We start from the raw sequence: 56260 nt of genomic DNA, 5'->3' as shown, positions 1-56260 counted from the left end.
CAAGGGTTTGCCGATGGAGAACCGGCACCGGATTCTCGAACCCTATATGACGATGCGCGACAAGGGCACGGGGCTTGGCCTCGCCATCGTGAAGAAGATTATCGAAGACCATGGCGGGCAGCTGGAACTGCATGACGCGCCTGCGGATTTCGACAACGGCCATGGGGCGATGATCCGCGTGATCCTGCCCTACGAGGAAACGGCGGCCGTCGATGCGGACAATAAGAGCAAGGAAGTGAGCCATGGCGTCTGATATTCTTGTGGTGGACGACGAACAGGACATTCGCGAGATCGTCTCCGGCATTCTATCCGACGAGGGCCATGAGACGCGCACGGCCTATGACAGCGACAGCGCGCTGGCGGCCATCAGCGACCGCTTGCCGCGCCTCGTCTTCCTCGACATCTGGATGCAGGGCAGCAAGCTCGACGGGCTGGCGTTGCTCGACGAGATCAAGAGCCGCCATCCCGACCTGCCTGTCGTGATGATCTCCGGTCACGGCAACATCGAGACCGCAGTTTCGGCGATCCGACGCGGGGCCTACGATTTCATCGAGAAGCCGTTCAAGGCCGACCGGCTGATCCTCATCGCCGAGCGGGCGCTGGAGAATTCGAAGCTACGCCGCGAGGTGACGGAACTGAAGAAGCGCTCCGGCGATCCGGCCGAGCTGATCGGCACCTCCGTCGCCGTCTCGCAGTTGCGCCAGACGATCGACAAGGTCTCGCCGACCAACAGCCGCATCATGATCCTCGGTCCCTCCGGCTCCGGCAAGGAGCTGGTGGCGCGCATGATCCATCGCAAGTCGAGCCGCGCGGCGGGGCCGTTTGTCGTGCTGAACGCGGCGGCGATCACGCCGGAGCGCATGGAGGTGGCCCTCTTCGGCACCGAAGGCACGCCCGGCCAGTCGCGCAAGACGGGTGCGCTGGAGGAATCGCACGGCGGCATCCTCTATCTCGACGAGATCGGCGAAATGCCGCGCGAGACGCAGAACAAGATCCTTCGCGTGCTGGTCGACCAGCAGTTCGAGCGCGTCGGCGGCTCGAAGCGGGTGAAGGTGGATGTGCGCATCATCTCGTCCACCGCCTATAATCTCGAAAGCCTGATCGCCGAGGGCGGTTTCCGCGAGGATCTCTACCATCGCCTGGCCGTGGTGCCGGTGCGCGTGCCGCCGCTCGCCGAGCGGCGCGAGGACATTCCTTTCCTCGTCGACATGTTCATGCGCCAGATCAGCGAACAGGCGGGCATCCGCGCGCGAAAAATCGGCGACGACGCGCTGGCCGTTCTCCAGGCGCACGACTGGCCCGGAAATATCCGCCAGTTGCGCAACAATATCGAGCGGCTGATGATTCTCGCCCGCAGCGACGGTCCGGACACGGCGATCACCGCCGACATGCTGCCGACGGAAGTGGGCGACATGCTGCCGAAGATTTCGACCCAGGGCGACCAGCACATCATGACGCTGCCGCTGCGCGAGGCGCGCGAAATGTTCGAACGCGACTATCTCATCGCCCAGATCAACCGCTTCGGCGGCAACATTTCCCGCACGGCCGAATTCGTCGGCATGGAACGCTCCGCGCTCCATCGCAAACTGAAATCGCTTGGCGTATAAGGCCCTCAGGGTTTTGAGGGATTCTCGGGCATGAAGGTCATCATCTGCGGCGCCGGTCGCGTCGGCTACGGTATCGCAGAGCGGCTCTCGGAAGAGGGCAACGACGTCTCGGTGATCGACACGCAGCCGTCGCTCATCGCCGCCATTACCGAGACGCTGGATGTCAGCGGCATCGTCGGCCATGGCGCGCATCCGGAGGTGCTGGCGAAGGCCGGCGCCGACCAGGCGGACATGCTGATCGCCGTCACGCTGTTCGACGAGATCAACATGGTCGCCTGCCAGGTGGCCCATTCGCTGTTCAACGTGCCGACGAAGATCGCCCGCATCCGCTCGCAAAGCTATCTGGTGCCGGAATATTCCGACCTGTTTTCGCGCGAAAACCTGCCCATCGACGTCACCATCTCGCCGGAAGTCGAAGTGGGCAAGATGGTGCTGCGGCGCATCTCCTTCCCGGGCGCGACGGACGTGGTGCGCTTTGCCGACGACCGCATCGTCATGGTCGCGATCGAGTGCATGGAGGATTGCCCGGTCGTCGAGACGCCGCTGAAGCAGCTGAGCGAGCTCTTTCCGGACCTGAACGCCACCGTCACCGGCATCTTCTCCAATGGAAAACTCTTCGTGCCGAATTCCTCCGACCAGCTGCATTCCGGCGATCTCGCCTATGTGGTCTGCGACAAGGGGCATGTCCGGCGCACGCTGGCGCTGTTCGGCCATGAGGAGCAGGAGGCGGCGCGCATCGTCATCGCTGGCGGGGGCAATATCGGCTATTTCGTCGCCAAGGCGATCGAGGATTACCAGCCGAAGACCCGGCTGAAGATCATCGAGAACGACCGCGAGCGTGCCGTGGCGGTCGCCGACAAGCTGCGCAACACCGTCGTGCTGCACGGCTCGGCGCTCGACCAGAAGATGCTGTTGCAGGCCGATATCCAGGATGCCGACCTGATCGTGGCGCTGACCAACAACGACCAGATCAACATCCTGGGCAGCGTGATGGCCAAGCGCCTCGGCTGCAAGCAGAACCTCGTCCTGATCAATGATCCGAGCTACCAGGATTTCACCAAGACGCTCGGCATCGATGCGCATATCAATCCGCGCGCCGTGACGATCTCCGGCATCCTGCAACATGTCCGCAAGGGCCGCATCCGCTCGGTCTATGCGGTGCAGAAGGGGTCCGCCGAGGTGATCGAGGCGGAAGCGCTCGAAACCTCGCCGCTCGTCGGCAAGCCGCTGCGCGAGATCGAGCTGCCGCCGGGCATCCGCATCGGCGCGATCTACCGCGACAAGACGGTGATCCGGCCGGACGGCAACACCAAGATCAAGGCGAAGGACCGCGTCGTGCTTTTCGCCGCCGCCGCGGCCGTGCGCCATGTCGAGCAGCTTTTCCGCGTAAGCATTCAGTATTTCTAGGATCTCCGATGCCGCGTATCGCCTATGTCAACGGCCGTTATGTCCGCCATGCCGATGCCGCCGTGCATATCGAGGATCGGGGTTTTGTCTTCGCGGACGCGGTCTACGAGGTCTGCCAGGTGCAGCGCGGCTATATCGTCGACCTGACGCGCCATCTCGACCGGCTCGATCGCTCGCTTAGTGAAATCCGCATCCGCCCGCCGATGCCGCGCGCAGCACTTTCGGGAATCATGCGGCAGGTGCTGCGCCGCAATCATGTCGTCAACGGCATGGTCTATCTCCAGGTGACGCGCGGCGTTGCAAAACGCGACCACGTCTTTCCGTCGCCGGATGTGCGGGCTTCGCTGGTCGTTACGGCCAAGAGCCTGAACCCGGCGGTGAATGCTGCGAAATATGCGGCGGGAATCAAGGCGATCACGGTGGAGGACAACCGCTGGGGCCGGGTAGATATCAAGACCGTCGGCCTGCTGCCGAACGTTCTGGCACGCCAGCAGGCGAAGGAGGCCGGCGCGCAGGAAGCGATTTTTGTGGACGGCGAGGGCAATGTGACCGAGGGTGGCGCGACGAATCTCTGGATCGTCGACAAGGCCGGAAACCTCGTTACACGGCCGGCCGATCATGGCATCCTTAGCGGCATCACCCGCAGGACGCTCATGGATGTCGCGGAAAGGCTTGGCCTGCCGGTCACAGAGCGTCGATTCACCGTCGCGGAGATGCTGGAGGCGCGGGAAATCTTCGTCACCGGCGCCACGACGATCTGCCTGCCGGTCGTTTCCGTCGATGGCGTGACCATCGCCAACGGCCATCCCGGCATGGCGGCGCAGAAAATCCGCGAAGCCTTTTTCGCCGTTGCGGAGAAGACTGCGATTTGATACCAAAATCGACGGTCCGGCAGTTTCTGCCGGGCAAGGGGACAATTTATTTTCAGGCAACCGGTCTCAAGGGCCGGCAATCAGAAAGAAGCGGCGCGATGGCGGAACGTTCTCAGAACCTGCAGGATCTTTTTCTTAATACCGTTCGCAAGCAAAAGATTTCTCTCACGATCTTTCTCATCAACGGGGTCAAGCTGACCGGGGTTGTCACGTCGTTCGACAATTTCTGTGTGCTGCTCCGTCGCGACGGTCATTCGCAGCTCGTGTACAAACACGCGATCTCCACCATCATGCCGGGCCAGCCGTTGCAGATGTTCGAGACCGAGGAAAGCGGCTCCTGACAGGACCCACGAAAATTAAAAAATCCGATTCAAACAAGGATTCCATCGTTCCGGAGGCTGAAAAGCACCGGGACGATATGCGCGCTGTCGTGATAGCCCCCGTGTTGAAGGGCGCACGCGGCCAGTCCGACCAGGGCGCCATGGCGCGCTCGGAAGAGGCACGGCTGGAAGAGGCCATCGGCCTTGCGCGGGCGATCGACCTCACCATCACCCATTCGGCGCTCGTACCCGTCAGCCAGCCGAAGCCCGGCACGCTGCTCGGCAGCGGCAAGATTGCGGAGATCAAGGCGGCGCTCGATGAAAACGATGCCGGTCTCGTCATCGTCGACCATCCGCTGACGCCGGTGCAGCAGCGCAATCTCGAAAAGGAATGGAACGCCAAGGTCATCGACCGCACCGGCCTCATTCTGGAAATCTTTGGCCGCCGCGCCTCCACCAAGGAAGGCACGTTGCAGGTCGAGCTTGCGCATCTCAACTATCAGAAGGGCCGGCTGGTGCGCAGCTGGACCCACCTTGAACGCCAGCGCGGTGGTGCGGGCTTCATGGGCGGTCCGGGTGAAACGCAGATCGAAGCTGACCGCCGGCTGCTGCAGGACAAGATCATCAAGCTGGAGCGCGAGCTGGAGCAGGTGCGCCGCACCCGCCAGCTTCACCGCTCCAAGCGCAAGAAGGTGCCGCATCCGATCGTGGCGCTCGTCGGCTATACGAATGCCGGCAAGTCGACGCTGTTCAACCGCATCACCGGGGCAGGCGTGCTGGCCGAAGATATGCTCTTCGCCACGCTCGACCCGACGCTGCGCCGCATGAAGCTGCCGCAGGGCCGCACGGTCATCCTGTCCGATACCGTGGGCTTCATCTCCAACCTGCCGACCCATCTCGTCGCCGCCTTCCGCGCGACGCTGGAAGAGGTGCTGGAAGCCGATCTCATCCTGCATGTGCGCGACATGTCCGACCCGGACAACGGCGCGCAATCGGCGGACGTGCTGCGCATCCTCACCGATCTCGGCATCGACGAGAAGGACGGCGCGGAGCGCATCCTCGAAGTCTGGAACAAGATCGACCGGCTGGAGCCGGAAGGGCGCGCCGCGCTCGTGCAGAAGGCGGAAACGCAGCCGAACGTCATCGCCGTGTCGGCGATTTCTGGCGAGGGTGTCGATACGCTGCTGGCCGAGATCAACCAGCGGCTTTCCGGCGTGCTCGTCGATCGCGATATCGTCGTGCCGGTGATGCAGCTACAGCTGCTGCCATGGATCTACGATCATTCGATCGTCGATCACCGCGAGGATATGGAAGACGGCAATGTGCGGCTGGAACTGCGGCTGACCGAAACCGAAGCCGCCGAACTCGACCGCCGGCTCGGCATCGGGCAGAGGACTGCACGCGAAGACTGGGAACGCTGACGTTACGTCACTCTTTTGACGTTGCGTCACCCAGGCTGCGCTCGATCTGCTTGGCGGCCTGCCACAGTTCTTCCATGCGCTCCAGCGTCGCCGCTTCGAGGCTTTCGCCGTTCGCGGCGAGGCTGTCCTCGATATGGGAAAAGCGGTTGCGGAATTTCGTGTTCGTGCCGCGCAGCGCCATTTCCGGATCGGCGCCGACATGGCGGCCGATATTGACCAAAGCGAAGATCAGGTCGCCAAGCTCGTCGGCGACCGCCGCCTGGTCGTCATTGCGCAGCGCCTCACGCAATTCGCCGATTTCTTCCTCAATCTTGTCGAGGATGGGAGCGGGTTCCGACCAGTCGAAGCCGACCTTGGCGGCGCGTTCCTGAAGCTTCAGCGCCTCGACCAGCGCCGGGAAGGAGCGTTGCACGGAGCCGAGATGGCCGCGCAGCGGGTCCTCCGGCAGGCCGCGCTTGGCGCGCCGTTCTTTGCGCTCGCGCTTTTCCGCTTGCTTGATGTCGTCCCATTGCAGCTTCACCGCTTCGGGCGTGTCCGCATCCGAGCGTGCGAAGACATGCGGATGGCGGCGAATCATTTTGCGGGTGACGGCTTCGACGACGTTGCCGAAATCGAACTCGCCGCGCTCCTCCGCCATGCGGGAATGAAAAACCACCTGCAGCAGCAGGTCGCCCAGCTCCTCGCAGAGGTCGTCCATGTCGTTGCGCTCGATCGCATCGGCGACCTCGTAAGCCTCCTCGATCGTATAGGGTTTGATCGTCTCGAAGGTCTGGACGACATCCCACGGGCAGCCGGTCTCCGGCTGGCGCAGCGCCGCCATGATCTCGATCAGGCGTTCAATCTCGCGGCTCGGTTCCATAGCTGTCACTCAGTTCAGCGGGATGCTGTTGCCGGCCTTGCCGGACTGGTAGCTTTCCGACAATCCGTCATAGGCCGCGCGGATTTCGGCGTCCTGCTTTTGAAGGTCCGCCTTTGCGGCGTCATCCGAGGTCGCGATGAGATCGGCGATGGCGGCGGAGCGCCAGAAGGCGTTGGTCTTGGCATAGCCGCCGGGATCAAGCCGGAAAACTTCCTTCAGGATGCGCAGGTCGTGCGGGATGGCAAAGGCGTCGCGCGAATCTTCGTGGCTGAAGAAATAGTAGAAATTGTCGAAGCCGGCCCAGGTGATCGCCGAAAGGCACATGGAGCAGGGCTCGTGCGTGGAGAGGAAGACGAGGTCCTTCGTGTCCGGCTTTTCCGCGCGTTCGTAGAAACGCTTCAGCGTATGCACCTCGCCGTGCCAGAGCGGGTTTTCCGTCTCGTTGTTGGTTTCGGCCAGCACCAGCGAGAGGTCGGATTTGTTCAGGATCGCCGCGCCAAAAACCTTGTTGCCGGCGGCGACGCCGTCGCGCGTCAGCGGCAGGATATCGAATTCGATGACGTCGAGAAGGCGCTTTGCGAGGGCGGCCTGATCCATGATGGGAATCCCGGTTGGTCTTATGGCGCATCCTTAGCGGTCGGCGCGGCGGGCAGGCAAGGGCGGCCGGTGACTTATGCTCAAAATGCGGGAGGTGCGAGCAAAACAATACGCGCCTCCATAAGGTTCAGGATTTATGTTTCTTTCGTTTATGGTCATTTTTCGCGATAGTGCGCACACTCCCAACGGACGTGACAATGACTGAACCGCAGCAGAAGCTTTCGACATTCCCGGCGTTCTTCCGCACGAGCGGCAGGACGGTCGTTGTCGTGGGCGAGGGCGAGGAGGCTTTTGCCAAGGCCCGCCTGCTGTTCAACACGGATGCCCGGATCGTCGTTCTGGCGGAAGCGCCGGAAGCTGACTTCGCCCGCTTCATCGCCGACAAGGGCCTCGTGCTCTTCCGCGAGCCCTTTTCCAGCGAGGCGATTGCCGGCGCGACGCTCGTCTTCGCCGCAACGGGCGATGCGGCCGCCGACCGCGCCATCTCCACCGCCGCCCGCGCCCTTGGCATTCCGGTCAATGCCGTCGACCAGCCGGATTATTGCGATTTCTTCACGCCCGCGCTCGTCAACCGCGCGCCCGTCGCTGTTGCCATCGGCACGGAAGGTGCTGGCCCCGTGCTGGCGCAGATGATCCGCGCGCAGGTCGACCAGATCCTGTCTCCGTCGCTCGGTCGCCTGGCGAGCCTCGCCAGCGGCTACCGCGAGGCTGTCGACCGCGTGCTGCCGCGCGGCGTGACCCGCCGCGTCTTCTGGCGCCGCTTCTTCCAGGGCGCGGTCGCCGATGCCGTCAACAATGGCGACATCGATCTCGCCCGCCACGCCGCCAACACGCTGCTGAATTCGCAGGGCAAGGCCGCCGGCCATGTCTGGCTCGTCGGCGCCGGTCCGGGTGCCGAAGACCTGCTGACGCTGCGCGCCCAGCGCGTGATGATGGAAGCCGACGTCATCGTTTTCGATGCGCTGGTGCCGCAGGCGATCGTCGACATGGGCCGCCGCGATGCCGAGCGCCTTTCCGTGGGAAAACGCAAGGGCTGTCACTCCAAGTCGCAGGAAGAGATCAACGACCTGCTGGTCGAGCTCGGCAAGGCCGGCAAGCGCGTCGTGCGGCTGAAATCCGGCGATCCGCTGGTCTATGGCCGCGCGGGCGAGGAAATGGCGGCGCTGCGCCAGGCGGGCGTGACGTATGAGATCGTGCCCGGCATCACCTCTGCCTTCGCCGCCGCTGCCGATTTCGAACTGCCGCTGACCTTGCGCGGCGTCGCCTCCTCGCTCGTCTTCACCACGGGGCACGACCTGACGGGCGCCGTGCTGCCGGACTGGGCGCGGCTTGCGATTTCCGGCGCCACCGTCGCCGTCTATATGGGCCGTACCGTTGCGGCCTCCGTTGCCGCGCGCCTGATGGATGCCGGCCTGCCGGCGGAAACCACGGTCGCCGTGGTGGAAAATGCCAGCCGTCGCGACAAGCGGCTGCTGCACGGCACGCTCAAGGACCTGCCGGGGCTCGAACATCGCGACGAGCTTTCCGGTCCGGTCATGGTGATCATCGGCGACGCCGTCGCCGGCGCCAATTTCGAACATTCCGCACCGCTCGCCATCCGCGAAAACGTGCGCAGTACAGCAGTATTGGGAGCATGACATGGCCGACAAGGTTCTGACAGCCAACCGCCTTTCCGACGGCATTTCCGTCTGGCTGGATGCCGCCGGCACCTGGAACGAGCAGCTCCAGGCCGCCTTCGTGGCGCGCCACAAGGAGGCCGTCGATGCGCTGGAAGCCACCGGCAAGCAGGCGCTGGCCGACAACAAAGTGGTTGACGTCAACGTCGTCGACGTCGAAGAAGTCGATGGTGTGCTGCGGCCGCTGCGCATGCGCGAACGCATCCGCGCCGAAGGCCCGACCATTGTCTATGCCGCCGGTTATTCCGGCTTGACCGCGACGGCCGCACCGGCGGCTTGAGGATCTCTGCATGTATCGCTACGACGAATTCGACCACGCCTTTGTTTCCGACCGCGTTGAGCAGTTCCGCGACCAGGTCGGCCGCCGCCTGTCCGGCGAGCTTGCCGAGGATGCGTTCAAGCCGCTTCGCCTGATGAACGGCGTCTATCTCCAGCTTCATGCCTACATGCTGCGCGTCGCCATTCCCTATGGCACGCTGAACGGCCGCCAGATGCGCATGCTGGCGCATATCGCGCGCAAATACGACCGCGGTTACGGCCATTTCACCACGCGCCAGAACATCCAGTACAATTGGCCGAAGCTCAATGAACTGCCGGATGCGCTGGCCGATCTCGCGACGGTCGAGATGCATGCGCTCCAGACGTCGGGCAACTGCATTCGCAACGTCACGGCCGACCATTTTGCCGGTGCCGCCGCCGACGAGGTCGCCGACCCGCGGCCCTATGCGGAAATCCTGCGCCAGTGGTCTTCGGTACATCCGGAATTCTCGTTCCTGCCGCGCAAGTTCAAGATTGCCGTTACCGGCGCCGAGCGTGACCGCGCGGCCATCCAAGTGCACGATATCGGTCTGCACCTGAAGAAGGACGACGACGGCCGCATCGGCTTTGCCGTCTATGTCGGCGGCGGGCAGGGGCGTACGCCGATGATCGCCAAGAAGATTCGCGACTTCCTGCCGGAAGAGGACCTCCTGTCCTACACGACCGCGATCATGCGCGTGTACAACCTGCACGGCCGGCGCGACAACAAGTACAAGGCGCGCATCAAGATCCTCGTGCACGAGACCGGTGCGGAGGAACTGGCGCGTCAGGTGGAGGTCGAGTTCGCCGAACTCAAAAACACCGAGCTGAAGCTGCCGGAAAAGGACATTGCCGCGATCACCGCCTATTTCGCGCCGCCGGAACTGGCGCCGCGGGCGGAAGGCTGGGCGAGCCTGGCGCAGTGGAAGAAGGCGGATGCGGAATTCGCCCGCTGGGTGCAGCAGAACGTGCAGCCGCACAAGCACCCCGATTACGGCATGGTGACGATCTCCCTGAAGCCCATCGGCGGCATTCCGGGCGATGCGACGGATGTGCAGATGGAGGCGGTCGCCGACATCGCGGAGGAATATGCCTTCGACGAGATCCGCGTGAGCCACGAGCAGAACCTGATCCTGCCACATGTGGCGCTGGCCGACCTGGAGCCGATCTACCGCGGCCTCGTTGCCGCCGGCCTTGCGACGGCGAACGCCGGTCTCATCACGGATATCATTGCCTGTCCGGGGCTGGACTATTGCGCGCTGGCGAACGCCCGCTCGATCCCCGTCGCGCAGGAGCTTTCGCTGCGTTTCGGCGCGCCCGAGCGGCAGGCCGAGATCGGTGAGCTGAAGATCAAGATCTCCGGCTGCATCAATGCCTGCGGCCATCACCATGTCGGCCATATCGGCCTGCTCGGCGTCGAGAAGAAGGGCGAGGAGCTCTACCAGATCACGCTCGGCGGCTCCGGCGACGAGAACACGTCGATCGGCGAGATCATCGGTCGCGGTTTCGAGCCGGAGAAGGTGACGGATGCCGTCGAGGTCATCGTCGACACCTATCTGCGCCTGCGTCTTGACCCGTCCGAAATCTTCCTCGATGCCTATCGCCGCGTCGGACCGCAGCCCTTCAAGGATGCGCTCTACGGTGATAAGACGGCCGCGGCAGCCTGAGGAGTTTGGCGATGACGAAAATCTGGAACGAAGCCGGCTTCGTGACCGACGATCCCTGGATCCTCGAAACCGAAGAGGTCAAGGCCGGCTCGAACGAGAAGGCGGTGCTCGGTCTCGACGATTTTCTGGCGAAGACGGACGAAACGGGCCTCGGCGTGCTGATCAACCCGGCGGACGACGTGCGCAAGCTCGAAGGCCATCTCGACCGGCTGGCGCTGGTCGCCGTCGCCTTTCCGGCCTTCAACGACGGCCGCGCTTTCAGCCACGCGTCGCTGCTGCGTTCGCGGCTCGGGTTTACGGGCGAGGTGAGGGCGGTCGGCGACGTGCTGATCGACCAGATTCCTTTGATGCTGCGCTGTGGCATCGACAGCTTTGCCGTGACCAACGCGACGGCGTTGAAGCGGCTTGCGGAAAACCGGCTGCCGGGCATCGAGAACCACTACCAGCCGACGGCGCGGGCATCGGAAGATGCCGGTTCCTACAGTTGGCGCCGTCGCGCCTGATTTCACGCGCGACCGGCGAAACGCCGCAATCGTATTTTAGGCTTGCGCCGGAATAAAAACGACCGCCAAGCGTTGTTAGAAAAGCGATGCGCGGCCAATCGGCGCATTGGAACGGAATACCTTCCTTTGCCGCTCAACATGTAATATCTGCCTATCGTCAAGAATTTCCGACGCAGCCAGGATCGATCCCGAAATGAACGCACCTGCCAAGACCGAAGATTTCGTGCCCGCCATTCCCGCCGGCGTATTCGCCGAGACGGTGACGAGCGTGCAGCATTATACGGATCGCCTGTTCCGCTTCCGCATGACGCGCCCCGAGAGCTTTCGTTTCCGCTCCGGCGAGTTCGCCATGATCGGCCTGATGGTCGGCGAAAAGCCGGTCTACCGCGCCTATTCGATTGCAAGCCCGTCCTGGGACGAGGAACTGGAATTCTTCTCGATCAAGGTGCCGGACGGCCCGCTGACCTCGCATCTCCAGCAGATCCAGCCGGGCGACACCGTGCTGATGCGCAAGAAGCCGACCGGCACGCTGGTGCTCGATGCGCTGACGCCCGGCAAGCGGCTCTACATGTTCTCGACCGGCACCGGCATTGCGCCCTTCGCAAGCCTGATGCGCGATCCGGAAACCTATGAAAAGTTCGACGAAGTCATCCTGACGCATACCTGCCGCGAAGTCTCCGAGCTGAAATACGGCTTCGACCTCGTCGAGGAAATCCGCAACCACGAATTCCTGGCGGAAGTCGTCGGCAACAAGCTGCGCCACTATGCGACGGTAACCCGCGAGGATTATCCGTTCCAGGGCCGCATCACCGACCTGATCAGCAACGGCAAGATGTTCGCCGATCTCGGCGTGCCGCATTTCGACCCGGCGGTCGATCGCGGCATGATCTGCGGCTCCTCGGCGATGCTGAAGGAAACCAAGGGGCTGCTGGAACAGGCAGGCCTCATCGAGGGCTCCAACAACAAGCCCGGCGAATTCGTCATCGAGCGCGCCTTCGTCGATTGAGCGAAGGGCATATGGGATAACAAGGGCGGCTTCGGGCCGCCCTTTTTCGTTTCAGGCGGACAGCGAATCGAGCAGATCGGCCATCGCGGTCGCCGCTGCCGGGCCGTCGCTATTGCGGATGGCGCGGATGACCTTCACATGCAGATCCACCGCACGGTCCATCTGCCGGTTGTCGGCGCGCGCGAACCAGAGCCGGCGCGCATGGGTCTGCAAGGGGGCGAGCGCGGCGGTGACGAAGCGGTTGGGGCAGGCCTGTTCCATGATCTCGTCGAAGGTCTTGTCGGCCGCGAGAAATCCCTCCATGTCAGAATGGATCGAGCAGGCGGTCATCGTCTGCGCGCAGGCGACGAGTTGTTCGCGGTGTTCGTCGCTCGCGTGCCGGGCAACGAGGTCGGCAGCAAGCGGTTCGAGCTGCCGGCGCGTCGCCATGACATGCGCATGATCCTCCGGGCGGATTGCCGTGATCTGCAAGCCGGCGCGCGGGCGAACGGCGATCAAGCCCTGCCATTCCAGCTTCTGGATCGCCTCACGCACCGGCGTGCGGCCATGGCCGGCGAGCTCGATGAGCTGGCGTTCGGTGACCAGCGAGCCTGGCTTCAGCTTCAGCGTGACGATCAGCCCTTCGAGGGCAAGATAGGCGAGGTGGGCTTGCGACGCCGCGGTTTCCGTCATTCCCGAATCCCAATTGATATATCACATGGTGGCATGTCGCAAAGCGGATGTCCAATTGGCTGATATATCAGAGGCGGTTTTACGTACTGGCGAGCAATAAAAAAGGCCGGAACCTCAGGGGTTCCGGCCGTGCTGTGCTCGGATTGTTGCTGGAAATCAGAGCAGGAAGTCGCGAGCGTCGAGATCTTTCAGCTTGAAGTCGTCGAGGATGAGGATGTCCGTGCTGGCAAGCTTGATGTGCACGTCGTCGCCGACCTGCGTTGCCTTGTTGAGCACGGCATTGACGCTGGCGAAATTGTAGCTGCGCAGGTCGATGTCGTCGATATTGTTCTTGAAGTCCATGATCGTGTCGCGGCCGTAGCCCTTCTTGAACACGAAGTCATCGGCGCCGGCGCCGCCGGTGAGCTGGTCGGCGCCCCTGCCGCCGTCGAGCTTGTCATTGCCGACCATGCCGAAGAGCTTGTCGCTGCCGGCGTTGCCCTGGAGCGAATTGGCCGCCTGGTTGCCGCGCAGAACGTCATTGCCGCTACCGCCCTTGGCGTTCTCGATCAGCGAGCGCGTGTCGCCCTTGAACAGCAGGGCATTGAAGATGTTGCCGCGCGAGTAGGTGTCGCTTTCGAAGTTGAGAAGGGCGAGCTGGACGTCGCTGAACTTCGAGTGCTGGCCGGGGCGCAGGTCGACGCTCACGCCATTCTTGTAAGAAGACAGGTCATAGGTATCCTTGCCGCCGCCGTCCCAGATGGTGGCGAAGATGCGGTTGGCGCCGGCATCGATGGCGACCTTGCCGTTGACGAGCGTATCGCCGCTGCCGGGGTTCCACTTGTAGACGGTGTTCGTGGCGTTGGTGGTGAAGTCCGCGCCGTACATGCGCTGCAAGGCGGCGATGTCGGACATCATGTAGGACTGCGCGTAGTCGAACTCGCCGTTGCGGTAGCCGTCCGCTGGGCCGCCGACATTGGAACGGTAGGTCATGATGGAATATTCCATCGAGTCCCGGTTGGCGGGCAAAGCGGGGAAGCTGCCTTCGAATTCATGGCCGTGCTTGAGGCCGAGCGCATGGCCGATCTCGTGCAGCATCGTCGCCCAGGCATAATTGCCGGCGACCGGCGAGCGGTAATCGAACTGCCGGCCAAACCACAGATCGCCGCTCTGGCTGCTGTTTCCAGGATAGTAGGCCCAGGCCGTGGACGGCATGTCGGATTCGGCAAAGCGCAGGTTGGCCGTCGTGGTGCTGCCCTGCGAGACCGCCAGGTTGGTGAAACCCTCGACGGAAAAGCCGTTGTTGGCGGCATTGCCGAAGGCCGTGTCCAGCGCGAAGCGGGCGGCCGACTGTTGCAGGGAGGAGATCGTGCCGAAGCCGCTGTCGGGTTCGCCCGTGTAATCGTAAGCGCTCGACGACGTCGGGAAAGAATAGGTCAGGGAACCTGACCAGGCGGAGCCGGACAACACGCCGTCAATCGTCGTTATGCCAGTCTTGTTGATGGTCTTGATGACCTTACCAGTGCCTGTCATGTCAAAATTCTCCTACTATGCTGGACGTTTTGTTTGCGTGCCTTGGATAGACCGCAATTCACTCCGATTCTGACGATGCTTGAACATCCACTCCGCCCATGATGGGATGGACACCTCGTAGCACAGAACGGATGATCGCCGAATGCTATTCGACCGGAGGTTAAAATTGTTCTCGAAGATAACCATTGTCGCCACGACCTGCCTTGTCCTCGCCGCGGCCGGAGAGGCGCCCGAAGGCACCGGCGGCATCATGGCGCGACCGTCTGATCCGGAAAAAGCCGTACAGGCGGAATATGAAAATCTGAAGTCCAAGGGCACGCGCGACGCGCTGGAGCTTTTCATCGCGCGCCATCCCGAACACCCGCTCGCCGACAGGGCGCGCGAGGATATCAAGCGGCTCGGCAAGTAGCCGCCCCTTTGAAACCGCAGATTGAAGGGCGCCGCGAGGCGCCCTTTTCGCGTCTGTTTTCGCGCTCCTGATGTTCCCTGGGTGACCTTTTCCAGCCTTCTTCCCGCGCATGCGAAACCAACCCGAATAAAGCCGGACGCCCACGCGTCGATAGGACGAATGCGGTTGACGAACGTCATGGGCCTTGCCAGCATGCCCCTGGAATTCGGACCGTCCAGTTGAATTGTGGGGGCATACGTTGACTGCGGGTTCCATCATCGCAACAATCCTGATTGTTTTCGCCGGCCTGCTGGCCGTGCCGGCCGTCAGCCATACCAATGCGGGCACGACTTTTTCGCTGATGGCCTCGTCCATGGCCTTCGTCGCCATGGGGATCGCGCAGTTCATGGCGACGCGCCCGCCCTTCATCGAGCGGCTTTTCGGTGGGCTCGACCGCATCTACCAGTTCCACCGCAAGATCGGCATTGCTGTGCTCTGTCTTATCTTGGTGCATTATTTCATTGCACCGGATTTCCAGGGCCTTGCCGTCACCAGCGGGCTGAACATTCTCGCGGCGACGATGGGCGAGTGGGCCTTCTACGGCTTCGTCTTCCTGCTCATCCTCAGCATCGTGAAGGTGATCCCGAAGACGCGATTCCAGATTCCCTATCAATACTGGCGCATTACGCACCGCTTCATCGGCCTGCTCTTCGTTATGGTCGCCTTCCACCAGATGTTCATCAAGCGGCCCTATGACGGCACGGCGTTCCTGGCGACCTACCTGAACCTCTTCGCGGCCGTTGGCATCGTCAGCTACGCCTACACGCAACTGCTGCCCTGGCTTCGCACCCGCCGCTACGAGGTGGTGAATGTCGAGCGCCACGAGGGCGCGACGATCATTTCCGCAAGGCCGATCAACCGCAAGCTCCGGGCCATGCCCGGCCAGTTCGGCTTCTTCCGCGTCAACAAGGCGGGGCTTCGCGAGCCGCATCCCTTCACCATCGCCGGCATCGACGAGGACGGTTCGGTCCGCTTCGCCATCAAGCCGCTCGGCGACTATACGAAGGCGCTGCGCGAGGGCGTCGCCGTCGGCGATGCGCTGACGCTCGAAGGCGGCTACGGGCATTTCAACCACAAGCGCGGCGGCAAGAAGCAGATCTGGCTTGCCGGCGGCATCGGCGTCACGCCGTTCCTCGCCATGGCGAGCCGGCTGAAGGGCGACGAAGGGCAGGATATCCACATGGTCTACTGCGTGCGCGACGGGGCGGAGGCGATCGGTCTCGACACGTTCCGCGCGCAGGCAGAAAAGCTCGAGAACTTCAACTTCGTCCTGCACAATTCGGCGGTCGACGGCCGCTTCGATGCGACGAAGCTCGTGGCGGGGACCAGCATGAATCCGGCAGAAGCGGACCTGTGGTTCTGCGGACCGCCGCCCTTGCGGCTGGCGATCGAAAAGGGGTTGAGGGAACTCGGCAAGGCCCCGCGCCGGGTCGAGTTCGAGCGTTTCGAGTTTCGGTAGAGCAGTTTCGGCGAAAGCGCGCAAAGCGGTCTCGCCTTTGGAATTGTGTGAAAGAAATGGATTTCCAGCCGGTTCGCCGGCCTTTTGGAGCGAAGGGAACAAGCCATGCGCATGTTCAAGACATCATTCGTCCGTTCGGGTGCCCGGCTTGCTGCCGCTCTCGGCCTTGCGTTGGCGATCTTCTGTCCCGCGGGGGCTTACGCCATCGATCAGTTCGCGGCCGATGCCTACGGCACCTACCAGGCGAATGCCGATAACGGCAAGATCCTGTTCGGCGCCGCCGGCTGCGGCGCCTGCCATGGCTCGGGCGACAATATCGAACTGCTTTCGGGCGGCATGGAAATGCAGACGGCGATCGGAAAATTCTTCGCGCCAAACATTTCCGCCCATCCGAACGGCATCGGCGGCTGGTCCAATGCGGACTTCCTGAACGCCGTGATGGTCGGCCTCAAGAAGAACGGCGACAACCTCTACCCGGTCATGCCCTACACCTCCTACGGCGGCATGAAGCCGGAGGACGTGCTGGACATCAAGGCCTACATCGATTCGCTGCCGCAATCGGATGCCGCCTCGAAGGAACACGAGATCGCGTTCCCCTTCAGCCGCCAGACGACGATCACGCTCTGGAAGCGCAGCCATTTCACCGTGCAGGCCTTCCAGCCGCGCGAGGAAACGCAGATGGAGCGCGGCCGCTACCTGATCGAGAATGTCGGCGGCTGCGGCGATTGCCACACGCCGCGCACCACGACCTATGGTCTTGATCTCACCCGCGCCTACGAGGGCGAGAAGGGCCTGACCGGCGCGGTCGCGCCCGATATCACCAAGGCCCGCATCAGCGGTCTTGCTTCGCATACCGTCTTCACCAAGGGGCTTATCGACGAGGGCAAGAAGCTCTCCGGTTCGCCGCTGTCCGATCCGGTCATGCGTCGCATCGCCCAAGGCCTTTCGACGCTGCCCGATGAGGACAAGCAGGCCATGTACGCGTTCCTTGCGGATCGCGAGATACCCGTAGAGGCACCTGTCGAGCAGAGCCAAACGCCTGTCTGCAGCGAATCGACGCCTGAAACGGCGCTGAGTGCTGGCGGTGGCAACGCGGAATCCGCATCTGCCGCCGATGCCTTCATCGGCAAATATTGCCGCAACTGCCACGGCCCGGGCGAAAGCTCGCAAGGGTCCTTCCCGGCGGGCGACCTTGCCTCGATCGCCGCCAATCCGGCCTTCGTGACGCCCGGCGATGCCGCCAAGTCGCTGCTCTATACCAGCGTCACCAGCGGCCGCATGCCGCTCGGCAAGCGTCCTAGCGACGAAGAAGTGCAGAGCCTTGCCACCTGGATCAACTCGCTGAACCAGTCGGATATCCCGACGGCGGTCGCCGCGACGGAAGCCAAGCGCTCGCGGCCGATGCTGAAATACCTCGATTTCGTCGAATTGGCGCTGCGCGACATCTCCAAGGTCGACGAACACGACCAACCGTTCATGCGCTACTTCAGCTATCGCGACCAGTATAACGGCATGATGAGCTGCGAATCGCATGAGACCTTCCTGAAACGCATGAAGGTTCTCGCCGGCGGCTTCAAGAAACTGCTCAACTCGCTCTCCTACGGGCCGGAGCTCGTTCTTCCGGAAGAAGTCGAAGGGACCGACGGCCTGCTCGTGCGCGTCGACCTGCGCGATCTCGAATGGAGCGAGGATGACTACAACTTCCTGATCAACGAGTATTTCTACGGCGTCGACCCGACGAGCGACGCGCAGCTTCACTCGCTTGCCAAGGCAACGCAGACGCAGCTGCCGATCATGCGTGTCGACTGGTTCATGAGCAACGGCGCACGGCCGAAGGTCTATAACCGCCTCATGAAGCTGCCGACCAACATCGCCGAGCTCGAAAAGCGCTTCGGTGTGCCGGTCAACCAGAACATCGAGCGCCGTCGTATCGTTCGCGCCGGCTTTGCGGATGGTTCTTCGGGTGTGTCCGACCACAACCGCATGCTGGAACGGCACGACATGCCGTTCGGCGGCTACTACTGGAAGTCCTATGACTTTGCCGGCGACGTCGGCAAGCAGGTGCTGAAGCGCTTCCCCGCGGGTCCGGAGGGCATTCGCCTCAAGGCCGGCCTGGAGCCCTTCGATCATGACGGCGGCGAAATGATCTTCTCGCTTCCGAACGGCATGCAGGGCTACTATCTCTCGACCGACAAGGGCGACCAGCTTGACATCGGCCCGACGGCGATCGTCTCCTTCCGCAAGCGGCCGATCGGCAAGGGCGTCGAGATCATCAATGCTCGCTCGTGCTTCGACTGCCACTTCGACGGCATTCTCTCCAAGCGCGACCAGCTGCGCGAGCATATCGAGACGTCCACGCTGTTCTCCAAGGACCAGCAGGACGAGCTGCTCGCCGTCTACGTGCCGCAGGAGGAGCTGAACGAGGTCTACAAGCGTGACACGGACCGCTTCGTCGCGGCCCTCGATCGCCTCGGCATCACCGAGCCGACCTCGGGTGGCGGCCTGACCAGCCTGAAGGCTCCCGGCGGTGCCGAGATCTTCACCTACTTCGCCGACAAGTATGAGGACGAACTGAACTTCGAGCAGCTTGCCGCAGAGTTCGACATGACGCCGGAGGAATTCTCCTCCGACATCCGTCGCCTCACCGATGTCAATGCCCTGCGCATCGGCCTCGACTGGGTTGCCACACTCGAAGCCGGTTCCACGATCCCGCGCGTCGAGGTCGAGGAGCAATATGCCTTCATGCTCCAGCCGCTTCTCCAGCTCGATCCGCTGAAGCGCGGCGTCAACCCGGATGCGAACGCCGCCAATGCGGGCCAGCAGACGGCTGACAACAACTACCAGCAGCCGGTCGACAACAATGCCGGCTACCAGCAGCCCGAGCAGAAGCAGGAACAAAAGCAGGAACAGGCCGTCAACAACGACGCCTACCAGCAGCAGACCCAGGGCCAGGCAACACAAGGCCAGGCGACGGGCGACCAGTATGCGGGGGCGAGTGCCAACACGGCTTATGCCGTGCCGGCCTACAAGCAGGACGACAAGGCGCAGGCCGACAAGGTGAAACTTGCCGTGCATGTGGCGTCGACAAGCGCCAAGGTTGGGGATTATCTGAGCTTCGAACTCAGCACCAACCACGCCTGCGAACTTCAGCTGATGTATGTCGAAGACACCGGCAATGTCGAAATCGTGCCGGATGTGATGATCGGCTCGACGACGCTGAATGCCGGCGAAAAACGCCTGATCCCGCAGCCGGGAACGGGTAACCTGACCTTCGATTCGCCGTCGCCCGGCGAAACGATGATCGCCTTCTGCAAGATCGGCGGTCTCGGCGACCAGAAACTGACGGCCGAAAAGGCCAAGGAACTGGTCGCCAACTCGAAGCAGCCGCTGACGCGCGGCCTCGCCATCAATCTCGCCAAGCAGGCCGAGAAGGACAACGGGGCAAGCGGTCTGCAGATGGTGACCTTCGAGATCAAGTGACAAACCGGGCAGGGGTCCTTTGGATCCCTGCCTGAACTTTTCCACGAGGACATGAGGGCTGGACCGACAATGCTGCTGCGATCTCTTTGCTTTGACGCGATAGCGGGCGCAAAACCGCTTCGCACTTTTGCTGGAATTGCTCTTGCGTCGACAGTCTTCGCACTGGCCGGAGCAGCGCCCGCCACGGCCGCCTGCGATGCCTACACCGGCGTCACCGAGGCATTCAATGCGGGCGACGAGCAGAAAGCCCGCTCGATCGCCGAGACCGCGAGCACGGCCAATTGCAGCGCCAACGAGCGCACGTTGACCGGCCGCGTCGCCTCGCTCACCGCCTTCAACCGCATCGCGACCACCGTCGGCAATGGCGGAAAGCTCGCCGATCACCAGCAGGAGCTGGAAGACCTCCAGCGCCAGTATGGCGGCCCCTGGCAGGTTTACGACGCGCTCGGCGACCTCGCCCGCGAGCGCAAGGATTACGAACAGGCCGCACGTTTCTACCAGCTTGCGCTGGAAGACGGCTCGAACGAGACGATGACGCCGGACTGGATGGCGCCGGACGAGCAGTACATCCTGCGGCTCGACAAGCTCGCGGGCGAAATGCGGCTTGCCTCGCCCCGGCCGGTACAGCTCGCCATGCGCGGCGGGTGCAAGGTCTCCTTCCGCGGCGTGAAGATCAAGAAGAAGTCCACCCCGGTGCGTTACGTCTTCGGCACGGCGGATTTCACGCCCGAAGGCGTCGAGGCCGCAAAAGACCTGGCGGAATGCCTGAAGACGATGAAGCCCGGTTCGATCAAGCTGATCGGCCACACCGACCCCGTCGGCTCGGCGGACGCCAATTACAAGCTGTCGCTTGCCCGCGCCGAGACGCTGAAATCCTATCTCTCCACCGCCGGTTATGCGGGTGCCATCACCACCGAAGGCAAGGGCGAGGACCAGCCCTTCAAGCCGGACGATGCCAGCGCCTACGATACGGATACGATGAACCAGCTGCATCGCCGCGTGGAAGTGGACGTGGAATGATGAAAATGCTGCCTCGATTACTGGCGCTTTCCCTCGCCGTCGCCCTGCCGGGTCCCGCCTTCGCGGCGCAGACTTTTGCGCTTGTCGTCGGCGTCGACCAATATCCGAACGATGTCAGCCTCGACGGCGCGGTGCGCGACGCCGAGGACGTCTATCGCTCGATGAGCGCGGCGGGCTTCACGGTCACGAAATTCACCAATGCCGAGGCACGCAAGGACGATATCCGCAAGGCCTGGACCGACATGGTAGCGCAGGCCGCCTCCGGCGATACGATCATCTTCACCTATGCCGGCCACGGCGCACAGATGCCCGAGCTCATCGCCGGCGACGAGGCGGACGGTCTCGACGAATTCCTCCAGCTGCCCGGCTTCGACCGAAACCGCTACGAAGAAACGTCCAAGGAAATCATCGTCGACAACGAGATGAACGCCTGGTTCGGCGAAGCGGAAGGCAAGGGCGTGCATGTGCTCTTCGTTTCCGACAGCTGCTTTTCCGGCGGCATGAGCCGCTCGGTCACGGGCAAGACTCGGCTGGCGCCCGCCGTCACGGTGAAGCTCGCGCCGCCCTCGCAGGAAGCGATTGCCGGCGCCAACCTCAAGGACATCGACTTCAAGCAGGTGACGGTTCTGGCTGCCTCGCTGGAAAGCCAGCCGACGCCGGAGGTCATCATCGACGGCGAGCCGCGCGGCGCGCTGAGCTGGAGTTTCGCCCGTGCGGTGGAAGGCAGCGCCGACCGCGACGGCAACGGCATCATCACGCGCATCGAGCTCGAAGACTACATCTTCTCGAATGTGAAAAACCGCTCGGAAGCCTTGCAGGTGCCGAATTTCATGCCGCAGGTGGCGCGCTCGGAAAGCGAAGTCGTCGTCACGCTGACCCGCGGCATTCCGGTCAACAACGGCACGACGACCGAGACGGCCGACAATGACAACGGCGCCACGACGCCGGTCACCGAAAAGACCATCAAATCCGCGAAAGACCTCGGCTGGACCGGCAACATCGCCTTGCAGATCGATGGCGCCGGCGACAAGCCGAAGAACGCCGACGGCACGGGCACGCCCTTCCGCTGGGATGTGGCAAGCGGCGTCTTCTACACGCCGAACGGCGACGTCGCGGCGGAAAATGTCGATGCGGAGCGCATCCAGTCCGTGGTCGACAAATATGTGCTGCTCGACTTCCTGAAGGCGCTGGCAAGCCAGAATCCGGGCTCCGTCTCGCTGACCCCGGTCAAGGACATCTATGCCGCCGGCACGCGCCTGCGCTTCGACGCGCCGCCCGGCCGCTACCCCAACATGCTGGTCTTCAACCTCGCCAATACGGGCGAGGTGCAGTTCCTCGACATGCAGGCGGCTGGCACCACAAGTTCGCAGTTCAAGCTGACCGATGTCGAGATCGTCAAACCCTTCGGCGCCGACCACCTCATCACGATCTGGACCGCCGAGCCGGTCGATGCGATCGGCGCGGTGCTCGCCGACCGTGCCGTGACCTCGCAAACCCTGCTGCAGGCGCTTCTGACGCGGCTCGACGGCAAGGAGGCGAGCGTCGCCATCCAACCCCTTTATACGCGGGAAACGCTCTGATGATCCGTTACGCGGCAGCCCTTCTCCTTTCGCTCTGCCTGTTTTCAGGCGCCGAAGCCGCCGACAAGGCGCTGCTGATCGGCATCGGCACCTATGCCACGCTGCCCGAAAAGATGTTCCTCGAAGGGCCGAAGAACGACGTGCCGCTGATCGAGAAGCTGCTCAAGGAAAAACAGGGCTTTGCGCCGGAATCGATCCGCGTGCTGCTCGACAAGGATGCGACCCGCGCCGCGATCCTCGCCAGCATCGACGAATGGTTGGTCAACGGCACGCAGCCGGGCGACCGCGTCTATTTCTACTTCTCCGGCCATGGCCTGCAGGTGAAGGATGCCAGCGGCGACGAGGAGGACGGGCTGGACGAAGCGCTCTCCACCTTCGATATCGCCGCCGGCGATGGCGACTGGACGAACGTCATCCTCGACGACGAGATTGACGCGATGCTCGCCAAGCTGAAGGACCGCGCCGTCTCCATCGTCATCGACGCCTGCCATTCCGGCACGATCTCGCGTTCGCTCTCGACGGATGTCGGCGAATCGTTGGAAAGCGCACGCTTCCTGCCGCGCCCCTTCGCCAAGCCGGTGGATGCGGTGAAGATGCGCGGCCTGCGCATCGACGTCGCCGTGGTCGACAAGCCCGACATCGCCAAGCAGAACGGTGTGGAAGCCTGGAGTGCCGCATCCTCCTACCAGGTCGCCTGGGATGATACGCGCCTGCCGCCGGAAGAGCGCCACGGCGTCTTCACGCTCTCCTATGTGAACGGTCACGACATCACCGCCGGCGACAGCAACGGCAACGGCATCGTCTCCAATGCCGAGCTGCTGGAATATGTGAAGAAACAGTCGCAGACCTATTGCGCCGCGCAGACCCAGTGTCAGGGCCTCGACCCGCAGCTGGAGGTCAACTACGCACTGCTCGGCGCCAGCGCCGTGACACCCACCGCCGACACCACCACCCAGCAAACACAGCAACAGACACCCGACTATGGCAAGGTCGAGGAGGTGAAGGTCGAGAACACGCAACAGACCGCCTATGTCGCTGCCGACCCGGTCGACGCCGTCGGTGACATCCTCGGCAAGCCCGAGACCGGCGACGTCAAGGTCGTGCTCTCCTCCGACTACCTGAAACACGGCGACGTCTTCAAGATCACCGTGACCAGCAGCACGGGCGGGCACCTGATCCTCTACGATGTCGCCAAGGACGGCAAGGCGACCCAGATCTTCCCGAACGAATCGGCCCAGAAGATCACGCCGCTTACCGCAAACATGCCGATGACCATCCCGGACGACTATTATGGCTTCGACTTCGAAGCCGAAGGCCCGAGCGAAAACGTCCTCGTCGCCATCGTCGTCGCCGACGACGTCGACCTCACCAAGGTCGCCCCCAACGACTACGGCCTGACCAAGGAACTCGACGCCCGAACCACCATCGCCGACATCGCCGGCACGCTGAAGCAGACCTGGACGAGGGACACCGAAAACCGCAGCGTGAACTGGTCACTGGGATTGCTGAAGTACACGATCTACTGATCGAGTTCGGCAAGGCGCTTCTCGCCGGAACCCGTTGGTTCCGGCGAAAAACAAGCCTGTTTAAGGCATGCTTGAATATTTCTGGAAACGTCGTCCTGGTTTCTCCTTTGGAACGAGGACAGTCGGGACTTATACTGACCTCGCGCCTTGCGTCGCCCTCTCTGAATAAATCCAATACGGATAGCGAAGCGCACAATAACGCGTTTCACCGGCTTTGGTTCGAGCGGGGCCGAGACTTGCCCGAAGGCAGGACCAATTTGGAAGCTGCTTTAGGCCTGATACTTCCGAAAGTGCTAACCCGGTGAAGTTTTGACGAGGAACACCAAACCTATTCGGCGGCCGCCTTACGGGAGAACACCCTGGCCATTCTTCGCTTGCGGCTAGGCGTTTAGAACAAGCCCGTTGGCTAGCGTCGTGCCAGCTTGGTGCGGCCGGCTTCCCTAATTGAGAACGACGAGTCGGATCCGATCGAGATCAATCCCGCGCCTATGGCCGCTTCGATGGTCTCGGAAAAGTCCAGGCCGGCCAGCCCATGTTTTCTGGAGTAGTTTTCTACCGTGCCGCGCGGGGCGGAAGGCGAGACCCCATAGCGTGGGCTAAGGAAGGCGCCGAGAATGATTTTGAATTTTTCGTTGAGGGTCACGGCTTTCTCCATTGTTGCCCAATGGTGCTAGCAGCATCCGTACCCTCAAGATAGGGCGCAACGTGTTTGCCGCATAAGCGCGCCACGATCGGTTCGATCTTTCCCAACGCAGCAGGAATGATGAAGTGGAGAAAGCGATGGTCGAACCACTGTGCTGACAGGACCGCTGACAAATTTTTTTGAGGTTGAGCCGACACCAGTCTTTGATCTTGTGGTGAGCGCGCAGGGATTCGAACCCTGGACCTACTGATTAAAAGTCACAAGGTAACGGCTGGTTTTTCAGGTGGTGCAGCGAGCTGTGTGCCATTTATGTGCCAATCATGCTAGCGCCTCTGCGAGCCGGTCGAAGGCCTCGTGGTGGCTGTCGCTGGGGAACAAATGGCCATACCTATTCATGGTAATCGCGTAGCTTGCGTGTCCTGCGAGGGTCTGCACCGCTTTCGGCTGGAGACCAGCTTCAATCCAGGTGCTAACAGCGAAGTGGCGAAGGGTGTGCCATCCAATCGGCTCTATCTCAGCCGCCGTCACCAGCGGATTCCATAGCCGCTTCGTGTGGTTTGTATGGCGGGTGAAATTGCCGCGGCTGTCGGGGAAGACATAGTCGTTTTCGCCCTTAAACTTTGCTGCCTCGCGATAAGAGGTGAGGGCGGCTACCATAGCTTTGCCGAGAGGCACCGTCCGCTTGCCTGCCGCGCTCTTGGTGACAGCCATGCCGCCAAAAGCATCCAGACGTTGCTCGACCTTCACCAGTGCCTTGTCGCGGTCGATATGCTTCCATTGCAGCGCCCACTGCTCGGAAGCACGAAGGCCAGTAGTCGCCGCGAAGGTTACGCGGAGCTTGGCACCGCCTTCCGCCGTGGCAAGCAGCTTTGCGATATCGGCCTTCGATGGAGGCGTCACCTTCTCTCCATCCTCATCGCGGGTGCCAATGACCCGAACCCCCTTCGCCACATTGATCGTAGCGAGGTCACTTTCGACCGCATGCTTCAGAATCCGCGAGAGCGTCCCAAGAACGCGACGGGTGGTCACTACACCGGCGCCGTGCTTCCGCATGTCGTCTCGGAATTTGATAACGCGCGCCGCAGTCAGGTCGGCAAGCTTGATCGAGCCGACGCCACCCTTAAAGCCGATCGTGTCTTTTCGCTCCAAACCTGGTCGACGAATGACATACTCGTTGGCAGGATCAATCCAGTTCTCGCAGTGCTGGCGCGTCGTGCGCAAATATGTCTCCGTGACCTTCTCGCTACGGTCGCGACGGTCCGTCATATAGGTGCAGAACGCCTCGCAAGCCTTCGCGACGTCAGCCCGGTCGGCTAGAGGGCGATAGGTGCCGGCGCGTGTGGTTCCTTGTAGTTCCGCCAGACGGTTCTCGGCATCGCGCTTTAGGTTGAACTGCTCTCGATGGCGCTTTCCGTGCCGGTCGGTGAAGTCCATCTGCCAAGCCTCGTGCTTGCCGCTCGCATTGGCCCAGGTCCGCTTCTTAATCTTCGCCAAGATGACCTCCTGAAAGTTTCGGCACACAGTGGCACATGAAGGAGAGAAAGAAAAGGCTTGACAAACGATGTCAAATTCAACTATAAGGCGCACATTCGAATCTCTGTGGTGGATTCGTCTTCGCGGGGTGGTGCCCGCAGCGATGACCAAGGTCATCGGGCCGCAGGCCAAGAGGTCTGCATCGATCAACTCAACCCGACCTTCGGTCGGCCACCGAACTTCTCAAAATCAACACGATAAAACCGACGCCCGGACACTGTCCTGCGCTCGGCAGAGGAGACACCATGAATCCGTCTAACGATAATATTCCCGGCGACTTGTTGCTGGGCGCCAAAGCCATCGCCGACTATCTCGGCATCTCTGCCCGGCAAACATATCGCCTGACCTATGACGGGCTGTTGCCGCATTTTAAGTTGGGGGGCACCGTCGCGGCACGCCGATCCGCTCTGACCAGATGGCTCGATGAGCGGGGCAGGGCCGTCGCATGAGCCTCCTAGCCGCCTAATCCACTTCAAATCACCAACATCATCAAACCGCCCGACCCGGCGGCAAGGAGGATTCATGACTATTGATCGCACCCAAGCCATCGCCGAATACATCGCAACAAACGCCGCACTGCCATCCGTCCGATTTTCTTTCCAGGTTTCCAGAGCCGACCACGAATGAACTCTATGCTGGCTACGAGACTGCGCACGGTCTCACTGAAGGTGAAACAACCGACCGCATCGACGACGTGTTTGACGCGATCATCGGCGATGAGGAAGACGACCGCATGCAGCAGGTGGAAACCAGCCTTCTGCCTGTTCCTGCGAAATACTATCTGAGCGGCAAAGCATGCGCCAACATTCTCACCCGAGCAGCCAGTCGGGGCAGGACGATTCCCGAGACGCTCCGTAGTGCGCTGGAAGCGCAGGCAAGCACCGCCTAACCGTTCCGCATCACCATCACCATCATCACCCCACCGACCCCAGTCGGCGGGCCGCGCCTTCGTGCGCAATCTCTCCACGAAAGGATCGAGATGAATAACATCATTGCACCCATCCTAACCGACGACCTGATTCAGCGAGCCACAGACTATGTCAATGCTGGCGCGTATCGCCTCCGCGGTCGGCATAGCTGGCGAATCCCGGCTATCGTTGCCGAGCAGTGGCACCGTCAAGGCTTCGCGCTACTAAGGACAAATACGCTAGCCCGACATTACGGCGTACAGCGCAAGACCATGTGGAAGACCATCAAGGGCGTCATCGACGCGGGCTTCATCCGTGAAGTCGGTCGAACGGACGACGGTATCGCGATGTATGCGCCGTGCCTTGAGCGTGGCGACGAGTGGCGTGCCGGTCAGATGGAGCGCGCCTCTGATGAGCGATAAGACCGACGGCCTCCTCGCTCAGCACCATCTTCTCCTTGCGATCATCCATACGGAATGGGCCACTCGGCTTGATCACAAGGTGGCTGCCGTGATCATCGAACGATACTTCGGCAAGTTCGGCAACTCGCGTGCCAGCCTGCGTTACCTCTCCGACCGTACAGGCGCAACGCGGCCCAACATCATTGCGTCGGTTCGGCGACTTACGGACCATGGCGCTTTCACTGTGATACGGGAGGGTGCCGGCACCCGCCCTACCGAATACGCTCTGAATTTCGGTCTTTGCCTTAGTGGTATTGCAGGCGATACCTCTACTAGCGGTATTGCTGACAATACCTCATGCGGTATTGCGGACGATACCTCTACAGGCGTTAGCGGTATTGCGGACGATACCAAAACATCTCTTACAGTAACCGGCCTACGGGCCGGCTTACATGAAAGAGATATTGAACCCGCCCCGCCTACGGCGCCGCTTTCGGTCGGCCTTACGGCCACCGACGCGGAAGGTGCGGGAGGAGGGTTTGAAGAGTTATGGAAGGCATATGGACATCGTCAGAAGAAGGTCGACGCCAAAGCCGCATACGCCAAGGCAGCACCTGATGCTGATCTACACGCCCGCATGGTCGAAGCAGCCAAGGCATGGTTCGCGGCATGGGTTGCACAAGGCAAAGCCGAGGCGCCTCGGTTCACCCTGGCGAAGTGGATTGAGCGGGAGGAGTTTGAATGCGACCCGCCTACCGCCTTCAGGCCGAAAGAGCGAAAAGCAAAGCAGAGGCCTCAGCCAGCCAATGACAACGATGCTGATGATGGCTGGGAACCCGGCCCGATGATCTGTGATGTCGGCCCCTTCGCCCCCTTCGGCACGTTCCATGCGACGATCACAGGCAGTACGGTCGAACACGTCGATGCGGAAACAGAGAAGGTTATTCTCGATCTATTGTGGGGCAATCCAGCATACGGCCCTGATGCGCAGCATACATTCCACCTCAAGCATCCCAATCAGAAGGTGCAGATGCGTGGGCGCATATTCCTTTCGAGGCTCGCGCAGATACTAGGAACTGAGGTTACGGACACCGATCAACTCCACGGCCTCCGCGTCAAATGCAAGATCAATGAACGGCTGGCTATCTCCTATAGCGAGGCCGCCTGATGGAATACGAGGATCTGTATAATGCGATGCTGGCAGCAATGGAAGAGCACGCCCGAAAGCAGGCCGAAGATGCGCCACAACTATCGCCAGGCCTTCTCCCAATCGAACCGTTCGATGCCGAGAATGCCGACGGCGAGCGTTGCCGAGCGGTTGGTGTCGTAACAAGTCCGGCGCAGGACGCCTTCGACTTCGTCGTCCTCAAGGAGTTTAAGAGCGGCGAACTCATACCGACAACCGAAGGAAGCCTGTGGCGGCTAACACTCGACGACGCCATTGAACAGGAGGCAGCATGATCACCCTCAACGGCACAAGGTTCGCATCCAGCGCCACCCATAGCGGCGAACCGTGGCGCGGTTGGCCCATCCATAGGACACTAAAACCCGGGCAGCTCAAACCAGTCAACGACAACGTGCCCAAGCGTTTCCGCGGCGGCTATCCGGCTCTCACCTGGCTCGCCGAGCGGAACCCCCAGGCCGTCGTGGCCATCGCCACCCTTACGGGGGACTTCCATCCCGTCTATCGGGACAAGGACGATCAGGGCGACGACCTGGGCAGCAACGACGACCGCCTGCGCATCCACCCGCATCTCGATGACCTTGTCGATGCAGCCAGCGATGGTCGAGCTATCGTCCCCAAGGGCCGTCATGCTGCTCGCACTGGCGCCTTACGGTCCGGCTTACCAGCAGCGGACAAACAGTACCGCGTCGGTGGCACCCGCTACCGTCTCGGCCGAGCTATGTTCAACTTGGACTCCTCGGAGACGCAGCAGGGCCTTCTTTCCTACTGGCTTGACGAGAAAGGCACCGTCCAGCTTCCTCGCGAAGAGCAGTCGCCGCGTAAGGTCAGTCGCGTCCCGATCTGCTGGCAGGTCGAGCGCTACATGCGCTCCTGGAACGACCGACCCCGCAACGATCGCGATACTATTATGGAGAAGCTCTACGAGTCCGAGTGTCTAGCTTTCCACCTTCGCCGCCGCGGCACGCCGATGCCTGCACAGATTTACCCCCCGGCTGGTCATTCACGCGTGGAGATTCCAGACGAGAAAACGGAACTGCGCGAATGGTTGGCGGAGCAGATGGAGGGAGAGACCGTCACTCGCCTTCCAGATGGCGTTGCGCGATCCGCGACGTGGTTTGGCCGCGTCGGTGGCAATAAGCAAGGACTCGCTGTTCCCGAAATCTGGCGCGAACCGGAGGCCGCTCCGGACCTGCCGGAAGATGTCGCGCTCACCATCGAAACGATGCTCGCTCGCGGTGACCTGACCGATGTTGCGGACGCGCATAAGGTCAAGACAACCCGCCCTGATCGTGCTGGAAAGCGCCTGATTCGAGCGGCAGGAAAGGCCGCGCTGGCCCTAATGCCGGCCAACGACAACAAAAAAGCAAAAAAGGTGGCAGCCTGAGTCCATTTCGTGGCGCGCCGTTCGCATTCAATATGAGGAGATAGTTCTCCACTGCCAGAAACTATCTGGCGTGCGCCGCCCCACCTACGGCCCGATCACCGTTGCCCACAGGCCCAGCGAGCACTGCTATCCATCGGTCTATTGCACAGCTTCGGCACTAGCTTTCGGTCCCATGAGTGGACGAAACAGGCGTTCGGACTTTTGTCCGCCCAAAATTGAAAGTCGCCTCGCGGATCTGTCGCCACAGCGTTTCCTTTTGCAAATGTGCAAAGCACTGAATTCTAACGCGTTACGTCACTCAATAGGAAGGAAATGGTCCAGCAAAAAACTTGCAGCGAGCGACTATTCGGGCCGTCCTACCCGCAAGGGCTCTAGGAGGCCGGGAAGTACCTTTGGGAGGGGGGTGTGTTGCCCCCCACCACAGGAACCCTATCGGCCAACCGAACAGCTAGCGGGTACGCAGCCGCGAGGATTCGAAAATTATCTAGCTCGAAAAGTGGTTGACACTTGACAGATGACCTCCTCCAAACCGGAAATCAAGCCGCTTTCGCCGCCTACAAGGACGTTTCCAGGCAAACCGTAACCGATTGGAAACAGAAGGGTTTGCTGGTTTTCTCCAATGATGGCGCGGTGGATTTCCTCGCCACCGATCGGCGCCTTCTCGATCACGGCGTGCGTCAACCTGCGGACATCAGCTTGACAACGGTAGCTGCGATCGACGGGGAACCGCTCTGGTCGCGGGCAGACGCAGAAACCGTCAAAGAGAACTACGCGGCTAGGCTGAAGCAACTCGAGTTCGAACGCGAGAGTGCGCTTGTGGTTACCGTCGACGACGCAGCAAAGCACATCGTCGACGAGTTCGGCATCGTACGTCAGCGGTGCCGTCGGATCGGGGCCGATGTTGCGCCGCGCCTCTCCGGCATGACTTCGGCGGTCGAAATAAAGGCGGCGATCGATGAAACGGTCGTCGCGGCCTTGGCTGACCTGTCCGCCGTCTGACCCGTCTCAGCTTCCGAAGAGCATGTATGGCGGGATCCCGATCATCACGAGGCCGGCGAGAATCAGCGTCGCCGCAGCCACCAACGTGCCGTCGTTGTCTCTCAGTCTCTTCACGCGCTCGATCATCGCCCGCCTCGTGTGTTGGAAATCTGAGGCTGAAATTCCGAATACGAACCTTTGTTCCACTAGCCGCTCCATAGCGGCACTTCATCCCAATTATGGCCCGCCATTGAGCGGGCCTTTCCGTTCCTAGGAGACCAAAATGACCCGCATCCAGCTTTCCAAACCCATTGCTTCCGGCCCGGCATTCCTGAGCGCCCTGGACCTTCGCCCCCTAATGTTTGGGGACACGCCGCTCGTGATGAAAATGGCTGCGATGTCGAACGCCCCGGCGTCTGATGCCGACATCTACATCGAAACGATCATGAACCTGCTGGCGCGCCTGTCCGGAGTTTCGCGCGACATCATCGACACCATCGCACCCGAAGACGTCGGCGAGATCCTGAACCAGCTTGCCGAGCACATCGCGAAATACAGCAAGCACTAATATAAAGGGACCGCATAATGGCGTCACTCAGCAGCGTCCTCAAGCTTACACTTCTGGATGGCGTCACGGGTCCTATTCGTAAGGTCTCCGGCGCGATCTCAATCCTCAACCGGCAGACCGCTTCCATGATGACGCCGTTGCGCGGCATGACGGGACAGATCATGGCTTTTGGTGGCGCCTACCTGGGCGTCACCGAAGGGTGGTCGCGGACCTACGCCGCTGCCGCCGATGCCCAGGCCGCGCTCTCCGAGATGGGAGTCAAGGCCGGCCTTTCGCAGCTCCAGTTGGGCGTTCTCCAGAAGCGACTCGTTGATCTGTCCCCCAAGGTCAACCAGTCGACTACCGACCTCATGGCCGGCGTGGACGCGATGCTCACAATGGGCACGGCCGCGAAGGACGCTGAAGGCGCAATCCCGGCAATCGGTAAAGCAGCGACCGCGACCGGCGCGTCCATCGCTGACCTGTCGAATGCGTCGTCTTCTGCTATGCAGAACCTCGGTGTTCTGCCTTCCGAAATAACCCAAATGCTCGACGGCATGGCGTACGCTGGCAACGCGGGTGCCTTCGAACTGAAAGACATGTCCCAGTACTTCCCGCAGCTCACCGCTTCGGCAAAGACACTGGGCATTCATGGCGTGGAAGGCGTTAACGATCTCGCCGCCGCGCTTCAGGTGGCACGTCGTGGCGCCGGCGATGCGTCCACAGCATCGAATAATCTTTCCGACTTCATGGGTAAGATCGTAACGCCGCAGACGATCAAGAATTTCCGTAAGTTCGGAGTCGATGTCACAAAGGAGTTGGTGAAGATCAAGAAAACGGGCGTCAGCCCAATCGAGCATTTTATTCGCCTTCTGGATAAAAAGACCGAAGGTGGCAAGGGCGAATTACTCACCCAAATCTTCGGCGACAAGCAGACCCTAGACTTCATCCGGCCGATGATTGCCGGCTTCGACGATTATCTCCGTATCCGGGATGAGGCGAACAAGGCCAACGGCACTGTAGCCGATGCCTACGCCAAGCGGATGGAAGACGCCAATCAGAAGGCCAAGTCTCTACGGATTTCTTTGGAGAACCTAGGGACGTCGATAGGTGCGAATCTGCTTGGACCGGTCGGCGACGTGGCGGAGGACTTGGCGAAGGTCTTCAACACGATCGATAGCCGTTTCACGATCTTTGATGAGCTCAAATCGCGAATGCAGGGCCTGTTTTCCGGCCTCGGATTCGGCAACGGTGCGGAGGCCATGAAGGGTCTGCGCGATTTGATTTTCGGGAGTGAGGACGCGAGCGCCGCCGCTGACCGTTACGGCAAATTGTTTGGCGAGTTTCAGGGCTATGGCAAGTCCATCCGCGACTTCGGGAAGGAAATCAAAGACAACCCGATCGTGAAGTTCCTAAGCGACCTCAGTCCACACTATGTCAGCGCCCTGAAATGGAGCGTCGGCTTCCTCCTTCTTGCCGGTGCCATCCGGAAGTTCGCCGCCGCGATGATGCTCATATCCGGGGCATCGATGATGATTGGCATGCTCAAGGGGCTTGGCGGTCTTCTAGTCGACGTGGCCGACTTCCCTGGTCTTCCTGACGGCAAAGATCCGAAGAAAACGCCGAAAGGCGGGAACGGTCTGCCGGAGGTCATCCCCTGGCTGTCGCGCGTCGGGACGTGGTTCAAAGGGCTTGGCGTCAACGCCAGCATCGGCGCCGTGCCCCAGATCCTGTCTGATACGCCTGGCGATACGCATGACGACCAGGTCAAGAACCAGGCGAAATTCAAGTCGTTCCTTGAGGGCATCTTCGGGCGGGTCGGTGATACCAACACTAGCCACCCTTATCTGACGCAAGACAACAGCGACGGCGGGCGTGCGGCAAGCATGGACGCATACCTGGCGGGTCCGCAACAGACCGGCGGCTCGCCTAAGACCGTGGAACAGCTCCTCAACGGCCTGCAGAGCAAGCCCCTATCCCTCGATGCCGGCACCATCGGGCAACTGCTTGGACCGACGCGCGGCGTTTCCGACGTTCGTGTGACGAACAAGCAGCCACCCGAAATCAAGATCACGAACAACTTTAACATAACAGAAGCCGCGAGCGGCAAGGGCGTGGCGGCCGAAGTGATGGCTGATCTTGGTGGCGCGGTCAAAAACGCCGTCGAAGCAGCTGACTCCGACTAGCTCATCCGCCGCCAAACTCGAAAAGCACGGCCGCTACGGCCAGTAGCGGCATCAGGAAAAAGGTGGCGGCAACCGCCCTCCGCGCCATCCGCAAGCGCCTCGTGCGCTGTCCAGTCCAGTCGTACGCCATACAACATCTCCCCACTCGCCGCGTAGAAAACAGCGTCGGTGCGTGACGGTCAACTACCCCCTTCGAGGTAACATGAACCCCAAAGTCGAGATCACGGTCGACGGCAACCCTGTTGCCGGCGGCTTTTACGAGCGCCTTGTCTCCATTTCGGTGACGGACAAGGAGGGGCTGGCTTCCGACACGTTCCAGATGGAATTGAATGACGGCCCTCCGCAGTTTCTCGCCATCCCGCGCAAGGGCGCGATTGTCGATATCCGGATCGGCTACGGCGCCGCGCGTAGTCTCGGCACTTATGTCGTCGACAAGGTCAGCGGCAAGTGCCTGCCGTACTCGCTTTCCATCTCCGGCAAAGCCCGCGACATGCGGGATAGTAAGGCGAAGGAGCGCAAGGAACGACACTGGGACAAGAAGAAGGTCAAGGACATCGTCGGCGATCTCGCCGGTGACATGGGCCTTTCCGCTTCCGTCGACAGCGAGATCGGTGAGCACGAATATGAGTGATTCGGCCAGCAGGACGAGACGCCAATTCACGTCCTCCGCCGCCTAGCCGAGCGCCATAATGGCCTATTCAAAGTCAAGGACGGCAAGCTCGTCTTCTCGAAGCGCGGCTCAGGCAACGCGGCTTCTGGCTCGTTCATGGGCTCGGTCGTCGTCACGCCGCCCAGGATCATCCAAGGCACCTGCACCTTCGAGGCAAACGACCGGACGAAATATCAGAAGGTCGTCTCGTACTACCAGGACAAGGATCAGGCCAAGCGCGTCGAGGTCGAGGCGGACAGCGATGCCGATGGCGATAGCATTTACCGCATCGCCGAGCCCTACGCCGACGCGGCAGAGGCCGACAAGGCCGCCCAGTCCAAGGCGAAGGAACTGAAGCGCGGCGAGGGTGCGGCATCCGTTACCGTCATCGGTGACACTGCGATCGTCGCCGGCGCCCCGCTTCTGTTCGAGGGCGTACGCCCCGGCCTGGACGGCGTTCCCTACATCATCGACACGGCGACCCACTCCTATTCCAAGGGCGAGGGATATCGCACGGCCATCAGCGCCAAGCTCTACGATGGAAAGTCGGGGGGCAGCAAAAAAGGCGGGACCGACGGCGCGGCGAACGACAACACGCCATCGCAGGACAAGGTCGCCGACAACGCGCCTGACGGCACTCCGGCAACGCCCACCGAGTGGACGAAAACGCGTCGGTATGGGCGCACGGACGAGAATTAGTCGTCCAAAATCAAGGACAATCGATATGAAACTATACGGCCTTCAGCACGGCCTTGGTGGCCTTCAGCATGGCTTCGGCGGACTTAACCCTAAGAAGAAAGACAAAGGTCCACCGATTCCCGGCCATTTTGCTTGGTATCAGGCGCTAACCTCGGATGACCTGATCGTTGACGGCACCAACGTCATAGGCTGGCGCGGCCATGGTCATGGCGCGGCAGATCTTATAGCGCCAGCTCCATCCACTCAATACGCATCATTTCTATCACCCGGCCTGACGTTCCCTAACTCAACGTCCAAGTTCGTGGGTGGCGAATTCAGAGATACACGTACTGCTTTCGCCGTGTTCGGCGGAAACAGCTTGCCGCAGTGGGCGGGCATTCTGACCTCGACGCCAGATACCAGTTCGAATTACCTTTTCATCAAAACCACAATCGCGGAAATCGCGGTGGGGTTTGACTTCAATGGCACGGGCCGGCTCAATGGCGAAGCTTCGGCCGGCGCTTTGACGCTCACCCAAGATGGAACGATGAACGTTGCTTCAGCTATTCGGTCCGCCGCCGGGTCCATGACTGGCCCAATCCAAGTTGGCAACGACCGTAGCAATTCCGGCCGCAACTGGACGGGCCGCATTGGCGAGATCCTGCTATATGAGCGTGTCCTCTCGGACGCCGAGCGGTTGATTACCGAGCGCTGGCTCGCGAGCAGGTGGGGTTTTCTTTCCAAATTCTCGTAATGCTCGCGGCGATGGTTAAGCGGCCTTGACATTTGGCTCGCCGGCCTGTGCCTGCGCACGGATCTCATCGGCCAATTCACGCAGCCGCGCGACGATTTCTTCCAGGGTGAGTTTCTGCAAATCCATCACGGTATCCCCTGTTGCGCGGCTGGAATGCGCGCCGGGGAAAAAGGTTCCCCATGATCAAAATCACAGACATGCATCCGAGCCGCGGCCGGGTCGCCGCGACGTTCACAGCCACTGTAGGTGATCTGGTGCTGCCGGGCTGCGCGCTGATCCGCCGCGTCGACGGATACGGGTTGTCCGTGCCACGGATTGGCGCTCCGGGCGAAACGCGACCGGCGCCGTTGTCGGCCGTGATGGAGGCGGAATTGTTGAGGGTGGCGGTGGCATATGCAACTACGCCATAGAGTGGTTAGGCTCTTCTTTCTAATCCTCGTCATTGTGCTCGGAGGCAGCAGACAGGGCGACGCCAATACCGGCATCGTCGCCGATCTTAGGAAAACGGTCGGTATAGACAACCGCTTGAGCAACAAAGGCGAAACGGGTGCGATGTGGACGTCCGAACACATCGTTATACCAAACGATCCCGTACAAGTGCGGGACAGTCGGCCCAGCATTGGTATCTTTTGTAAGAAAGTCGAGATCTGTGAGTTTCGTTTCTGCAGAAGCGCTTATGGAACTGCCGGCAGCAATTGTAAGGTCAGCCTGAGTGCTGCAGTCCCGCATTCTTACGAGATTAGGGCATGGCGACGGCAGATTGCGAGGAAGCCAATCCGCGTAGACAACTGCATTGACATTTCGGGCAGGAGTCAGGCCCGCGTTCTCGATTTCAACCTCAAAGCTCCTGCGATGATCGAGGGGAGCACCTTCCATCGATGGGATGACAGTGGGCCGTATAGAGAGATACGCCCGCACCTGCGCTTCGCCGATCTCACGGGTAACTTGCACAGATTTTCGCGTTTCAATGAGGGTGTCACGGACATAGTAGATACCGACGGCGGTAATGACCAATCCAGCCGAAGAAACGGCCAACATGTAAAAAGCCCATCGAGCCATTTCCTGCTGTGCGGACAAATCGCGCTCTGCGCGTTGATGCTCGTTGCCGGTTTCTACTACTTGTCGAATACATTCCGCCTGGGCGGAATCATCAACGCCGATGCAGGTGCGGCGTATATCGGCTTCAGCGTTGCCAGCATACTCGCTGGTGCGCTGCTGCTCGTATCTGGCCCGTTCCCGACTTGAAGCCACTTCGAAAGCAAAAATGAATACAATGACGAGGCCTATGACGAGGACAACGTAGGGCGCGGAATTTCCATATCGGTCACGGTTCGAAATCATTGGGAAAGCCGCCTAAACACCCGCTATAGTATCTTCATACTCCAACGGTGCAACCACACCAAAGAACAGGTACGAGCGGTTGAATTGCGCGGCGTAGGCAAAATAGGGACCTTCCTTCTCTGCGTACCAGAGGTACCAAAACTGATCGCTAAGGTCCGCGTTCGTTCGGGTCGCACGGTGTGAGTTAGGCATCATCTGTTTCATTTGATCCATAAGACCGGTCACTGACCTATGTTGCTCTTGGATGTACCAGTGCTTCGCAAAATGTGCCTTCGGCTTTGGGAGCCCCAGGTGTTTGTAGAACAGCGCATATGACAGCCGTTTCGCGAAATGCTCGAACGCCTCTTCGGCCTCAGGCGGCAGGCGCAGCACTGGGGCCTTGGAGACCGATGTGCCTTCGGGTAGCACGAGACTAAACTCTTTGACTGCCCTCTTTTTTCTGCTCGTGCTCACATCTACGATCGGCATGAAAGCGGGATTGTTATTGAAGACACCTCGAATGTTTTCGGAGAATGATTCATCCGGCTTTCGTCCCGTTTGATCGGTGAGCTTGAGATAGAGCGAAACGACTTGTTCAAGCTTTCCGGAACCATTGTTGCATGCGGCGCATGCCGGGAATTCAAAACCCTCTGGTGCCTGGCGGTCGGCGAACAGTTGCCGCGACGGAACGTGGTCCACCGTCGTGGCATTACCTCCGCAGAAGCAACAGTTGGGATGGTCCATCAAAAGCCGGGCCTTCCGGCTCAGTTTCTGGTTCATGGGGATCCGGCGGCGGCCGTCACCTTGACGCTGGCCATCCGTCACCTCCTCCACATCTGGCCAAGTTCCTTATCGAACCATGCTTCAGCGGCTTCGCTTGCGCCCTCAGTCGATCGGAAATTCATATACTCGCCATATCCGCTTGCGGAGAGCCAGCGCCGAAACTCCGAGAAATGCGGATGTTTGCGATCTTCTGCGGAGAGCGTAGCAGCCCACTTGTGACACAGTGAACGTATGGCTTTCTCTGCTTCCGGCTTTTTCATTTGTTTCACCCGATCAGGTAGCGCTCAATAAAGGCTTGTAAAATCCACATTCCCTTTTGCCTTACAGGCAACGATGTCGCACAATATAGACGTGGGAAAGATGAGAGCGTTACAGCGCCCTCATCTCCCGCGGGCATAGCGCCAGTAGTCGGGGGAGCGGGACATGCTGCGGTGTCAACGCACCCGCTTCCTCCGAACTACATAGGCATTATGACGCATGCTGCGGTCTCGTGCCTTATGCAGGACCGCCTAATCCACAGACCAATTGCAGAATTTTGTTCTTGCATTGTTCTCGGTCGTCAATCAAACTTCCAATTCTCCCAGGTATCCGTGCGTTGGATTTCCGCCAGCCCTTCGTCGGCAACGAACCATTCTCGTTGCCCGCGATGGTCCCTTCCACCGGCACGAACAACGCCGACCTCGGCCAGCGCCTCCATAGTCTTTTCACCGGCTTGCGGGATAAGATCGACTGTGGTGCTGTCCGGGTGGGCTATCATAAATCGGAGAATGCGTTCTTCGCGGGCGTCCAGACGATGGAGAGGGCGGTGCTTGTCGCGCTTCTTTTGTTGAGCGTCCCAGTGCTCAAAAGTACCGCGGGTGCGGCAGGGGCAATGGGCGCTAATCCACTTATCTCATCAAGTCGCGCGTCGATCGCTTTCTTGTCCCACTTCCTGGTGCCGAGAATAGGCTCCGGCATTTTGCCCGAAGCGACCCACATAGAGAAGGTCGACTCCGCTATTCCAAGGTAGGCGGCGGCCTCCTTGCGGCCGATGAGGCGCGGTTCGGTGGTCATCCGCCATCCACCACCCGCGGATGCACATACGGCAGAAAATCGTCGTCGTAATCTTCATGTCCAAAGTAGTCGAGTGTACGCTGTCCGCCCGGCGATGAGAAGTCCTCGCACTCACCGTCCGGCCCGGCCAACAGCACTCCAATGACTTGATAAGCCTGTTGGATCTTGGCCTCGAGTTGTTCGATGCGTTCTGCGTCGGTCATGGTGGCTCGCTTGATGTGGGTCACGGCGCGCCTAGTTTATGTTGGCTACGCGGAGACGAGATCATGCCGCCACCTGCGCAACCCTGCAAGGACGCCGTGCTCGCCGACTGGGTCGGCCGGGCGGCATTCGAACTGCGTCCGGTCTTCGACGCTCTGATGGCAGACCTGAAGCGGTCGACCAAGCTGTTCGTGGACGAGACCCGTGCGCCAGTCCTCGATCCTGGCTCTCGCAAGACTAAAACCGGGTACTTCTGGGCGCTGGCCCGTGATGACCGACCGTGGGGCGGTGGTGCTCCGCCCGGTGTAGCCTTCCCCTATGCTCCTGGTCGCAGTGGACACCATGCCGAGCGGATATTGAAAGGGTTAACAGGCGTCCTTCAAGTCGACGGCTACGCGGGATATAATCGGCTGATCGCGCCGGATCGTGTTGGTCCAGACATCAAACTCGCCTAGTGTTGGGCGCACGAGCGGCGAAAGCTGGTCGAGATCACCCGGAATGGATCAGCGCCAATTGCCGAGGATGGCGTAAAGCGAATCGGCGAACTCTATCGCATTGAGGCAGAGCTGCGCGGTCTCGACGCCTACACTCGGCAAGCTGGGAGGCAGGCATGGTCAGCGCCATTGATCGCCGACATGCGGACTTGGCTCACGCATCATCGTGCCCGCGTCGCTGGCAAGTCGCCGCTCGGAGAAGCTCTCGCCTATGTCTCCAAATGTTAGGACGGGCTCTGTGTCTACCTAACAGACGGTCGCGTCGAGATCGACAACAACGCTGTCGAACGATCCATCAGGCCAATAGCCCTGAATCGGAAGAATGCTCTCTTCGCTGGGCATGACGCCGGAGCGGAGAACTGGGCGACCACCGCGTCGCTGATCGAGACCTGTAAGCTAAATTCGGTTGATCCGTTTGCGTACCTGTCCGCCACATTCACTGCCATCGTCAACGGTCATAAGCAGAGCGGGATCGATGAACTCCTGCCGTGGAACTATCCTTCAGCGTGATATGCGCCCAATTGGAAAACCGAATGGAGACAAATATAGTCGCGTCTCAAGCTGGGGAGCACAATGACGACGCGCTACATACCATTTGACGTTTTGCAGAACTTCACATGCACCGGAATGGAGCTTTATGATCTCCGCCACAGTTATTTTGGAGACGACGGGAAGCCTCTATCTGCATATTTTTCTCTGCCGATTGGCGACGATTTGTTAAAAATTCGCTTTAGCGATGCAGACGTCGTGCGTGTGCTGGACGAGCTTTTACTTTCCACCGAAGAGTATGGCATCGAGCGCATCGGCGTTAAGCCCTACCATTTTGCTTATCGCGTGGAAAATAGTCGCTTCCTTCTCTCGCAATCCGAATTCTACCGCGATCAAAGTCGCGAGGCGGTACACTATCGATTTATTACGGGTGGTGCCTGCCTAGACGTTCTTACTAAGACCGACCCCGATTTCACATTGGTTGGATGCTTTGCCCGCAACGAGCCCGAGCCAGGTGAAGTCTGAAAGCTATATGAGCGGCCTGAAGCCGCCGTTGGAGAAAATGCCCTTTCGTCGAGATGCCAATCAGCGAAACGCGTAAATTATCATGTCAACATGTGACTGAGACACCGCTTACGATTGTATTCGTACGCTGGCGTACAATCTTTCTTGTGTTGTAACCGTGGTGTCGCGCGGCGAGAAGAGCGGTCGCGCCTGTATTCCCAGTAAAGAGTTGTGGCACGCCTGTAGAGATGGTCGCCCTTCAAGATGTCGACGACTATATCCGCCTTGTCGAGCGTCATTCCGGCCATCAGCCGAACGTCGCAAACGACCGTCGCGTTCGTTCTGCGGCCGAAGACCTCCCAACCGCCGTCCTTGCCTCGTCGGAGTCCAAACGACTTCGGCGGATAATCGAGTGCACGCACGGGATATCCCCTGAAAGGGGATGGCCGATCACAGAAGCATGATCGCACCGCGATTCGGTCTTGTCGACCTCAACCAAAACCGTCCACGGATGAGGACGGTGACTTCACTGGAGATGTTTTCTGAAAACAAGCGTTGACTAATTAACCATGGATTTTGGAACCTCGAAGCCGGCTGCGAATTGAGTGACCGTCCAATCGAGGAGGATGAGATGCGGGGATGGTTCAAAGCCAAGTATATCGAGCGTAGCGAACACCAGCGAGTTATGACGCAATATGCGCGGCTCGTGAGGGAACTGCGCGAAAATCTCGAATTGTTGCAGACGCGGACGTATGAGCTTCAGTACATTTTATCTCAACGGACGGGACATAAGTTTTGCTCGGTGATAGAGCCGACAAAGAGGCCCGACGACAAAAACGTCGTTCGCGTCGATTTTCGCAAAGGTGGTCATTGACAGCCGAGCGAGACGACCGCGGCAACGGCGGCGCGTGCTGTGCGCAGGCGGCGAGAAGTCGCTCAGGGCGGCTGACATATGGATTTGACGACAAGTTTTCGTCAACGTGGGGTATCCCCAAAAATGGGGAGACCCTGAGCACAGGATGACCTGCCGCGCAATTGTCACGCTTTGACGTGATTACCTCTAGAAATTGATTTCCAGGCCGTCTTCGCAGAAATCGAACTTGGCAGGTTCGGATTCGGACCCGTCCGCGTAACTTGCTTTAACCCATTGAGCGCAGCTCTCGCTATTTGTGCTTTGGTCCCACACAAGATTTGCAGTTGCGCCTGACTTGATACCGCTACCAATGTCAAAGTAACCCCAATCCTTTTTGTTCTCGGAAACCAATATTTCAGTGATCCCAGTATTGGTGGTGTTTGTTGCTGTAAAAGAGAACTCCGCGGCATAGGCGGAATTGGTGATCGTTGCATTTCCTACGATACCGAGTGCGAGAGCAACAAAACCCACGCGTGCGCTATTCAAATTCATGTTTATCCCCTAGATCAAATGCAAGTTCGACGATGCCGGTCTTACACTTCCCGCGTGGGAAGTCGATGGACATAACCGGTTCAGATGCTTCCAATCTTTGGTAATGTTAACGACGCTCTTGGGCGTGGCTCATCGTCGGTTAGCCTGGGGTCGTAACTGAGTAGATATTCCGTCGATCTTCAAAGGCAGGTGGCATTGGAGGTGAAGGATCAACAGCACGGATTACGGACATACCGGTAGCTCACAACACCTTCCCCAAGATCCGCGCGTTGATTAGCAACGTCCATGCGTAATGTTCCGGTTCACTCCGGCACGCCGCTTTCTGTCGGCTCCCTTGTAGCTAAGTAGTCGGCCAACGCGGCAATGTCGGCTGGTTCCAAGTTCTCGGCCGCCCGAAGCATCAGCTCCTTGAATGGGCCGCCCCCTCGCGTTTTTCTGACGAACAGCCGAAGCTGGTTTGAGAGATAGGCAGCGGGTTGGCCGGATAGGCGGGGGTAGCTGGGGTTTGCCTGGGCCTTGTCGTGACACGAGAGGCAAGCCGGAATGCCGCGGTCAGGATCGCCTTTTGTCGCGAGCGCCTGGCCTCGTTCGAACAGGCTGCTCTCCGACAGGGACCTTGAATCGGCCGCTTCCTCAGAAAAATGGCGCGCTAGAGCCTGCAAGTCCGCTTCGGTCCGCGTGTCGATGGCCACGGCCATGACGCCGCTGTGCCGCGTTCCGTCAGCATAGGCAAGAAGAGCCTGTTCAAGATAGGCGGCAGATTGCCCGGCAAGACGGGGAACTAGGCTGTCCGGCCCGAGCCGGGCCGGCGCATGGCAGCCGTTGCAGGTCTCGATGATCCGGTCCATCGCCTGCGACAGGGTCGCACTGAAGCCCGCGAGCGCGCGGTATTCTTCGGCATCGAGTTCGCGATAGCGGCGCAGAAAGGCGACCATCGCCCAGGCTTCGTCTTCACGGCCGGCGACCGGCCAGGCTGGCATGCCGGTATAGCGAACGCCGTGCTGAACGATCTGGAAGAGTTCCGCGTCGCTCCAGGTGACGATCTTGTCCTTGAGATCGGGCGGCGGCGGCAGCATCCTGCCGACGCTATCGGGCCGCGGCATGGCGGGCGAGCCGTGGCAGATCGCACACCCGGTCTCGAAGTGCCCGGCCGCCATCGGCAGCATCCCCTCGGTGAAAGCCGGTACCGTCGTGCCGCTCGCGGCGGTGCGGACCGACGACCGCATCACCCAGTGCAGGAAAATGTCCGTGACCTTCCAATGACCGGTGCTTGCCTTGACGCTGATCAGGCCGCTCCATGCGACGAGAAATGCGAGCGCGATGCCGGCGACGGGCAGAGCGGCGAGGTGTTTCCAGCCGATCCGCATCAGCGCTCCTCCACCATCTTCTCTTCACCGTCTCGAAGCAGGCCCGCGAGCAGGGCGACGCCGCCGGCGAGATAGGCGAGTGCCCCCACCATCAGCATGACCACGCCGCCGATCTGCTGGTCGGCGGCCGCGGAAAGAGGGATGCCGAAACAGCTGACCGCACCGTCGCCGTAGAGCGGGCGCGGCGCCAGCGCCAGAAGCACGCCGAGCAGCGTCATGTGCATGGAGGTGAACAGCAGGCCGATCGTCCCGGCGAGGCGCCCGTCGCCCGGCCGCAGACAGGTGATCCACAGCAGCAGGCCGGCGGCGAGAAAACTCGCCTGCTCGACGAGCGTCAGCGCCAGGCTTGCATCCGCCGCCGCGCGCAGCACCGGCATATGCCAGAACCAGACCACGACGAGCTCGACCAGCGAGGCCAGCATTGGTGTCATCCAGGCCCAGTGCGCAAGCGGGTCGCGCCGCGTGCCGACAAGGCCATAGGCGATCACCGGCGCGGCCACCGCAACGATGCCCATATGCGCGACCATATGGACGGTGAAGGAACCTGCGCCAAGACCGAGGACGAGGGCAAGGCCGAGAAGCGCAAGGCCGGCGGGGAGCGCGATCGTCCTCATGGCTGGCATGCCCCGACGAACAGCAGCGGCACGGCGCCGAAAACCACCGCGACGAAGCTCAGGCCGGAGAGCAGCAGCGTCGCAAAGCCCTGGAAGAGCAGGCGGTCTTTGCGGGTCGGCTCGTCATGCGGCGGGTCGCCCGAGCCGAAACCCCATTGCCGCCAGGCAAGATAGGCCGAGAGGACGATGCCCGACAGCGCAACCAGCGTAACAACGCCGAGGGCGAACCGCATCGCCTCGAAGGAGAAGGGCGCCACGCCCGCCTTGGCACAGAAGACCGCGGCGGTCACATAACACGCGAGGAAATGCAGCGCCCAGATGGTCGGTGCGGTGAAAAGCGTCCAGAGGCTTTCGACGTCCGTGGGGATGAGGCGCATCGCGTCACCTCAACCCCGGAAAGAGGCCGAGCACGCCGAAGGACGTGATCGCGGTGATGACGAGGAAATGCCAGTAGAGCACGACATTGCGAAGATCCATGTCGTGGCGCGCGCTCATCCGCCCGGCGAGGTTCCGGGCGAGGCAGTAGAGTTGCATGATGATGCCGACGCCGCCATGCACGACGGTCCAGAGGGCGACGACCCAGACGATCGCCGGGTAGACATGTACGGTCGGGTCCATGCTGGTGAAATAGGGCCCGGCAAGCCCCGCGCAACAGGCGGCGAGCGTCAGAAGTACGGCGACGGCGAGCGCGAGACGGGTGAGGCCGCGCCGGTCGGCTTCATTGACCCATCGCGCGGCAAGCATGGCCGCCCAGGCGAGCGTGAAGAGGCCGGCGGCGGTAAGTGGCCAAAGCATGCCGGGACCCGCATGGCCGGCGGTGAAATCCTCGTGGATCGTCCAGTAGAAGAAGTAGCCGAACATCAGGCTGGCATAGGCCGTGCCGTCGCCGGCCATGGTGATGAACATCGCCCACCAGCCGACCGATTGCGGCCCCGACGTATAGAGCGGCAGCGTCTCGCCGAGGCCGACGTCGCGCATCTCCTCCTTGGGAATGACGGCCGTGCCGGTCCAGAGCCAGGCAATGATCGCCGCGAGCGTCATGATCGCGCAGACGATCGTCGCGATCCACCAATGGAACGTCAGCGCGATGAAGACGCCGCCGAGCGAAAAAGCGGCAACGATGGTGAGGATCGACGTGCCGCCGACGCGCAGGCATTGGATGGGTTTTGCGTCGAGCACCGAGGTGACGAGCGTTTCGCGCGCGCCGTCCTTGGCGTCGGGCAGGTAACCGCGGCCGGCCTTGATGTCCTCGATCAGGCTGGGCTGGTCCCAGATCGGGTAGCGGCTCCTGATGATCGGGATGGAGCGCACGCCCCACTTTTCCTCCGGCTCGCTGATCCATTCCAGCGTGCCGGAGTTCCAGGGGTTCTGCTCGCCCTTCGGCTGGCGGTGTTTTGGGCGCAACACGTCGATCACCACAACGGCGACGCCGGAGGCGAAGACGAAGGCGCCGATAGTGGAGATCAGGTTGAACCAGTCCCAGCCGATATCGGCGGGGTAGGTAAAGACGCGCCGTGGCATGCCGCGCAGGCCCGCGAGATGCATGGGGAAGAAGGCCACGTTGAAGCCGACGAACATCAGCCAGAAGGCGACTTTCCCCAGCCGATCGGAGAGTTTTCGCGCATCCAGCAGCGGGTAATAATAGTAGATGCCGGCGACGATCGGGAAGAGCATGCCGCCGATCAGCACGTAATGCAGGTGAGCGACGATGAAATAGGTATCGTGCGCCTGCCAGTCGAAGGGCACCAGCGCCACCATGACACCCGTCAGCCCACCGATGATGAAGATGGCAAGTCCTCCGGCGCCAAAGAGCATCGGAACGGAAAAGATGACGCGGCCGGCGAGCATGGTGGCGATGAAGACGAAGATCTGCACGCCGGTCGGGATCGCCACCGCCTCGGAGGCGGCGGAGAAGAAGGCGAGCGAGATCTGCGGCAGGCCGGTGGTGAACATGTGGTGCACCCACAGGCCGAAACTCAGGAACCCGGTTCCGACGGCGGCGAGCACGATCCAGGAATAGCCGACGATCGGTCTTTGCGCGAAGGTCGGCACGATCATCGCCATCAGCGCGATTGCCGGCAGGAAGATGATGTAGACTTCCGGATGGCCGAAGATCCAGAACAGGTGCTGCCAGAGCAGGGGATCGCCGCCGCGCGCCGCATCGAAGAACGGCCAATCGAACATCCGTTCCATCTCGAACAGGATGTCGCCGGCAATCAGCGGCGGGAAGGCGAAGAGGATCATGCCGGCCACGATCAGCAGATACCAGGCGAAGAGCGGCATCATGTTGATGCGCATGCCGGGAGCGCGGCACTTCATAATACCGACGATGAGCTCTACCGCGGCGGCGATCGACGCGACCTCGATGAACGAGAGACCAAGGAGCCAGATATCCGCGCCGATACCGGAATATTCCTTGTCGGTGGCGAGCGGCGGATACATGAACCATCCGGTGTTCGGCGCCGCACCGAAAAAGATCGAGCCGCAGACGAAGATGCCGCCGAGCGCGAAACTCCAGAAGCCGAAGGCGGAAAGCCGGGGGAAGGGCAGTTCGCGCGCGCCGAGCATGGAAGGCAAAAGGAAGATCGCCACCGCCTCGAAGATCGGCACGGCGAAGAGGAACATCATCACCGTGCCGTGCAGGGTGAAGGCCTGGTTGAACATGTCGGCGGAGAGAAAATCGTTTCCCGGCACGGCGAGCTGAACACGCACGAGCAGGGCCAGAACACCGGCAAACAGCATGAAGACAAAGGCGGCCGCGCCGTACCAAAGGCCGATCTCGGTATTGTTGACGGAGGTCCAGTAGCGCCAGCCGGTCGGCGTGCGCCAGACCTCGCGCAATTGTGCCTCCTGCGCTGTCCCGTCTTCGCTGGAGAGATCGGTCATTGGAGCCCCACCAGGTAAGTGGCGATGGCGGCGATGTCCTTTTCCGGCAGCATGTCGAAGGCCGGCATTTTTGCGCCGGGTTTCACCGCGCCTGGGTCGCGGATGAAACGGGCGACATTCTCCGCCGTGTTGGCAAGCGTGCCGGCGCCGACCGTCTGGCGCTGGCCGAAGAAGGTGAGGTCCGGGCCGAGGGTTGCCGGCCCCGTCACGCCGCGCACGCCATGACAGCCGGCACAGCCATGATAGGCGAAGAGCTGCTCGCCTTCGCCGCTACCCTGCCGGTTGCCGCCCGCCTGTGCCCGGCGCCAGGCGGCATAGTCGTCCGGCTCCATGACGACGACCGAAAAGGCCATGAGCGTATGCGACGTGCCGCAGAATTCCGCGCAGGGCGCGCGAAAAAGCCCGGTGCGCGTGGGCTCCAGCGACAGCATGTTGGTGCGGCCGGGGATCATGTCCATCTTGCCGCCAAGCGCCGGGATCCAGAAGGAATGGATGACATCGGTCGCCTTCAGCGAAAAGGCGGTGCGCGTGCCGACCGGCAGCCGCAGCTCGTTTGCCGTCTCGAAGCCCGCCATGCCGTCGCTGGCCGGATAGCTGATCCGCCACCAGAATTGCTCGCCGGTGACCTCGATCGTTTCCGGCGCCGGGGCGACGCGCGCCAGCCACGGCCGGATCGCCGGCATCAGCCAGACCGCATAGGCAAGCAGCGCCAGAAGCACGACGACGGGAAAGGCGACCCCGCCCCAGGCGATCAGCCGCCCGGCCTTCTCCGCCGACCATGGCGTTTCGCGCCGCCGTCCGGCATGGATCAGCAGGCCGACCACGGCGATCCAGATCAGCGCGCCACCCACCACCATGACAAGAAAGAGCTGAAAAACCGCCGCCGACTCCTCTCCCGCCGGGTCGAGCGCCGACTGCACGCCGGTGCAGCCGCTCAGCGGGATCAGCAGGATGGGGAGGGCGCGTCGGGAAATCGAACTTGCTCCTGCGGGACTTACTTTGAGCGATATGGCTCGAATCCTGCGGCGGGCAAGGGGTGAACCCGCACGGACGATGATGATCTTGACTGGAGCGGTGTGTGCTTCGCGGTATCCGCTATAGGGGCTCGGTCGCAGGAGTGGTGAGCCAGTGTCATCCAAGATCGGGCGGCGGCGACACGTGAGGGTCACGCGCCGCCAGCAGGCCCCCGGATTACCGACCCTGCGCCTCGGCCTATTGGCTCGACCTCAGCTCCCGCACCCTTTCGGGCCTCGAAGCCTCGCATATCGGTTCCCGCGTGGAAAGTGTCTGCCGAAACATGCCCCGAAAATGGCCGGTTGAAGACCGCGCCGTCGGGTTAAGCGCGTCGATTACCCGCGAGAGCGCAAGCAGGGAACAAAGCGCCGCCATGATCGGTTCGATCCTTCCCAATGCAGCAGGAATGATGAAGTGGAGAAAGCGATGGCCGACCGCAAGCAAGTCTCACGCGAAGACGATTTTCGTGACTTCGAGCAACGGGACATCCGCGATGGATGGCCCTACGCCGACAAGGACGCCGATCCGCGCGAAGCGAGGAACGCACCCTATGGCGCCCCTGACGCGAATTTCGACCAGTTGGACAATGACGGTGTCGAGGTGTCACTCGATCCGGTGGCGACGGACGTGAGCGGCGCGCCCCTGCCATTTTCCGACAGGACGGAGGATGTGATCGCGGACGACGAACTGGAAGAGCGCATAACGCTGGCACTTGAAGGCGACAAGCAGATCGACCTTGCCTCCCTGGAGATCACAGTCCGCGACGGCGAGGTCCATATCGATGGCAGCATCGACAGCGAGGACGATCGTCGCCACCTCATCGGCTCGATCCGTGCGGTTGCGGGCGTTCGCAATGTGCATGCGCGGGAGCTGCTGACGCGGGGCGTCGATAGCCATATCCCCAGCGATAGCGAAGAATAGCACCCAACGGCGAAGGCGCCTCCGTCCCAGAGCATGGGGCGGACGACGCCAGAGCGGCTCGGCTGGCAGGACGCGCCCTCCTAATAGGACGGCGCGTCCCTTGCCGTGCTTTATTTGGCGGGCTGCGATGCCTTGCCGAGCTTCACGGATGGCTCTCGGCCCCATACGCGCAACTTGCCCAGTTCCGCCACGAAACCGGAAAGCCCATCCTCGCCGGGAAGGGCAAGGATACCCTCATCGAGCGCATCGGCGATCCCGGCCTTGGCCAGCAACGGCATGGCCGACTGGTCATAACCAATGAACTTGCAGTGCTGGAAGGCGTCCGCCACGAAGTCGCGCGCGGCCGCCTCCGCCACCAGGTCGTCGATCGCCTCGGCAGAGGTCAGCAACGCGACCGCGTCGAAAAGGACCGACGGCCCGCCGTCGATCATGTGGTGGGCTTTGACCAACGATCCATCCGATGCCGTGACGCCGCCGACTTTAGGCGCGATCAGTTCGCATGTGCCCTTTTCCTTGTTGACCGCTGTGATCAGCCCATTCAGCAGCTTGGCATCGACACCGTCGGTGACAAGGATGCCGAGCTTGCGGCCTTCGAAGCGCTTCGGCCCGTTCTCGACGATGCTGAGCGCAGGCGAGGGTTCGAGATCCTGGCGCGTCGGAACAGCTGCATCGGCCGGCTTCGGCATGGACTGGAGGCCGAGCTTCTGGGCCACCGTCGTCGCGAGCGTCTCGTCTATGTTCAGAAGGTGCGACACCATTCGCTCTCGGATGGCCGGCGTTTCGACCTTGCTGAGTTCGAAGGTGAGGGCTGCTGCGATGTGGCGTTGCTCCGGCGGTGTCTGGCTGATGAAGAACTGCCGGGCCTGGCTATAGTGGTCGGCGAAGCTTTCCGGGCGCAGCCGGGCCTTGGTGCCCTGCTCTTCGGCAGGGAAGGGGCGGTGGCCGCGCGTGGGCGATTCACGCGGACCTTCGTTGAACGAATTCGGCTGGTAATTCACCCGGCCGACCGGATTGCGCATCGCCATGTGCCCATCCTGCTGGAAATGCGCGAAGGGACACTTTGGCGCGTTGATCGGCAGATGGGTGAAGTTCGGGCCGCCGAGGCGCTTCAGCTGCGTGTCCAGATAGGAGAAGTTGCGGCCCTGCAGCAGCGGGTCGTTGCTGAAGTCGATGCCCGGAGGCACGTTTTGCGTCATGAACGCGACCTGCTCGGTCTCGGCGAAGAAATTCTCCGGCATGCGATCGAGCACCAATCGACCGATCGGCTGCGGCTTGAGGATTTCCTCCGGGATGAGCTTCGTCGGGTCGAGCACGTCGAAATCGAAGCTGTCGGCGAACTCCTGGTCGAAAAGCTGGACCTGCAATTCCCATTCGGGGAAGTTGCCGGACTGGATCGCCTGCCAGAGGTCGCGGCGGTGGAAGTCCGGGTCGGCGCCGTTGATCTTGACCGCCTCGTTCCAGGCGACGGACTGAAGGCCCAGCTTCGGCTTCCAGTGGAATTTGACGAAGGTCGACTCGTCCTTGGCATTGACGAAGCGGAAGGTATGAACGCCAAAACCCTCCATGAAGCGCAGGGACCGCGGAATGGCCCGGTCCGACATAGTCCACATGACCATGTGCATGCTTTCCGGCGTCAGGCTGATGAAGTCCCAGAAATTGTCATGGGCGGTCTGTGCCTGCGGGAACGCCCGGTCGGGCTCCTGCTTGGCCGCATGGATCAGGTCGGGAAACTTTATGGCGTCCTGAATGAAGAACACCGGAATGTTGTTGCCGACGAGATCCCAGTTACCCTCCTGGGTGTAGAGCTTGACCGCGAAGCCGCGCACGTCGCGGGCAAGATCGGCTGAACCCTTGTTGCCGGCCACCGTGGAGAAGCGCACGAAGGCCGGCGTGCGTTCGCCCGCGCGCTGGAAGAGGTCGGCCTTGGTATAGGCGGCGAGCGACTCGTAGGTCTCGAAGAAGCCGTGCGCGCCATAGCCGCGGGCATGGACGACGCGCTCGGGAATACGCTCGTGGTCGAAATGGAAGATCTTTTCACGGAAGTGAAAGTCGTCGACGACAAGCGGCCCGCGCGGGCCGACGCGAAGTGAATTTTGGTCGTCGGCGACAGGCCCGCCCTGGGCAGTCGTCAGCACGGGCGTGTCGCCCTCTGCCGTCTGGTGAAGCTCGCCACCCGCACCGCGTCGCAGCTTCACGTCGTGGATCGTGGCGGTGTCGGTTGCGTCTCTCGGCGCGGCGGCGGTTCTTTTCTTGGCCATGGATGCGGCTCCTGGTGAACTCGTTTGAGGGCAAGGTTGCGCGGAAACAAAAAGGCCGCCCTGCAAGGCGGCCTGATGTGCTTGCGACCAGTCTAGCTGGCTTTCTTCGTCGAACCCTTGGCGTTTGCCGAGGATTGGCCGAGGGCCGTCAGCTTCCGGTCGGTTGCAACCTCCTCCTGGAGATTGGCGTCCAGAAGCGGAACAGCGTCCTTGAGGCCAAGTTGCGCCGCCCAGGCCTTGAGCGTGCCGTAGCGGGCGATCTCATAATGCTCGACTGCCTGGGCGGAGGAAATGAGGCCGGCATCGAGCGCCGCAGTACCCTTGTAGTCCTCCATGATCTCCTCGCCTTCCGCGATGATGCCCTGGATGGCTTCGCAGGTCTTGCCGCGTGCCGGCTTGCCAAGCAGTTCGAAGACCTGCTCGAGGCGCTCGATCTGGCCCTGGGTCTCGTCGCGGTGCTGCAGGAAGCCGGCTTTGGCTTCTTCCGACTGGGCCGCACGCGCCATCTTGGGCAATGCCTTCAGGATCTGCTTTTCCGCGAAGTAGATGTCCTTGAGCGTATCAAGGAAGAGGTCGTTGAGAGTCTTTTCCGAAGCCATTGAAGTTTCCGATCACGTTTTCGAGAGGTTGGACTCAAGAAACCGTTGATCAGGGACGACGTTCCTGCGGTTCTAAAATAAATTATTCATGGCAAAGGCAGCGGGAGTTGTGCGGATGGCGCTACGGCCTATGCGACCTATCCGCATTGAGCCGAGGCGCACGGCAGCGGATTCGAGTGGGCGACTTACAGCGTCTTAAAAGTGCCGTTCATTAGCCTTCCACCTGCCTGGCCGCCGCGGCAAGATATGACCGGGCAAGAAGCCGCGATTCCACCTTCAATCGGAGCAGGATATCGGTGTCCGAGACAAGCGCCCCGAAGCTTGCGCGTGAAAGCCCGGCTAATGCGGCGAGAAGCGTGAACGCTGTTCGCCCCGGCTCCCGGAATTTCACATCGGAGGCACTTTCGAGGACCCGAACGCCTCCCGACTGGAGCCGTCTAAACACATCGGAGGACAGCCGGAACTGGTCGATCGCGCCCGCTACCCGATAGAGCGCCATCGTTGCGTCAGGCCGTGCGACCTTTACCGAGACGTAAGCGTCCGCCAGGGCATCGGCCAGATCGGCGAGAGGGCGAGTTCCTGCGCCGATGTCTATGGCCTTGATGGCAGCAACGACGTCCTCAAAATGGCTCTGGAGGATCGCGAAGAGCAGCGCCTCCTTGTTCGGAAAATACTGGTACAGCGTCCCGACCGAACATCCGGCCCGCTCTGCGACACGGGTGGTCGTGAGCCGCCCAAGCCCCTCAGCAAGCAAAACCTGAATCACGGCTTCGTGAATTGCCTCGACGGTCGCCCCGGACCGCGTCTGGAGGGGCAATTTCCTCGGTTTCAGGCGCTGTGGCACGATCGGGGAGGCGTTCTTCAAATGCGAATACCTGACTGAAGGATTGTTCAGATATATTTTTGGGAGGGGTCAGGGTCAACCTGCCGCCCGATCTACGGCGGGGGAGAGTTGGCTCGCGGACGGCTCAGCGCTGTGGACCTCGGCGGTATCGGAATGTCACAAAGTAAGAAGAGCAGAGCGATGAATGACAAGAATGCAGCAGATCACAGAGTCAAAATGACCCGTAGACTGGCCATGGCGCTTGCCGCCGGCATGGTCCTGTCTACAGCCGAGATAGCTGACGGGAAAGCGCAGACGGTGTCGTCTTCGCCGCGGGTCCTCAAGTTCAGCGATCATGAACCCCTCGGTGGCATGCGAACCCGGTTCCTCAAGGACGTGCTGTTTCCGGCCATCGAGGCGGAGTCGAAAGGCCGCCTGAAGATCGAAGACCATTGGGACGGCGAAATCGCAAAGGCCTACGATGCGCTTGGCGCGGTGAGTGGAGGTCAGGTTACGGACATGGCCACGGTGGTGCCCGAGTACACAGCCAAGGAACTTCCCCTGCATCAGATATTCAAGGGTTTCCCGACGGGCCCGTCCGGCAGCAGGCAGATCGAGTTCCTCCAGCGCGTCTACGCCGAAGTTCCGGCATTTCCAGAAGAACTGGAGAAAAACGGCCTGGTGCACCTCTTCTTCGGGACCGGATACCCTGTGGCATTCTACAGTTCTGAACCCATGGAAAACCTGGACGGACTGAAGGGCGGCAAGTGGCGCTCCGCCAGTTTCTGGCACCTCGATTTCCTGCGAAACTCGGGCGCTACCCCGGTGACCATGCATTGGGGGCCGGAAATCTATGACGCCCTGAAGCAGAGGACGCTGGACGGGCTCATGGTCAATGTCGACAGCGGCTACATGCTCAAGGTCCACGAGACCGCGCCGAACGTTCTGGTCTCGAAAGACCTGTGGCTCGGGCATGTCTACATCCTTGCGATGAACAAGTCCGTTTGGGACGCCCTGACGCAGGAAGACCGCGATGCCATTCGTCAGGCGGGTGAGAAATCGTACACGGCGCTCGGACCCGTCATGGATGCCAGCTTCGACAATCAACTGGAGGACTTGAGAGCTGCTGGCGCGACGGTGCGCAGTCTTACCCTTGAAGAAGTGAACCAATGGGAGGACGGCATCGGTGTCCCGGGCATCCAATCCAGATGGGCTGAGGACCGGGAAGCCGATGGGATCAATGCGAAGGCTGCGCTCGACGCTGTCTCGTCGATCATGGCCGACTTTGAGAAATAGCGATATCTCGTCGGCGTGGCCGAACCCACGCCGCCGGTTCGCTGGACACCCGCCTTTTCGAAACAGAGCGGAATGTCAGGTCTCTGCGGAACAAAGGCGATCTATGCGGATTTCCACCACTCCAATCCAGATGGAGGAAACCGACATGGACCACACGAACCACGTACGCCTTACCGCTGCCGAACTCACCCCCGACGTCCTGGAGGGTGCAACGATTTACGGCGCAGACGACCACAAGGTCGGCACCCTCGATCATGTCCACGGTGCTGGCTCGGGAAGCACCGCTGTGATCGACGTCGGCGGGTTCCTCGGCATCGGTGCAAAGCCGGTCGGCGTTCCGCTGACCGATCTTGAGTTTATGCGCGACGAAGACGGCGACGTTCACGCGGTGACGAGCTGGACCAAGGATCAGCTCAAGGAAATGCCCGAACATCATCATTGATCAGCATTTCCGCAGACCTGAAGCCCGGCTCGATGCCGGGCTTTTTGTTCGTAGATCGGCTCAAAACTCGCGGGAGATTGAAATGGTGGACAAGGAGCAGCGGCAACGTGAGCGTGCCCATAAAATCTGGGAGGACGAAGGCCGTCCGAACGGTCAACATGCTGACCATTGGAGGCGCGCCGGGGAGGAGGGGCAATTGAGCGACCAGGAGGTAGATGACGTAACCCAGGTCAATCAGCAAGCCGACGACGAATTCGCACGCGGCGACAGGGAAAGCGAGCCCGAAAACATCAAGCCTCCCTCAGTGGCTAGCCCCGATTGACGTCGCTGGAGGCCAAGATGAGCGAGAAGTTCAAAAAAGGCGACGAAGTGAAATGGGAGACCAGCCAGGGCGAAACCGAAGGCAAGGTCGTTAGGAAGCAGACCAGCAAAACAAAGATCAAGGACCACACCGTCAACGCCACGAAAAGCGATCCGCAGTTCATTGTCGAAAGCGACAAATCGGGCAAGCGGGCAGCGCACAAACCCGAGGCACTCAAGAAGGCCTAAAAGTCCTTTGTCAGATGTCAGCCTCGAATGCGGCCGGCAAGACACACCTCGACGACGGCGGATGACGCGTGGCGCATGCCGGCGTCGCCGCCGAGGCTCCATTCTATCGCATCGGAACCAAAGCCCATCGCCATCGGATTGTGGCGGTCGGACCGTCGGTTCTTCCGTGAGCAACGACGGAGCACCTGCTCCGCCGTGTTGGGCGAGCCAAGTCACATCATTTCATAAGCCCGGCCGAGCGGAGCGCGTTCTCGATGACCGATTGGATCTTGTTCCCACCACCGTCGTTCGGGTGTTTGGCCGGCCGCTCGTCGAGGGTTTCGGTCTTCGGGCGCTCGCGGCGCTCGAAGGAGGCGGCGAGTCCCCAGGTCCTAGCGATCTCAACCGTCGAGGAAACGCCGACGTCGAGCATGAAGGGTGCGCCGTGGCCATAGCCGGTGGAGGAATCGACGGGTGTGCCGTGGGCCATGCCGGGGATCCGGTAGAGTTCGATGGCATCCGTGCCGCGTTCGTCGCGCCAGGACGACCGGGAATATTTGGCGAATGTCGCTGAGGATGTCGGCTGTTCCGGCAATGCATGCACGCCACGCCACTGCGCGACGATCGCGGTCGCATTTTCCGGCACCACCGTGTTGTCGCTCGTTCCGTGCCAGACGGAAACCGTCGGCCACGCGCCCTCATGCCGTGAGGCGGCGCGCAGGCTTGCCTGCAAGGCGTTCGTTTTGGGAAGGCCTTGCCCGCGCATGCGATCGAAGGCTTCCGGCACGGTGGACGCGGATGCGTAGGGGAGGCCGGCGATGATGGCGCCGCCGGCAAAAACATCAGGGCAGCAGGCCAGCATCGCATTCGCCATGGCGCCGCCGGCCGAGAGGCCGGTGATGTAGATCCGGCGCTCGTCGATGCCGTGTTCGGCGACCACCGTGGCGATCATCTGCCGGATGGACATGGCTTCGCCCGCGTCGCGCCGCGTGTCAGCGGTATTGAACCAGTTGAAGCACAGGTTCGCGTTGTTCTGCCGGACCTGCTCGGGAAAGAGGACGACGAAGCCGTAATCCTCGGCGAGCGCCGACCAGCCCGAGCCGGCGTCGTAACCGGCGGCGGTTTGCGTGCAGCCGTGTAGCACGACCACCAGGGCCGGCGCGGCAGGCAGATGCTTGGGCACATGGTGCCATGCGGTCAGAGCACCGGGATTGCTCCCGAACTGATCGAGTTTCCTGAGAATGGAACCCGTCGGGGTGGCGGGCTTCGCCGCGCGCAACCGGGCAAGGCGTTCGAGCGTATCGGACAGGGATCTCATGGGGTGCTCCAGGGGCGCGCCGGATTGGCGCATACAGCCTAACACCTCAGCAGCGATATGGTTGCTGCACTGCACAATAAATCTGCTTTAAGGAAAGAAGCCGCCCCGGGAGGCGGCTTCGATCAGGTCTAGCGCTTGACGATCAATGCGGTTTCTTCGTCGTCACGCT

At 61.3% G+C, this 56260-nt stretch carries 57 protein-coding genes and 2 pseudogenes (1 of these 59 cut by a window edge); 38 read left to right on the top strand and 21 right to left on the bottom strand.

The features are described 5' to 3' along the window. From AC1RWL_RS30990 to hflX, 6 genes are all read left to right on the top strand, one after another. Window positions 1-253 carry the final stretch of a sensor histidine kinase NtrY-like gene (locus AC1RWL_RS30990; RefSeq protein WP_256116184.1) on the top strand. The gene continues 2018 nt to the left of window position 1, outside the view, so the window shows 253 of its 2271 coding nt (coding positions 2019-2271); the start codon falls outside the window, past its left edge; the stop codon is at window positions 251-253. Further along, window positions 243-1607, top strand: a complete 1365-nt coding sequence (ntrX, locus tag AC1RWL_RS30985; RefSeq protein ID WP_493097288.1) for a nitrogen assimilation response regulator NtrX — start codon at window positions 243-245, stop codon at window positions 1605-1607. Before AC1RWL_RS30990 ends, ntrX begins: the two co-directional genes overlap by 11 nt. Before the next feature lie 30 nt (window positions 1608-1637). Next, window positions 1638-3014, top strand: a complete 1377-nt coding sequence (gene trkA / locus AC1RWL_RS30980; protein WP_435268443.1) for a Trk system potassium transporter TrkA — start codon at window positions 1638-1640, stop codon at window positions 3012-3014. An 8-nt stretch (window positions 3015-3022) separates the two neighbouring features. After that, window positions 3023-3886: a D-amino-acid transaminase gene (locus AC1RWL_RS30975; RefSeq protein WP_493097289.1), complete on the top strand. Its 864-nt coding sequence runs from the start codon at window positions 3023-3025 to the stop codon at window positions 3884-3886. A gap of 98 nt (window positions 3887-3984) precedes the next feature. Next, the gene (gene hfq / locus AC1RWL_RS30970; protein WP_023514954.1) at window positions 3985-4227 is read left to right on the top strand and encodes an RNA chaperone Hfq; all 243 of its coding nucleotides are present in this window, start codon (window positions 3985-3987) and stop codon (window positions 4225-4227) included. A gap of 77 nt (window positions 4228-4304) precedes the next feature. Beyond that, window positions 4305-5627 (top strand): GTPase HflX, encoded by a 1323-nt coding sequence (gene hflX, locus AC1RWL_RS30965; RefSeq protein WP_435268445.1) that lies wholly within the window; start codon window positions 4305-4307, stop codon window positions 5625-5627. A 7-nt stretch (window positions 5628-5634) separates the two neighbouring features. Here hflX and mazG read toward each other — a convergent pair whose 3' ends face one another. Next, window positions 5635-6486 (bottom strand): nucleoside triphosphate pyrophosphohydrolase, encoded by an 852-nt coding sequence (gene mazG, locus AC1RWL_RS30960; protein ID WP_493097290.1) that lies wholly within the window; start codon window positions 6484-6486, stop codon window positions 5635-5637. Window positions 6487-6495: 9 nt separating this feature from the next. Next, on the bottom strand, window positions 6496-7083 hold the full coding sequence (locus AC1RWL_RS30955; protein ID WP_492649582.1) for a deaminase: 588 nt from the start codon (window positions 7081-7083) through the stop codon (window positions 6496-6498). A 197-nt stretch (window positions 7084-7280) separates the two neighbouring features. Here AC1RWL_RS30955 and cysG point away from each other — a divergent pair, with 197 nt between their 5' ends. From cysG to AC1RWL_RS30930, 5 genes are all read left to right on the top strand, one after another. Continuing rightward, window positions 7281-8720, top strand: a complete 1440-nt coding sequence (gene cysG, locus AC1RWL_RS30950) for a siroheme synthase CysG (protein ID WP_493097291.1) — start codon at window positions 7281-7283, stop codon at window positions 8718-8720. A gap of 1 nt (window position 8721) precedes the next feature. After that, a complete protein-coding gene (locus tag AC1RWL_RS30945) occupies window positions 8722-9039 on the top strand; it encodes a DUF2849 domain-containing protein (protein WP_256115871.1) in 318 nt (105 codons plus the stop codon). Window positions 9040-9049: 10 nt separating this feature from the next. Continuing rightward, on the top strand, window positions 9050-10723 hold the full coding sequence (locus tag AC1RWL_RS30940; protein WP_435268449.1) for a nitrite/sulfite reductase: 1674 nt from the start codon (window positions 9050-9052) through the stop codon (window positions 10721-10723). An 11-nt stretch (window positions 10724-10734) separates the two neighbouring features. Further along, window positions 10735-11226, top strand: coding sequence for a DUF934 domain-containing protein (locus AC1RWL_RS30935; protein ID WP_256115875.1), 492 nt, complete (start codon window positions 10735-10737; stop codon window positions 11224-11226). Window positions 11227-11419: 193 nt separating this feature from the next. Further along, window positions 11420-12232, top strand: coding sequence for a ferredoxin--NADP reductase (locus AC1RWL_RS30930; RefSeq protein ID WP_256115876.1), 813 nt, complete (start codon window positions 11420-11422; stop codon window positions 12230-12232). 51 nt (window positions 12233-12283) lie between these two features. On the opposite strand, the gene AC1RWL_RS30925 is transcribed toward AC1RWL_RS30930, so the two are convergent. Both AC1RWL_RS30925 and AC1RWL_RS30920 read right to left on the bottom strand, forming a co-directional pair. Next, window positions 12284-12904 (bottom strand): GntR family transcriptional regulator, encoded by a 621-nt coding sequence (locus AC1RWL_RS30925; RefSeq protein ID WP_493097292.1) that lies wholly within the window; start codon window positions 12902-12904, stop codon window positions 12284-12286. 156 nt (window positions 12905-13060) lie between these two features. After that, window positions 13061-14416: a M10 family metallopeptidase gene (locus AC1RWL_RS30920; RefSeq protein WP_493097293.1), complete on the bottom strand. Its 1356-nt coding sequence runs from the start codon at window positions 14414-14416 to the stop codon at window positions 13061-13063. Window positions 14417-14582: 166 nt separating this feature from the next. On the opposite strand from AC1RWL_RS30920, the gene AC1RWL_RS30915 reads away from it, so the two are divergent. The 6 genes from AC1RWL_RS30915 (at window position 14583) to AC1RWL_RS30890 (ending at window position 23929) form a co-directional block, all read left to right on the top strand. Next, on the top strand, window positions 14583-14825 hold the full coding sequence (locus tag AC1RWL_RS30915) for a hypothetical protein (protein ID WP_256115881.1): 243 nt from the start codon (window positions 14583-14585) through the stop codon (window positions 14823-14825). 238 nt (window positions 14826-15063) lie between these two features. Beyond that, window positions 15064-16323: a ferredoxin reductase family protein gene (locus AC1RWL_RS30910; protein ID WP_439630963.1), complete on the top strand. Its 1260-nt coding sequence runs from the start codon at window positions 15064-15066 to the stop codon at window positions 16321-16323. Between the two features lie 111 nt (window positions 16324-16434). After that, window positions 16435-19803 carry a c-type cytochrome gene (locus tag AC1RWL_RS30905; protein ID WP_439616782.1) on the top strand — a complete coding sequence of 1123 codons (3369 nt, stop codon included), beginning with the start codon at window positions 16435-16437 and terminating at the stop codon, window positions 19801-19803. 69 nt (window positions 19804-19872) lie between these two features. Then, a complete protein-coding gene (locus AC1RWL_RS30900) occupies window positions 19873-20823 on the top strand; it encodes an OmpA family protein (RefSeq protein ID WP_493097294.1) in 951 nt (316 codons plus the stop codon). A 5-nt stretch (window positions 20824-20828) separates the two neighbouring features. Then, the gene (locus AC1RWL_RS30895; RefSeq protein ID WP_493097295.1) at window positions 20829-22403 is read left to right on the top strand and encodes a caspase family protein; all 1575 of its coding nucleotides are present in this window, start codon (window positions 20829-20831) and stop codon (window positions 22401-22403) included. Next, window positions 22403-23929 carry a caspase family protein gene (locus tag AC1RWL_RS30890; protein WP_493097296.1) on the top strand — a complete coding sequence of 509 codons (1527 nt, stop codon included), beginning with the start codon at window positions 22403-22405 and terminating at the stop codon, window positions 23927-23929. Before AC1RWL_RS30895 ends, AC1RWL_RS30890 begins: the two co-directional genes overlap by 1 nt. A 406-nt stretch (window positions 23930-24335) precedes the next feature. Here the strand turns inward: AC1RWL_RS30890 and AC1RWL_RS30885 are convergent, their stop codons facing one another. Together AC1RWL_RS30885 and AC1RWL_RS30880 are read right to left on the bottom strand one after the other, a co-directional pair. Further along, a complete protein-coding gene (locus AC1RWL_RS30885; protein WP_493097297.1) occupies window positions 24336-24572 on the bottom strand; it encodes a hypothetical protein in 237 nt (78 codons plus the stop codon). 318 nt (window positions 24573-24890) lie between these two features. Beyond that, window positions 24891-26066 (bottom strand): tyrosine-type recombinase/integrase, encoded by a 1176-nt coding sequence (locus AC1RWL_RS30880; RefSeq protein WP_493097298.1) that lies wholly within the window; start codon window positions 26064-26066, stop codon window positions 24891-24893. A gap of 284 nt (window positions 26067-26350) precedes the next feature. Between AC1RWL_RS30880 and AC1RWL_RS30875 the strand changes: the two genes are divergently transcribed. The 13 genes and pseudogenes from AC1RWL_RS30875 (at window position 26351) to AC1RWL_RS30815 (ending at window position 36186) form a co-directional block, all read left to right on the top strand. After that, the gene (locus AC1RWL_RS30875; protein ID WP_493097299.1) at window positions 26351-26554 is read left to right on the top strand and encodes a helix-turn-helix domain-containing protein; all 204 of its coding nucleotides are present in this window, start codon (window positions 26351-26353) and stop codon (window positions 26552-26554) included. A gap of 80 nt (window positions 26555-26634) precedes the next feature. Continuing rightward, complete coding sequence (locus AC1RWL_RS30870; protein ID WP_493097300.1) at window positions 26635-26994, top strand: hypothetical protein; 360 nt, start codon at window positions 26635-26637, stop codon at window positions 26992-26994. 90 nt (window positions 26995-27084) lie between these two features. Further along, window positions 27085-27435: a hypothetical protein gene (locus AC1RWL_RS30865; RefSeq protein WP_493097301.1), complete on the top strand. Its 351-nt coding sequence runs from the start codon at window positions 27085-27087 to the stop codon at window positions 27433-27435. After that, entirely contained in the window at window positions 27425-28582 is a 1158-nt protein-coding gene (locus AC1RWL_RS30860) for a hypothetical protein (protein WP_493097302.1), read from the top strand. The genes AC1RWL_RS30865 and AC1RWL_RS30860 overlap by 11 nt, the downstream gene beginning before the upstream one ends. Next, the gene (locus AC1RWL_RS30855) at window positions 28582-28875 is read left to right on the top strand and encodes a hypothetical protein (RefSeq protein WP_493097303.1); all 294 of its coding nucleotides are present in this window, start codon (window positions 28582-28584) and stop codon (window positions 28873-28875) included. The genes AC1RWL_RS30860 and AC1RWL_RS30855 overlap by 1 nt, the downstream gene beginning before the upstream one ends. Further along, a complete protein-coding gene (locus AC1RWL_RS30850; RefSeq protein ID WP_493097304.1) occupies window positions 28872-29984 on the top strand; it encodes a hypothetical protein in 1113 nt (370 codons plus the stop codon). The genes AC1RWL_RS30855 and AC1RWL_RS30850 overlap by 4 nt, the downstream gene beginning before the upstream one ends. 507 nt (window positions 29985-30491) lie before the next feature. Continuing rightward, complete coding sequence (locus tag AC1RWL_RS30845; protein WP_493097305.1) at window positions 30492-30983, top strand: hypothetical protein; 492 nt, start codon at window positions 30492-30494, stop codon at window positions 30981-30983. Window positions 30984-31245: 262 nt separating this feature from the next. Then, the gene (locus tag AC1RWL_RS30840; RefSeq protein ID WP_493097306.1) at window positions 31246-31530 is read left to right on the top strand and encodes a phage tail assembly protein; all 285 of its coding nucleotides are present in this window, start codon (window positions 31246-31248) and stop codon (window positions 31528-31530) included. 17 nt (window positions 31531-31547) lie between these two features. Next, window positions 31548-33695 carry a phage tail tape measure protein gene (locus tag AC1RWL_RS30835; protein ID WP_493097307.1) on the top strand — a complete coding sequence of 716 codons (2148 nt, stop codon included), beginning with the start codon at window positions 31548-31550 and terminating at the stop codon, window positions 33693-33695. A 202-nt stretch (window positions 33696-33897) separates the two neighbouring features. Next, window positions 33898-34326: a phage late control D family protein gene (locus tag AC1RWL_RS30830; RefSeq protein ID WP_493097308.1), complete on the top strand. Its 429-nt coding sequence runs from the start codon at window positions 33898-33900 to the stop codon at window positions 34324-34326. A gap of 18 nt (window positions 34327-34344) precedes the next feature. After that, a pseudogene (locus tag AC1RWL_RS30825) lies at window positions 34345-35043 on the top strand (phage late control D family protein); the annotation flags it as partial. A 25-nt stretch (window positions 35044-35068) separates the two neighbouring features. Further along, complete coding sequence (locus tag AC1RWL_RS30820; protein ID WP_493097309.1) at window positions 35069-35776, top strand: hypothetical protein; 708 nt, start codon at window positions 35069-35071, stop codon at window positions 35774-35776. 179 nt (window positions 35777-35955) lie between these two features. Then, complete coding sequence (locus AC1RWL_RS30815; protein ID WP_493097310.1) at window positions 35956-36186, top strand: hypothetical protein; 231 nt, start codon at window positions 35956-35958, stop codon at window positions 36184-36186. 19 nt (window positions 36187-36205) lie between these two features. Here the strand turns inward: AC1RWL_RS30815 and AC1RWL_RS30810 are convergent, their stop codons facing one another. The 5 genes from AC1RWL_RS30810 to AC1RWL_RS30790 form a co-directional block, all read right to left on the bottom strand. Further along, window positions 36206-37117 carry a hypothetical protein gene (locus AC1RWL_RS30810; RefSeq protein ID WP_493097311.1) on the bottom strand — a complete coding sequence of 304 codons (912 nt, stop codon included), beginning with the start codon at window positions 37115-37117 and terminating at the stop codon, window positions 36206-36208. 12 nt (window positions 37118-37129) lie between these two features. Continuing rightward, window positions 37130-37876 (bottom strand): hypothetical protein, encoded by a 747-nt coding sequence (locus AC1RWL_RS30805; RefSeq protein WP_493097312.1) that lies wholly within the window; start codon window positions 37874-37876, stop codon window positions 37130-37132. Window positions 37877-38438: 562 nt separating this feature from the next. Then, the gene (locus tag AC1RWL_RS30800; protein WP_493158595.1) at window positions 38439-38636 is read right to left on the bottom strand and encodes a hypothetical protein; all 198 of its coding nucleotides are present in this window, start codon (window positions 38634-38636) and stop codon (window positions 38439-38441) included. Next, entirely contained in the window at window positions 38633-38932 is a 300-nt protein-coding gene (locus tag AC1RWL_RS30795) for a helix-turn-helix transcriptional regulator (RefSeq protein ID WP_493097314.1), read from the bottom strand. Before AC1RWL_RS30795 ends, AC1RWL_RS30800 begins: the two co-directional genes overlap by 4 nt. Then, on the bottom strand, window positions 38929-39135 hold the full coding sequence (locus AC1RWL_RS30790) for a hypothetical protein (protein ID WP_493097315.1): 207 nt from the start codon (window positions 39133-39135) through the stop codon (window positions 38929-38931). The genes AC1RWL_RS30795 and AC1RWL_RS30790 overlap by 4 nt, the downstream gene beginning before the upstream one ends. Before the next feature lie 93 nt (window positions 39136-39228). Here AC1RWL_RS30790 and tnpC point away from each other — a divergent pair. The 3 genes and pseudogenes from tnpC to AC1RWL_RS30775 all read left to right on the top strand — a co-directional run. After that, window positions 39229-40137 (top strand): annotated as a pseudogene (gene tnpC / locus AC1RWL_RS30785) (IS66 family transposase); the annotation flags it as partial. A gap of 63 nt (window positions 40138-40200) precedes the next feature. Beyond that, window positions 40201-40641 (top strand): hypothetical protein, encoded by a 441-nt coding sequence (locus AC1RWL_RS30780; RefSeq protein WP_493097316.1) that lies wholly within the window; start codon window positions 40201-40203, stop codon window positions 40639-40641. Between the two features lie 610 nt (window positions 40642-41251). Continuing rightward, window positions 41252-41494, top strand: a complete 243-nt coding sequence (locus tag AC1RWL_RS30775) for a hypothetical protein (RefSeq protein WP_493158593.1) — start codon at window positions 41252-41254, stop codon at window positions 41492-41494. Window positions 41495-41680: 186 nt separating this feature from the next. Here the strand turns inward: AC1RWL_RS30775 and AC1RWL_RS30770 are convergent, their stop codons facing one another. The 6 genes from AC1RWL_RS30770 to coxB all read right to left on the bottom strand — a co-directional run bounded on the left by AC1RWL_RS30770 (window position 41681) and on the right by coxB (window position 47812). Then, complete coding sequence (locus tag AC1RWL_RS30770; protein WP_493097317.1) at window positions 41681-42025, bottom strand: hypothetical protein; 345 nt, start codon at window positions 42023-42025, stop codon at window positions 41681-41683. Between the two features lie 302 nt (window positions 42026-42327). Then, window positions 42328-43392, bottom strand: coding sequence for a c-type cytochrome (locus AC1RWL_RS30765; RefSeq protein ID WP_493097318.1), 1065 nt, complete (start codon window positions 43390-43392; stop codon window positions 42328-42330). Then, complete coding sequence (locus AC1RWL_RS30760; protein WP_493097319.1) at window positions 43392-44006, bottom strand: cytochrome c oxidase assembly protein; 615 nt, start codon at window positions 44004-44006, stop codon at window positions 43392-43394. Before AC1RWL_RS30760 ends, AC1RWL_RS30765 begins: the two co-directional genes overlap by 1 nt. Then, the gene (locus AC1RWL_RS30755; protein ID WP_493097320.1) at window positions 44003-44383 is read right to left on the bottom strand and encodes a hypothetical protein; all 381 of its coding nucleotides are present in this window, start codon (window positions 44381-44383) and stop codon (window positions 44003-44005) included. Before AC1RWL_RS30755 ends, AC1RWL_RS30760 begins: the two co-directional genes overlap by 4 nt. Before the next feature lie 4 nt (window positions 44384-44387). Continuing rightward, entirely contained in the window at window positions 44388-46892 is a 2505-nt protein-coding gene (ctaD, locus tag AC1RWL_RS30750; RefSeq protein WP_493097321.1) for a cytochrome c oxidase subunit I, read from the bottom strand. Continuing rightward, entirely contained in the window at window positions 46889-47812 is a 924-nt protein-coding gene (coxB, locus tag AC1RWL_RS30745; protein ID WP_493097322.1) for a cytochrome c oxidase subunit II, read from the bottom strand. Before coxB ends, ctaD begins: the two co-directional genes overlap by 4 nt. A gap of 520 nt (window positions 47813-48332) precedes the next feature. On the opposite strand from coxB, the gene AC1RWL_RS30740 reads away from it, so the two are divergent. Continuing rightward, complete coding sequence (locus AC1RWL_RS30740; protein WP_493097323.1) at window positions 48333-48827, top strand: BON domain-containing protein; 495 nt, start codon at window positions 48333-48335, stop codon at window positions 48825-48827. Window positions 48828-48937: 110 nt separating this feature from the next. Here AC1RWL_RS30740 and katE read toward each other — a convergent pair whose 3' ends face one another. From katE to AC1RWL_RS30725, 3 genes are all read right to left on the bottom strand, one after another. Further along, window positions 48938-51085: a catalase gene (gene katE, locus AC1RWL_RS30735; protein WP_493097324.1), complete on the bottom strand. Its 2148-nt coding sequence runs from the start codon at window positions 51083-51085 to the stop codon at window positions 48938-48940. Between the two features lie 92 nt (window positions 51086-51177). Then, entirely contained in the window at window positions 51178-51684 is a 507-nt protein-coding gene (locus tag AC1RWL_RS30730; RefSeq protein WP_435269790.1) for a YciE/YciF ferroxidase family protein, read from the bottom strand. 211 nt (window positions 51685-51895) lie between these two features. Beyond that, window positions 51896-52549 (bottom strand): TetR/AcrR family transcriptional regulator, encoded by a 654-nt coding sequence (locus AC1RWL_RS30725; protein WP_493097325.1) that lies wholly within the window; start codon window positions 52547-52549, stop codon window positions 51896-51898. Window positions 52550-52708: 159 nt separating this feature from the next. Between AC1RWL_RS30725 and dctP the strand changes: the two genes are divergently transcribed. The 4 genes from dctP (at window position 52709) to AC1RWL_RS30705 (ending at window position 54794) form a co-directional block, all read left to right on the top strand. Further along, window positions 52709-53803 (top strand): TRAP transporter substrate-binding protein DctP, encoded by a 1095-nt coding sequence (dctP, locus tag AC1RWL_RS30720; protein WP_493097326.1) that lies wholly within the window; start codon window positions 52709-52711, stop codon window positions 53801-53803. A 145-nt stretch (window positions 53804-53948) separates the two neighbouring features. Beyond that, window positions 53949-54245 carry a PRC-barrel domain-containing protein gene (locus AC1RWL_RS30715; RefSeq protein ID WP_069062386.1) on the top strand — a complete coding sequence of 99 codons (297 nt, stop codon included), beginning with the start codon at window positions 53949-53951 and terminating at the stop codon, window positions 54243-54245. Between the two features lie 82 nt (window positions 54246-54327). After that, complete coding sequence (locus AC1RWL_RS30710; RefSeq protein ID WP_493097327.1) at window positions 54328-54567, top strand: DUF2934 domain-containing protein; 240 nt, start codon at window positions 54328-54330, stop codon at window positions 54565-54567. A gap of 17 nt (window positions 54568-54584) precedes the next feature. Then, window positions 54585-54794: a hypervirulence associated TUDOR domain-containing protein gene (locus tag AC1RWL_RS30705; protein ID WP_493097328.1), complete on the top strand. Its 210-nt coding sequence runs from the start codon at window positions 54585-54587 to the stop codon at window positions 54792-54794. A gap of 217 nt (window positions 54795-55011) precedes the next feature. Here the strand turns inward: AC1RWL_RS30705 and AC1RWL_RS30700 are convergent, their stop codons facing one another. Further along, on the bottom strand, window positions 55012-56091 hold the full coding sequence (locus AC1RWL_RS30700; RefSeq protein WP_493097329.1) for an extracellular catalytic domain type 1 short-chain-length polyhydroxyalkanoate depolymerase: 1080 nt from the start codon (window positions 56089-56091) through the stop codon (window positions 55012-55014). Window positions 56092-56260: the final 169 nt, after the last annotated feature.

Source organism: Shinella sp. GW821-FHT10F02 (assembly GCF_058809275.1).
This window is presented reverse-complemented; position numbering and strand designations above follow the sequence as displayed.

Bases quoted from the DNA above. Each gene is read 5' to 3' on its own strand.
- hfq (WP_023514954.1), top strand. From the start codon at position 3,985: ATGGCGGAACGTTCTCAGAACCTGCAGGATCTTTTTCTTAATACCGTT.
- ctaD (WP_493097321.1), bottom strand. From the start codon at position 46,892: ATGACCGATCTCTCCAGCGAAGACGGGACAGCGCAGGAGGCACAATTG.
- AC1RWL_RS30875 (WP_493097299.1), top strand. From the start codon at position 26,351: ATGAATCCGTCTAACGATAATATTCCCGGCGACTTGTTGCTGGGCGCC.
- AC1RWL_RS30955 (WP_492649582.1), bottom strand. From the start codon at position 7,083: ATGGATCAGGCCGCCCTCGCAAAGCGCCTTCTCGACGTCATCGAATTC.
- AC1RWL_RS30700 (WP_493097329.1), bottom strand. From the start codon at position 56,091: ATGAGATCCCTGTCCGATACGCTCGAACGCCTTGCCCGGTTGCGCGCG.
- AC1RWL_RS30835 (WP_493097307.1), top strand. From the start codon at position 31,548: ATGGCGTCACTCAGCAGCGTCCTCAAGCTTACACTTCTGGATGGCGTC.
- dctP (WP_493097326.1), top strand. From the start codon at position 52,709: ATGAATGACAAGAATGCAGCAGATCACAGAGTCAAAATGACCCGTAGA.
- trkA (WP_435268443.1), top strand. From the start codon at position 1,638: ATGAAGGTCATCATCTGCGGCGCCGGTCGCGTCGGCTACGGTATCGCA.
- AC1RWL_RS30810 (WP_493097311.1), bottom strand. From the start codon at position 37,117: ATGATTTCGAACCGTGACCGATATGGAAATTCCGCGCCCTACGTTGTC.
- AC1RWL_RS30760 (WP_493097319.1), bottom strand. From the start codon at position 44,006: ATGAGGACGATCGCGCTCCCCGCCGGCCTTGCGCTTCTCGGCCTTGCC.
- AC1RWL_RS30765 (WP_493097318.1), bottom strand. From the start codon at position 43,392: ATGCGGATCGGCTGGAAACACCTCGCCGCTCTGCCCGTCGCCGGCATC.
- AC1RWL_RS30840 (WP_493097306.1), top strand. From the start codon at position 31,246: ATGACCCGCATCCAGCTTTCCAAACCCATTGCTTCCGGCCCGGCATTC.
- AC1RWL_RS30815 (WP_493097310.1), top strand. From the start codon at position 35,956: ATGATCAAAATCACAGACATGCATCCGAGCCGCGGCCGGGTCGCCGCG.
- AC1RWL_RS30730 (WP_435269790.1), bottom strand. From the start codon at position 51,684: ATGGCTTCGGAAAAGACTCTCAACGACCTCTTCCTTGATACGCTCAAG.
- AC1RWL_RS30890 (WP_493097296.1), top strand. From the start codon at position 22,403: ATGATCCGTTACGCGGCAGCCCTTCTCCTTTCGCTCTGCCTGTTTTCA.
- AC1RWL_RS30930 (WP_256115876.1), top strand. From the start codon at position 11,420: ATGAACGCACCTGCCAAGACCGAAGATTTCGTGCCCGCCATTCCCGCC.
- AC1RWL_RS30710 (WP_493097327.1), top strand. From the start codon at position 54,328: ATGGTGGACAAGGAGCAGCGGCAACGTGAGCGTGCCCATAAAATCTGG.
- AC1RWL_RS30790 (WP_493097315.1), bottom strand. From the start codon at position 39,135: ATGACCGACGCAGAACGCATCGAACAACTCGAGGCCAAGATCCAACAG.
- AC1RWL_RS30715 (WP_069062386.1), top strand. From the start codon at position 53,949: ATGGACCACACGAACCACGTACGCCTTACCGCTGCCGAACTCACCCCC.
- AC1RWL_RS30800 (WP_493158595.1), bottom strand. From the start codon at position 38,636: ATGATAGCCCACCCGGACAGCACCACAGTCGATCTTATCCCGCAAGCC.
- AC1RWL_RS30940 (WP_435268449.1), top strand. From the start codon at position 9,050: ATGTATCGCTACGACGAATTCGACCACGCCTTTGTTTCCGACCGCGTT.
- AC1RWL_RS30935 (WP_256115875.1), top strand. From the start codon at position 10,735: ATGACGAAAATCTGGAACGAAGCCGGCTTCGTGACCGACGATCCCTGG.
- AC1RWL_RS30705 (WP_493097328.1), top strand. From the start codon at position 54,585: ATGAGCGAGAAGTTCAAAAAAGGCGACGAAGTGAAATGGGAGACCAGC.
- AC1RWL_RS30780 (WP_493097316.1), top strand. From the start codon at position 40,201: ATGACGACGCGCTACATACCATTTGACGTTTTGCAGAACTTCACATGC.
- AC1RWL_RS30975 (WP_493097289.1), top strand. From the start codon at position 3,023: ATGCCGCGTATCGCCTATGTCAACGGCCGTTATGTCCGCCATGCCGAT.
- AC1RWL_RS30945 (WP_256115871.1), top strand. From the start codon at position 8,722: ATGGCCGACAAGGTTCTGACAGCCAACCGCCTTTCCGACGGCATTTCC.
- AC1RWL_RS30820 (WP_493097309.1), top strand. From the start codon at position 35,069: ATGAAACTATACGGCCTTCAGCACGGCCTTGGTGGCCTTCAGCATGGC.
- AC1RWL_RS30830 (WP_493097308.1), top strand. From the start codon at position 33,898: ATGAACCCCAAAGTCGAGATCACGGTCGACGGCAACCCTGTTGCCGGC.
- AC1RWL_RS30920 (WP_493097293.1), bottom strand. From the start codon at position 14,416: ATGACAGGCACTGGTAAGGTCATCAAGACCATCAACAAGACTGGCATA.
- AC1RWL_RS30770 (WP_493097317.1), bottom strand. From the start codon at position 42,025: ATGAATTTGAATAGCGCACGCGTGGGTTTTGTTGCTCTCGCACTCGGT.
- AC1RWL_RS30855 (WP_493097303.1), top strand. From the start codon at position 28,582: ATGGAATACGAGGATCTGTATAATGCGATGCTGGCAGCAATGGAAGAG.
- AC1RWL_RS30740 (WP_493097323.1), top strand. From the start codon at position 48,333: ATGGCCGACCGCAAGCAAGTCTCACGCGAAGACGATTTTCGTGACTTC.
- mazG (WP_493097290.1), bottom strand. From the start codon at position 6,486: ATGGAACCGAGCCGCGAGATTGAACGCCTGATCGAGATCATGGCGGCG.
- AC1RWL_RS30850 (WP_493097304.1), top strand. From the start codon at position 28,872: ATGATCACCCTCAACGGCACAAGGTTCGCATCCAGCGCCACCCATAGC.
- AC1RWL_RS30925 (WP_493097292.1), bottom strand. From the start codon at position 12,904: ATGACGGAAACCGCGGCGTCGCAAGCCCACCTCGCCTATCTTGCCCTC.
- AC1RWL_RS30895 (WP_493097295.1), top strand. From the start codon at position 20,829: ATGCTGCCTCGATTACTGGCGCTTTCCCTCGCCGTCGCCCTGCCGGGT.
- cysG (WP_493097291.1), top strand. From the start codon at position 7,281: ATGACTGAACCGCAGCAGAAGCTTTCGACATTCCCGGCGTTCTTCCGC.
- AC1RWL_RS30865 (WP_493097301.1), top strand. From the start codon at position 27,085: ATGAATAACATCATTGCACCCATCCTAACCGACGACCTGATTCAGCGA.
- AC1RWL_RS30795 (WP_493097314.1), bottom strand. From the start codon at position 38,932: ATGACCACCGAACCGCGCCTCATCGGCCGCAAGGAGGCCGCCGCCTAC.
- AC1RWL_RS30860 (WP_493097302.1), top strand. From the start codon at position 27,425: ATGAGCGATAAGACCGACGGCCTCCTCGCTCAGCACCATCTTCTCCTT.
- hflX (WP_435268445.1), top strand. From the start codon at position 4,305: ATGCGCGCTGTCGTGATAGCCCCCGTGTTGAAGGGCGCACGCGGCCAG.
- AC1RWL_RS30805 (WP_493097312.1), bottom strand. From the start codon at position 37,876: ATGAACCAGAAACTGAGCCGGAAGGCCCGGCTTTTGATGGACCATCCC.
- AC1RWL_RS30905 (WP_439616782.1), top strand. From the start codon at position 16,435: ATGTTCAAGACATCATTCGTCCGTTCGGGTGCCCGGCTTGCTGCCGCT.
- ntrX (WP_493097288.1), top strand. From the start codon at position 243: ATGGCGTCTGATATTCTTGTGGTGGACGACGAACAGGACATTCGCGAG.
- katE (WP_493097324.1), bottom strand. From the start codon at position 51,085: ATGGCCAAGAAAAGAACCGCCGCCGCGCCGAGAGACGCAACCGACACC.
- AC1RWL_RS30775 (WP_493158593.1), top strand. From the start codon at position 41,252: ATGCGGGGATGGTTCAAAGCCAAGTATATCGAGCGTAGCGAACACCAG.
- AC1RWL_RS30900 (WP_493097294.1), top strand. From the start codon at position 19,873: ATGCTGCTGCGATCTCTTTGCTTTGACGCGATAGCGGGCGCAAAACCG.
- AC1RWL_RS30755 (WP_493097320.1), bottom strand. From the start codon at position 44,383: ATGCGCCTCATCCCCACGGACGTCGAAAGCCTCTGGACGCTTTTCACC.